The organism is Cyclobacterium xiamenense (assembly GCF_900109255.1).
Lineage (GTDB): Bacteria > Bacteroidota > Bacteroidia > Cytophagales > Cyclobacteriaceae > Cyclobacterium > Cyclobacterium xiamenense.
Genome location: NZ_FNZH01000004.1, coordinates 288,358 through 346,028, shown reverse-complemented (window position 1 = coordinate 346,028; position 57,671 = coordinate 288,358). Strand labels below are relative to the sequence as shown.

The 57,671-nt window shown below is 49.4% G+C and carries 48 protein-coding genes (2 of these 48 only partly in view); 22 read left to right on the top strand and 26 right to left on the bottom strand.

Features of this window, described 5'->3' with window-relative positions; all coding sequences use genetic code 11:
• A protein-coding gene (locus BMW71_RS15015; RefSeq protein WP_177179655.1) for a SusC/RagA family TonB-linked outer membrane protein crosses the window boundary here: on the bottom strand, positions 1-1,017 show its start. The gene continues 2,148 nt to the left of window position 1, outside the view; only the first 1,017 of its 3,165 coding nucleotides appear in the window; the start codon lies at positions 1,015-1,017; its stop codon lies beyond the left edge, outside the window.
• 985 nt (positions 1,018-2,002) lie between these two features.
• A complete protein-coding gene (locus tag BMW71_RS15005) occupies positions 2,003-4,261 on the bottom strand; it encodes a Tex family protein (protein ID WP_092175645.1) in 2,259 nt (752 codons plus the stop codon).
• A gap of 147 nt (positions 4,262-4,408) precedes the next feature.
• On the opposite strand from BMW71_RS15005, the gene BMW71_RS15000 reads away from it, so the two are divergent.
• On the top strand, positions 4,409-4,774 hold the full coding sequence (locus BMW71_RS15000) for an Hpt domain-containing protein (protein WP_092175643.1): 366 nt from the start codon (positions 4,409-4,411) through the stop codon (positions 4,772-4,774).
• A 3-nt stretch (positions 4,775-4,777) separates the two neighbouring features.
• Here the strand turns inward: BMW71_RS15000 and BMW71_RS14995 are convergent, their stop codons facing one another.
• From BMW71_RS14995 to lpdA, 7 genes are all read right to left on the bottom strand, one after another.
• A complete protein-coding gene (locus BMW71_RS14995; RefSeq protein ID WP_092175640.1) occupies positions 4,778-5,782 on the bottom strand; it encodes an N-acetylmuramoyl-L-alanine amidase family protein in 1,005 nt (334 codons plus the stop codon).
• A 506-nt stretch (positions 5,783-6,288) separates the two neighbouring features.
• On the bottom strand, positions 6,289-7,551 hold the full coding sequence (locus tag BMW71_RS14990; protein ID WP_092175637.1) for a replication-associated recombination protein A: 1,263 nt from the start codon (positions 7,549-7,551) through the stop codon (positions 6,289-6,291).
• Between the two features lie 86 nt (positions 7,552-7,637).
• Positions 7,638-8,678, bottom strand: a complete 1,041-nt coding sequence (locus tag BMW71_RS14985; RefSeq protein ID WP_092175634.1) for a threonine aldolase family protein — start codon at positions 8,676-8,678, stop codon at positions 7,638-7,640.
• On the bottom strand, positions 8,675-9,133 hold the full coding sequence (locus BMW71_RS14980) for a DUF2721 domain-containing protein (protein WP_092175631.1): 459 nt from the start codon (positions 9,131-9,133) through the stop codon (positions 8,675-8,677). Before BMW71_RS14980 ends, BMW71_RS14985 begins: the two co-directional genes overlap by 4 nt.
• A gap of 88 nt (positions 9,134-9,221) precedes the next feature.
• Complete coding sequence (locus tag BMW71_RS14975) at positions 9,222-10,031, bottom strand: anti-sigma factor (protein ID WP_092175629.1); 810 nt, start codon at positions 10,029-10,031, stop codon at positions 9,222-9,224.
• Positions 10,031-10,564 carry an RNA polymerase sigma factor gene (locus BMW71_RS14970; protein WP_092175626.1) on the bottom strand — a complete coding sequence of 178 codons (534 nt, stop codon included), beginning with the start codon at positions 10,562-10,564 and terminating at the stop codon, positions 10,031-10,033. Before BMW71_RS14970 ends, BMW71_RS14975 begins: the two co-directional genes overlap by 1 nt.
• A 60-nt stretch (positions 10,565-10,624) precedes the next feature.
• The gene (gene lpdA, locus BMW71_RS14965) at positions 10,625-12,022 is read right to left on the bottom strand and encodes a dihydrolipoyl dehydrogenase (protein ID WP_092175623.1); all 1,398 of its coding nucleotides are present in this window, start codon (positions 12,020-12,022) and stop codon (positions 10,625-10,627) included.
• 219 nt (positions 12,023-12,241) lie between these two features.
• On the opposite strand from lpdA, the gene fabG reads away from it, so the two are divergent.
• Positions 12,242-12,988 (top strand): 3-oxoacyl-[acyl-carrier-protein] reductase, encoded by a 747-nt coding sequence (gene fabG / locus BMW71_RS14960; protein ID WP_092175621.1) that lies wholly within the window; start codon positions 12,242-12,244, stop codon positions 12,986-12,988.
• A gap of 103 nt (positions 12,989-13,091) precedes the next feature.
• Here fabG and BMW71_RS14955 read toward each other — a convergent pair whose 3' ends face one another.
• On the bottom strand, positions 13,092-13,487 hold the full coding sequence (locus tag BMW71_RS14955) for a hypothetical protein (RefSeq protein WP_092175619.1): 396 nt from the start codon (positions 13,485-13,487) through the stop codon (positions 13,092-13,094).
• Between the two features lie 49 nt (positions 13,488-13,536).
• Here BMW71_RS14955 and BMW71_RS14950 point away from each other — a divergent pair, with 49 nt between their 5' ends.
• From BMW71_RS14950 to BMW71_RS14940, 3 genes are read left to right on the top strand one after another with little or no spacing between them, the layout of a single operon-like run.
• On the top strand, positions 13,537-14,073 hold the full coding sequence (locus tag BMW71_RS14950) for a CopD family protein (RefSeq protein ID WP_092175617.1): 537 nt from the start codon (positions 13,537-13,539) through the stop codon (positions 14,071-14,073).
• 55 nt (positions 14,074-14,128) lie between these two features.
• Entirely contained in the window at positions 14,129-14,767 is a 639-nt protein-coding gene (locus tag BMW71_RS14945) for an SCO family protein (protein ID WP_244891197.1), read from the top strand.
• Positions 14,745-15,215: a c-type cytochrome gene (locus BMW71_RS14940; RefSeq protein ID WP_244891185.1), complete on the top strand. Its 471-nt coding sequence runs from the start codon at positions 14,745-14,747 to the stop codon at positions 15,213-15,215. Before BMW71_RS14945 ends, BMW71_RS14940 begins: the two co-directional genes overlap by 23 nt.
• On the opposite strand, the gene BMW71_RS14935 is transcribed toward BMW71_RS14940, so the two are convergent.
• Positions 15,199-15,630 carry a hypothetical protein gene (locus tag BMW71_RS14935; RefSeq protein WP_092175609.1) on the bottom strand — a complete coding sequence of 144 codons (432 nt, stop codon included), beginning with the start codon at positions 15,628-15,630 and terminating at the stop codon, positions 15,199-15,201. The genes BMW71_RS14940 and BMW71_RS14935 overlap by 17 nt on opposite strands.
• 160 nt (positions 15,631-15,790) lie before the next feature.
• On the opposite strand from BMW71_RS14935, the gene BMW71_RS14930 reads away from it, so the two are divergent.
• Complete coding sequence (locus BMW71_RS14930; RefSeq protein WP_092175606.1) at positions 15,791-16,627, top strand: aminotransferase class IV; 837 nt, start codon at positions 15,791-15,793, stop codon at positions 16,625-16,627.
• Positions 16,628-16,636: 9 nt separating this feature from the next.
• Here BMW71_RS14930 and BMW71_RS14925 read toward each other — a convergent pair whose 3' ends face one another.
• From BMW71_RS14925 to BMW71_RS14905, 5 genes are read right to left on the bottom strand one after another with little or no spacing between them, the layout of a single operon-like run.
• Entirely contained in the window at positions 16,637-17,062 is a 426-nt protein-coding gene (locus BMW71_RS14925) for a hypothetical protein (protein ID WP_092175604.1), read from the bottom strand.
• 14 nt (positions 17,063-17,076) lie between these two features.
• Entirely contained in the window at positions 17,077-18,303 is a 1,227-nt protein-coding gene (locus BMW71_RS14920) for an ABC transporter permease (protein ID WP_092175601.1), read from the bottom strand.
• Entirely contained in the window at positions 18,300-18,938 is a 639-nt protein-coding gene (locus BMW71_RS14915; protein WP_092175598.1) for an ABC transporter ATP-binding protein, read from the bottom strand. Before BMW71_RS14915 ends, BMW71_RS14920 begins: the two co-directional genes overlap by 4 nt.
• Positions 18,939-18,944: 6 nt before the next feature.
• Complete coding sequence (locus tag BMW71_RS14910; RefSeq protein WP_092176103.1) at positions 18,945-20,123, bottom strand: hybrid sensor histidine kinase/response regulator; 1,179 nt, start codon at positions 20,121-20,123, stop codon at positions 18,945-18,947.
• Between the two features lie 40 nt (positions 20,124-20,163).
• Complete coding sequence (locus BMW71_RS14905; RefSeq protein ID WP_092175595.1) at positions 20,164-23,595, bottom strand: ATP-binding protein; 3,432 nt, start codon at positions 23,593-23,595, stop codon at positions 20,164-20,166.
• A 131-nt stretch (positions 23,596-23,726) separates the two neighbouring features.
• Here BMW71_RS14905 and sucD point away from each other — a divergent pair, with 131 nt between their 5' ends.
• The 5 genes from sucD to BMW71_RS14880 all read left to right on the top strand — a co-directional run bounded on the left by sucD (position 23,727) and on the right by BMW71_RS14880 (position 31,377).
• Positions 23,727-24,608 carry a succinate--CoA ligase subunit alpha gene (sucD, locus tag BMW71_RS14900; protein WP_092175593.1) on the top strand — a complete coding sequence of 294 codons (882 nt, stop codon included), beginning with the start codon at positions 23,727-23,729 and terminating at the stop codon, positions 24,606-24,608.
• A 289-nt stretch (positions 24,609-24,897) separates the two neighbouring features.
• Complete coding sequence (locus BMW71_RS14895) at positions 24,898-26,856, top strand: DUF1592 domain-containing protein (protein ID WP_092175590.1); 1,959 nt, start codon at positions 24,898-24,900, stop codon at positions 26,854-26,856.
• Positions 26,857-26,899: 43 nt separating this feature from the next.
• A complete protein-coding gene (locus BMW71_RS14890) occupies positions 26,900-28,288 on the top strand; it encodes a DUF1552 domain-containing protein (protein ID WP_092175587.1) in 1,389 nt (462 codons plus the stop codon).
• A gap of 72 nt (positions 28,289-28,360) precedes the next feature.
• Positions 28,361-29,860 (top strand): c-type cytochrome domain-containing protein, encoded by a 1,500-nt coding sequence (locus tag BMW71_RS14885; RefSeq protein ID WP_244891184.1) that lies wholly within the window; start codon positions 28,361-28,363, stop codon positions 29,858-29,860.
• Between the two features lie 89 nt (positions 29,861-29,949).
• The gene (locus tag BMW71_RS14880) at positions 29,950-31,377 is read left to right on the top strand and encodes a PhoPQ-activated pathogenicity-related family protein (RefSeq protein WP_244891183.1); all 1,428 of its coding nucleotides are present in this window, start codon (positions 29,950-29,952) and stop codon (positions 31,375-31,377) included.
• Positions 31,378-31,379: 2 nt separating this feature from the next.
• Here the strand turns inward: BMW71_RS14880 and BMW71_RS14875 are convergent, their stop codons facing one another.
• Positions 31,380-33,515, bottom strand: a complete 2,136-nt coding sequence (locus tag BMW71_RS14875) for an outer membrane protein assembly factor BamB family protein (RefSeq protein WP_092175582.1) — start codon at positions 33,513-33,515, stop codon at positions 31,380-31,382.
• Between the two features lie 91 nt (positions 33,516-33,606).
• On the opposite strand from BMW71_RS14875, the gene BMW71_RS14870 reads away from it, so the two are divergent.
• Positions 33,607-34,110, top strand: coding sequence for a SixA phosphatase family protein (locus tag BMW71_RS14870; RefSeq protein ID WP_092175580.1), 504 nt, complete (start codon positions 33,607-33,609; stop codon positions 34,108-34,110).
• On the opposite strand, the gene BMW71_RS14865 is transcribed toward BMW71_RS14870, so the two are convergent.
• The 6 genes from BMW71_RS14865 to BMW71_RS14835 all read right to left on the bottom strand — a co-directional run bounded on the left by BMW71_RS14865 (position 34,097) and on the right by BMW71_RS14835 (position 40,270).
• Complete coding sequence (locus BMW71_RS14865; protein WP_092175577.1) at positions 34,097-34,828, bottom strand: SDR family NAD(P)-dependent oxidoreductase; 732 nt, start codon at positions 34,826-34,828, stop codon at positions 34,097-34,099. The two genes, BMW71_RS14870 and BMW71_RS14865, sit on opposite strands and share 14 nt — an antisense overlap.
• Positions 34,829-34,854: 26 nt before the next feature.
• Positions 34,855-36,225 carry an MATE family efflux transporter gene (locus BMW71_RS14860; protein WP_092175574.1) on the bottom strand — a complete coding sequence of 457 codons (1,371 nt, stop codon included), beginning with the start codon at positions 36,223-36,225 and terminating at the stop codon, positions 34,855-34,857.
• A 9-nt stretch (positions 36,226-36,234) separates the two neighbouring features.
• The gene (locus BMW71_RS14855; RefSeq protein WP_092175572.1) at positions 36,235-36,777 is read right to left on the bottom strand and encodes an NUDIX domain-containing protein; all 543 of its coding nucleotides are present in this window, start codon (positions 36,775-36,777) and stop codon (positions 36,235-36,237) included.
• A 78-nt stretch (positions 36,778-36,855) separates the two neighbouring features.
• Entirely contained in the window at positions 36,856-37,338 is a 483-nt protein-coding gene (locus tag BMW71_RS14850) for an Lrp/AsnC family transcriptional regulator (protein ID WP_092175568.1), read from the bottom strand.
• Positions 37,339-37,548: 210 nt separating this feature from the next.
• Positions 37,549-38,703, bottom strand: coding sequence for a tetratricopeptide repeat protein (locus BMW71_RS14845; RefSeq protein ID WP_092175565.1), 1,155 nt, complete (start codon positions 38,701-38,703; stop codon positions 37,549-37,551).
• Positions 38,704-39,088: 385 nt separating this feature from the next.
• Positions 39,089-40,270 carry an NAD(P)-dependent oxidoreductase gene (locus BMW71_RS14835; RefSeq protein WP_092176098.1) on the bottom strand — a complete coding sequence of 394 codons (1,182 nt, stop codon included), beginning with the start codon at positions 40,268-40,270 and terminating at the stop codon, positions 39,089-39,091.
• Between the two features lie 384 nt (positions 40,271-40,654).
• Between BMW71_RS14835 and BMW71_RS14830 the strand changes: the two genes are divergently transcribed.
• The gene (locus tag BMW71_RS14830; RefSeq protein ID WP_092175560.1) at positions 40,655-43,624 is read left to right on the top strand and encodes a glycosyltransferase family 117 protein; all 2,970 of its coding nucleotides are present in this window, start codon (positions 40,655-40,657) and stop codon (positions 43,622-43,624) included.
• Positions 43,625-43,841: 217 nt separating this feature from the next.
• Here BMW71_RS14830 and BMW71_RS14825 read toward each other — a convergent pair whose 3' ends face one another.
• Positions 43,842-44,645: a class I SAM-dependent methyltransferase gene (locus BMW71_RS14825; RefSeq protein ID WP_092176095.1), complete on the bottom strand. Its 804-nt coding sequence runs from the start codon at positions 44,643-44,645 to the stop codon at positions 43,842-43,844.
• Positions 44,646-44,719: 74 nt separating this feature from the next.
• Here BMW71_RS14825 and BMW71_RS14820 point away from each other — a divergent pair, with 74 nt between their 5' ends.
• Genes BMW71_RS14820 through BMW71_RS14810 form a run of 3 tightly spaced genes read left to right on the top strand, consistent with a single transcriptional unit; the run spans position 44,720 to position 47,961 of the window.
• Positions 44,720-45,943: a GWxTD domain-containing protein gene (locus tag BMW71_RS14820; protein WP_244891182.1), complete on the top strand. Its 1,224-nt coding sequence runs from the start codon at positions 44,720-44,722 to the stop codon at positions 45,941-45,943.
• The gene (gene rlmB / locus BMW71_RS14815) at positions 45,916-46,707 is read left to right on the top strand and encodes a 23S rRNA (guanosine(2251)-2'-O)-methyltransferase RlmB (RefSeq protein ID WP_092175554.1); all 792 of its coding nucleotides are present in this window, start codon (positions 45,916-45,918) and stop codon (positions 46,705-46,707) included. Before BMW71_RS14820 ends, rlmB begins: the two co-directional genes overlap by 28 nt.
• 12 nt (positions 46,708-46,719) lie before the next feature.
• The gene (locus BMW71_RS14810; RefSeq protein ID WP_092175552.1) at positions 46,720-47,961 is read left to right on the top strand and encodes a DNA recombination protein RmuC; all 1,242 of its coding nucleotides are present in this window, start codon (positions 46,720-46,722) and stop codon (positions 47,959-47,961) included.
• Here the strand turns inward: BMW71_RS14810 and BMW71_RS14805 are convergent.
• Complete coding sequence (locus BMW71_RS14805; protein WP_092175549.1) at positions 47,958-48,602, bottom strand: SprT-like domain-containing protein; 645 nt, start codon at positions 48,600-48,602, stop codon at positions 47,958-47,960. The genes BMW71_RS14810 and BMW71_RS14805 overlap by 4 nt on opposite strands.
• 370 nt (positions 48,603-48,972) lie before the next feature.
• On the opposite strand from BMW71_RS14805, the gene BMW71_RS14800 reads away from it, so the two are divergent.
• The 4 genes from BMW71_RS14800 to BMW71_RS14785 all read left to right on the top strand — a co-directional run bounded on the left by BMW71_RS14800 (position 48,973) and on the right by BMW71_RS14785 (position 55,233).
• Entirely contained in the window at positions 48,973-50,754 is a 1,782-nt protein-coding gene (locus BMW71_RS14800) for an FAD-dependent oxidoreductase (protein WP_092175547.1), read from the top strand.
• A complete protein-coding gene (locus tag BMW71_RS14795) occupies positions 50,751-52,616 on the top strand; it encodes a 2-oxoacid:acceptor oxidoreductase subunit alpha (protein ID WP_092175544.1) in 1,866 nt (621 codons plus the stop codon). The genes BMW71_RS14800 and BMW71_RS14795 overlap by 4 nt, the downstream gene beginning before the upstream one ends.
• Complete coding sequence (locus tag BMW71_RS14790) at positions 52,591-53,643, top strand: 2-oxoacid:ferredoxin oxidoreductase subunit beta (protein ID WP_092175543.1); 1,053 nt, start codon at positions 52,591-52,593, stop codon at positions 53,641-53,643. The genes BMW71_RS14795 and BMW71_RS14790 overlap by 26 nt, the downstream gene beginning before the upstream one ends.
• A 156-nt stretch (positions 53,644-53,799) precedes the next feature.
• Entirely contained in the window at positions 53,800-55,233 is a 1,434-nt protein-coding gene (locus tag BMW71_RS14785) for an NADP-dependent isocitrate dehydrogenase (protein WP_092175540.1), read from the top strand.
• A gap of 46 nt (positions 55,234-55,279) precedes the next feature.
• Here the strand turns inward: BMW71_RS14785 and BMW71_RS14780 are convergent, their stop codons facing one another.
• Positions 55,280-55,837, bottom strand: coding sequence for a cupin domain-containing protein (locus BMW71_RS14780; RefSeq protein WP_092175538.1), 558 nt, complete (start codon positions 55,835-55,837; stop codon positions 55,280-55,282).
• A 984-nt stretch (positions 55,838-56,821) separates the two neighbouring features.
• Between BMW71_RS14780 and BMW71_RS14765 the strand changes: the two genes are divergently transcribed.
• The gene (locus tag BMW71_RS14765; RefSeq protein ID WP_092175531.1) at positions 56,822-57,307 is read left to right on the top strand and encodes a methylated-DNA--[protein]-cysteine S-methyltransferase; all 486 of its coding nucleotides are present in this window, start codon (positions 56,822-56,824) and stop codon (positions 57,305-57,307) included.
• A 30-nt stretch (positions 57,308-57,337) separates the two neighbouring features.
• On the top strand, positions 57,338-57,671 hold the 5' portion of the coding sequence (locus BMW71_RS14760; protein ID WP_244891181.1) for a GNAT family N-acetyltransferase. The gene runs 149 nt beyond the window's last position; 334 of the gene's 483 nt are visible here — the first part of the coding sequence; its start codon is at positions 57,338-57,340; its stop codon lies off the right edge, out of view.

Genomic DNA, 57,671 nt, shown 5'->3' with positions numbered 1-57,671 from the left:
GGGTTGTGGCAGTAGTGGAGCACGATCGGGAGCACTGTACCACAAGGGAACAAGGGATCCATCCATGGGCTGTCCCCAGCTTTCGTCCACACCGGCCGTTCCGCGAATGCCGTCAGCATCGAATCCGTTTCTACCGTCTACGTACCAGGTTCGGTAGCCGATACCACCTCCGTAGATATTCTGCAATCCAGGCTCTACCAATGGCCGGTCAAATGTCATGTTGGTATTCAATTCAACACCGATTCCTTTCGTTCCGGAGCCGTCTTTGGTCGTTACCATGATTACACCATTGGCTGCCCGCGAACCGTAAAGGGCGGCAGCAGTAGCACCTTTCAATACATTGATTTCCTTGATGTTGTCCGGGTTGATTTCAGACAAGCCACCACCGTACCTTCGGTCAGAGGATTGTTCCAACGGCACACCGTCTAAAACAACCAACGGCTGGTTATTTCCAGCAACGGAAGAAGATCCTCGGATAACGATGTGGGAACCACTACCGGGCATGGAGTTGCTATTGATTTGTACACCAGCCACGCGGCCGGAAAGGTTGTTAGCAATGTTTGCCTGGCGGGCATCCGCGATTTGGCTACCCTCGACCGCCTGTGTAGTGTAGCCTAACGCCTTCTTTTCGCGTTCCATTCCAAAGGCAGTCACCACCACTTCCGAAAGCGCCGTTTCATCCGGTACCAAGGAAATAGAAAGCTGGCTTTGGTTGCCTACTTTCACTTCTTTTTTGTCATACCCAATAAATGAAACCTCCAGGATGTCTTCTCCACTGGACAGGGAAAGCGAAAACTCTCCATTAATATCCGTTGCAGCACCCTTTGTGGTTCCTTTTACCAGAACACTTGCCCCTGGAATAGGCTGCTTGTTTTCATCGTTTACCGTTCCAGATACTGACCGCTCTTGCGCAAAGAGCGGATTCACTAGCATCGATCCGAGAAGGATCGTCAATCCAAGGAGGAGCCTGGTAGTCGTGTTACTCCTTTCCTTTGCCTGAGTAAATTTTTTAATCATGTTGTTAATGGTTAATAAGTGAAGATTTAAATCGGTTTTCGTCCGATTTTCCCAAGTGGTTGATTTTTGGGTGATTCTAAAAAGGCTATCTTGGAGATTTTGAATAAAAAGATGGAAATCAGGGTCTTTTTTTAACCACATCTTTGAATTCGGGTTCAATATAAAACAGGAATTCGAATAAGAAAAATTTACCGAATTAATTTTTAAAAATCCCGACGAAACGAAAGATTTAAATTTTCTTTTTTTTGTATAATTTTTTAATTTGAAAAATACATTAAATAAAAAATATTAATTTATAATAACATCTGATATCCTTAAAAATTATTTTATCTGATAATTTCGAATACGAAGCAAAATCTAACTTTTAAAATATGAATGTGTATTTATGACCTTATTTTTCCTTTAATAACTTTATTAGCGAAAATTTTGGATTTAAATTTACCTTCATTCTTTCATTTTCTTGTTTAGATTTATTTTTTTGGTTTATTTTTTATCCAACTGGTATCAAAAAAACAGATTTTATATTTTATTCGTTTTTTTGGCACTATTGCATCATTTTATTTTTGTTACTCGAACAAAAGCTGCAAACAAAACGACCCGACGGACACCAAGCATCCAATCCGGTCTACATGATGCCGATTAAACTACTTTTGATTTATGCTAAACCTGACAGTTAGGGATGTAAACGGGAGCAGAAAGCGTACGAAGGGAGGCTTCTTTGCCCTCCGTTACGGATCCAAAACCCCATTGCTTGGTAAAGGAACAGACGGAGGCGGAATGAATGCCTGTCCGGTCGCCGATTTTTTCGTTTTTTTTGGCGGATCAGCCTCCTTTTGGAAGAGCAAAAACCTCGCTACAGGGAAAAAACCGGACCGATCGCAGGTTTACCGCATAAAAAAACCCATGATCCGGTTGGGATGCATGGGTATAGGAAATCAGGAATGGGGATCGCTACTGGAATTGGGAGCAGTATTCCATTGGAAAATTATTTTCCGAATTTTTCACGCAGCAAGGCTAGTTTGTCTGCCATATTTTCCTTTGGCTCCTGCTTTTTACTACGCTGCCGGGAAGGCTTTTCCCGTTTTCCCTGCAGAGGAGTTTTGGCAAAGGGGTCGGCTTTCATGCTTAGACCAATGCGTTTGCGGGCGGTGTCCACTTCCATAACCGTCACTTTCACTTTTTGATTGACCGACACCACTTCGTTTGGGTCTTTTACGAACCGATCGGCCAACTGGCTCAAATGCACCAATCCATCCTGATGCACCCCGATATCCACAAAGGCGCCAAATTGCGTAATATTCGTCACGATACCGGGGAGTTCCATTCCGATCTTCAGGTCTTTGATTTCATTGATCCCATCCTGAAACTGAAACGCCTCAAACCGATCCCGCGGATCTCTTCCCGGTTTACCCAGTTCCTCAAGGATATCCTGCAAGGTTGGTAAGCCTACGTCCGCTCCCACGTACTTCTTAAGTGGTATTTTTTGCACAAGCTGCTCGTCCTTCAGCAAGGCGTCTACCGACACGCCCATATCTGCGGCCATTTGCTGAATCAACGCGTAGCGTTCCGGATGAACGGCACTGCTATCCAGTGGATTTACTCCATTTCGGATTCGCAAAAATCCAGCGGCCTGCTCAAACGCTTTCTCCCCGAGCCGGGGTACTTTTTTTATTTCTTCCCTGCTTTTAAAGGGCCCGTGTTCGTTGCGGTAAGCGACAATGTGTTGTGCCAAAGAGGGCCCCAATCCCGACACATAGGTCAACAGTTGTTTGGAAGCGGTATTTACCTCCACGCCCACACCATTCACGCAGCTCATGACTGTATCGTCCAGGGAATTTTTCAGGGCAGTTTGATCCACGTCGTGCTGGTATTGGCCCACACCGATGGATTTGGCATCGATTTTCACCAATTCTGCCAGCGGGTCCATAAGCCGGCGCCCAATCGATACGGCACCGCGAACGGTGAGGTCCTGATCGGGAAATTCCTCCCGGGCCACGTCGGAAGCAGAATAAATCGACGCGCCGCTTTCGTTCACCATGACCACCAATACGTGTTTGGGTAATCCCAGGCTGTTGATAAATGCCTCGGTCTCCCTGCTTGCCGTTCCGTTGCCAATGGCGATCGCTTCAATTTCGTGCCGTTCCACCAGGTATTTTACCAGCGCACCTGATTCCATGGTTTTCTTTTGGGGCTCGTTTGGATAGATCGTTTCGTTTTGCAGAAACTGCCCTTGCCGACCCAGACACACGACCTTGCAGCCCGTCCGAAACCCGGGATCGATGGCCAATACGGCCTTTTCTCCCAGGGGCGAGGCGAGCAGCAACTGCCGTAGGTTTTCGGTAAATACCTTGATCGCCGCCTCGTCCGCCTTCTTTTTTGCGTATACCCGGACCTCGGTTTCCATGGATGGCTTCAGCAGACGTTTGTACCCGTCTTTCACCGCCATGCTTACCTGCTCGGTGCAGGCATTTTGTCCACGAAGCACCTTTTTCTCGATCAGCCGAAGTGCGTCCTTCTCTTCCGGCCCGGTATCCAGCATCAAAAACAATTCCTTTTCGCCCCGTCTCATGGCCAATACCCGGTGGGAGGGGGCCGTCTTAATCGGTTCTTCCCATTCGAAATAATCTTTGTATTTGATGGCTTCCTGCTCTTTTCCGGGGATCACCTTGGAAACGAATTTCCCTTCTTCAATAAATAGGTCCCGCAAGTGCTTGCGCACCTCTGCATCTTCATTGATCCATTCGGCAATGATATCCCTGGCTCCCTGCAGGGCCTCTTCCACCGTTTCCACACCTTTTTCGGAATCCAGGTAAGATTTGGCCGCTTCGTCCGGAGATCCGCTTTCCTGGGCAAAGATCCAGGTAGCCAGTGGCTCCAGCCCTTTTTCCCGGGCGATGGTTCCCTTCGTCCTTCGCTTGGGCTTGTACGGCAGGTAAATATCCTCCAATAGCGACATGGTCTCTGCCGCCTGAATCTTTTGCTTCAGCTCTTCCGTCAGTTTGCCCTGCTCTTCGATGGATTTAAGGATGGCTTCCTTTCGCTTTTCCAAATCCTTCAGTTGCTGCAGCCGATCCCGAATCGCCGCCACCTGCACTTCATCCAAACTGCCGGTTACTTCTTTCCGGTACCGGGATATAAAGGGTACCGTTGCTCCTTCTTCCAATAAGGCAGCCGTACTGGCCACTTGCTTGTCGCGAATGCCTAACTCACTGGCAATCTTTAAATAATGGTTCAAATCTGACATGAACAAATGTTAACTGATGCGTATTTTCTTTAACCGCCGCAATTTAATCCAAATTTCTATTCCTGCCCGCAAAAAACCGGATTTTCACCCATTCGGTAAAACGCATGATATTTGGTATATTTGGAAAAAAAACCGACCGATCCAACAATGAAAAACAGTCAGGATAAACTATACAATCTCATAAATTTGGAGGAAATCAGCGGAGGAAGTGATGACTTTATCCGGGAAATGATAAAGCTTTTTGTGACGCAGGCCAAAAGTACCATAGACGGCTTGAACAATGCGTTTGATCAGAAAGACCTAAACGAAATCAAAAACCTGGCACACCAGATCAAACCCAGTATAGACAACTTACGGATTGACGTGCTTAGCCCCGTGATCCGGGAGGTAGAGCGGCTGGCAGAAGACGGAGGCGCTTGGGAAAAACTCTCTCCTATGATCATGGAAACCAATACCGTTTTGGAGGCGGTGTTGTCCCAACTGGACGAAGAGTTAAAAAATCGAACGGCCTAGCATTTACCGGGGATAAAATGCCTCCAGCCGCAGTGCTTCTATGGCCGCCTCTTCCGATTTGCCTTGCGCTTTCAGAATCGCCACCCGAAGTTCGTGGCAGTCCCGTGCCAGGTAGGAATCCGGAAAAGCCTTTACACTCAGGTTCAGCAACGATAATGCCTGCAGCCTGGCCGCGGCATCTCCTTTTTCGTACAGGCGATTGGCCTGCTCGTAATTTTCCTTCCATTGCAAGGCTTCCGGGCGCATGCGCTCTGCCTCCTGAAACACCTCAAAAGGCGGTAGCCGAAGCGGTAGGGATTTCTCCAGTATTGGCGGCAGGTCTTCGGAGAAAAATGCCCGAATCGCCTCCAGGTAGGCAACTGCTTCCTTGCGGTTGTAGGCTTGTTTTTTCAGCCGTTTCTCCTCCTTCGGGTGGGTAAAAAACGTCGCTTCTCCAATGACGGCAGGCATGCCGTAGGTGCCTCGCAACACGCTGGCACCCGACTTGGAGAAGATGGTGTGGTCCGATACCAGGCTGTAGGGACCCTTCCCACCAAACAAATGCTTGCGCAAAGCAAGGGCGATTTTTTCTCCCAAAAGCACACTGGACTGATTTTCCATGGCTGCCCCATGAAAGTAAATGATGGGGAAATTTACCGAGGGATCAGCCGTAGCGTTGTGATGGATGGAAACGAAGAGGTCACCCTTGCTTTCCAGCGCCAAGCGACTTCGGTCTTCCAGTGGCACGAAGGTGTCGCTATCCCGGGTAAGGACCACTTTGGCCCCGGCCTCTTCCAGTAGGTCTCGTAATAAAAGGGCAACGCGTAGGTTCACCCATTCTTCCCGTTCTCCGGAAGGTCCTACCCGGTAGGAATCGGTAGCCGCTGTTCCGCCATGTCCCGGGTCCAGAATGATGACCTTTCCATCGAGCGGATCGGCTAGTGATAAGGGGCCGCTGGCAAGGGTACGGTCAGCAGAAAGCAGACAACCCAATAAAATTACCAGCCAAAAAACGGAATTACTTTGCATAGGAAAGGATTTGCGTGAGTAGGGATCGGGCCCACTAGGAGAAAAGCCCCCAGCCGGAAGCCACCTGATGTAAGAACGATGCGCTAAAATCACAAATTTTGGGATAGAAACCAACGTTGACCACGACTATCTTTCCGGCCTTTGTGCCAGAAACAACTACCGGTATAGGCAAGAACACTACCAGCCCGATGCAGCATAGCGAACGGTACAGGGCTCTGGTGTAAAACTAACCCTAATGTTCTGCCGTAGCTTGCTGGGCACCTGTCCAGGGAATCGAGTATACAAGGTGAATTTATGATCCGGGCAATGAACTGTCCTTCGAGTAATTTTTATGGTAAAATCGCAAAGGACGAAAAACCGGATTTGCTCGAAATCTGCCTCTTCTCCAGGTTTTCGAAAACGGACGAGGGATTGCTTTTGATCTGAGCGCTAGCCTACCTCCCATTCACTTCGATCCCCGGGTTCCTAGCCGCGAATTCCGCCATTTTTTCGGCAGAGGCGGCCTTCTAGTAACCGTATTTGTCCCCCCACAACTTTTGTAAATGCTTTCGGAGTTCGTTTTCACGTGGGTTGCGGCCGGGATCGTAGAGCTTCGTTCGGACCAGTTTGTCCGGAAGGAATTCCTGGGACACAAAATTATTTTCAAAATCATGGGCGTATCGGTAGGATTTTCCGTAATCCAAATCCTTCATGAGTTTCGTGGGCGCATTGCGTAGGTGCAGGGGAACCGGCAAATCCCCTTCCTGCCGCACCAGCGCCTGGGCCTGATTGATGGCCGTATAGCTGGCGTTGCTTTTCGGCGAGGACGCCAGATAGGTTACGCATTGGGACAAAATGATGCGCGACTCCGGATAGCCAATGACGTTGACGGCCTGAAAGCAATTCGTGGCGAGCAGCAAGGCATTGGGATTGGCATTGCCGATGTCTTCCGAGGCCAGGATCAGCAGTCGGCGGGCGATAAATTTCACGTCCTCTCCTCCTTCGATCATCCGGGCCAGCCAATATACGGCCGCATTGGGGTCGGAACCCCGGATGGATTTGATAAATGCCGATATGATGTCGTAATGCTGCTCACCGGATTTATCGTAGAGCGCCACCTTTTGCTGGGCTACCTCCATGACCCGATCGTTTTCAATCACCACCGGATCTCCCGGCAAGCTGTCGATAACGATTTCGAGTAAATTCAGTAGTTTGCGCCCATCTCCACCGGAAATTCGCAGCAGGGCATCGGTTTCTTTTAACTTAACATTGCGTTTCTTGATGTCCAAATCCTTTTCCAGGGCCTGCTGCAACATGGCTTCAAGTTCGGGTTTACCCAGGGGATTGAGGGTAAAAACCTGGCAGCGCGAGAGCAGGGCGGCATTCACTTCAAAGGAAGGATTCTCAGTAGTAGCGCCTATCAGCCGAATGGTTCCCTTCTCCACAGCCCCCAATAAGGCATCCTGTTGGGACTTATTGAACCGATGGATCTCGTCAATAAACAGCACCACACCCTGCTGGAAGCGGGCCTTTTGAATTACCTCTCGAATGTCTTTCACGCCGGAGCTAATGGCGCTTAGTGTGTAAAAAGGCGCCTTGACCTCGTTGGCGATGATATTGGCGATGGTGGTCTTGCCCACGCCGGGAGGCCCCCATAGGATCAGCGAAGGAACCGAGCCCGATCGAATGGCCTGGTACAAAAATGTTCCCGGCCGGGTCAAGTGTTCCTGCCCAATCAGGTCTTCGAGTTTCGCCGGCCGCATTCGTTCAGCCAATGGTATTTGATCCATGTCTCTTGCATTTAGGTGGATGTACGTCAACTGGCAACGGGGACTATTCGCCTATTCCTTCGGAACCTTCCCCAAGGAACGCGGGATCAAAACCGTACCTTCCACTGCGCGAACCGCTGCTCCATTGCTTCCAAGTGACGGTCTTCGATATCCAGGTGAGTGACCATCCGGATCTGGTCTTTTCCGAATTTTACGGCGCGAATCTGCTTGTCCGCCAATTGCTCCAAAAAGGATTCGGGACTTATTCTATCCAAACGGGCAATCACGATATTGGTCGCTACCGGGAGAATCTCGCTCACTCCGGGGACCCTGGCTAGCAAGTGGGCGATCAAGCGGGCGCGATCGTGGTCCTCCTCCAGTCGGGCTACGTGATGATCCAGGGCGTAAATTCCGGCAGCTGCCAACATGCCGGCCTGACGCATTCCTCCCCCAAGTGCCTTGCGTACTTTTCTGGCTTTTCGTATGGTTGCCTGACTGCCCAGCAGCACCGAGCCCACCGGACAGCCCAGGCCTTTGCTCAGGCATATGGAAAGGGTATCGCACATTTTACCCCAGTCATGGGGCCGCTCGCCGGAATAAACAAGGGCATTGAACAGCCTGGCTCCATCCAGGTGCAGTTTCAAACCGGTTTCTTTGCACAATTGACGAATGGGACGGACTTCTTCCAGCGTATACACGCTTCCGCCTCCTTTGTTCATGGTGTTTTCCAGAGAAACCAGCGTCGTTTCCGGCGCATGATCGTCGTCCGGATTGATGGACTCCCTTATGGCTTCTACCTGCAGTTTCCCCGCCGCGCCGTCCAATAGCTTTACGGAAGCCTGGCTGTTGGACATGATGCCCCCTCCCTCGTAAAGATAGACGTGGGAATATTTATGGCAAATCACCTCGGTTTGCGGACCGGTATGAAGCCGGATAGCGATCTGATTGCTCATGGTCCCGGAGGGGCAGAAGAGCCCTGCTTCCATTCCGAAAATACCGGCCAGCTTGGTCTCCAGTTGCCGGACGGTGGGGTCTTCACCAAACACGTCGTCCCCCAGGCTGGCTTGCATCATGGCTTCTTTCATTTCCCGGCTGGGCTGGGTAAGGGTATCGCTGCGCAGATCGATCGCGCCAACGGTTTCGCTCATTTGTTCGCTTCTTTATTGGTAAACAACTGATTCAAACTGCTGCTGCTTTGCCGGTTGAGCACGTCTTCCATGTCCAGCAGCTCCAGATTCAGCGCATTGGTTGAGATTTGTAGTTCCGCCAAGGATATGGCCAGGGAAATCAACAGGCAAAGCATGCTCCCCATAAACACCCAATTTGCAGCAGTGATAAATTCCTGGTAGAGCAAAAACATGCAGATCACGCACAGCAGGAAACTCAGAACGCCGAATATCTGCATGTTTTTGATCATGTTCAGCCGTTTTCGTAGGTTTTTGATTTGGCCGATGATTGCTTTTTCCTGACTACTGCTTTCCAGGTATTTTTTATGGAGCCCCCGAATCAGATTGGCCATGGCCAAAAACCGGTTGGTATACGCCAGCATCAACAAGGTAATGGCGGAAAAAAGCAAACCGGGGGTAGAAAGTTGTAGTTCCATGTGAGGGAATGTTATACCTGCAAGTTAAAATAAAATAGCAGCTGCATCAATACCCGGCGGGATCCGGGCAGCACTTTTTGCATGGGCCTCAGGAAACCTCTCCCAGCACGACCAATTTTTCGAGGGTAGGACTGGCACTCCCTCCCTTCGGTTCAATGGTGATGGCAAAGGCCTGCGCTTCCGAAGCCGCTTGCATGGTTTGGAGGTTTAATTTTTCTCCGGGATTCACCAGGCCGATGCCTTTCGGACCATCGGCCCCAATGGCCCACAACTGGTAATCGCTGTTTTCATCCAAATCTGCCAATTGGTTTACCGAAAGGAAAACCTCCTGACTCTCCCGGTCCCAGAAGACATCCACCCGGGCTTCTTCCTGCATGGGAAGGCCGGTTGCCTCCATGGGGACGCGTTCAAAATTGCCGGATAACAGCTGTTTGGTCCGGGAATCCAGTTGATCGAAACGCACCTGATTGTTTTGGAGGTTCTCGGCCAACCGGGCATTTTGTGCCAGCGCTTGCGTTACCCGTGCTTCCGCCTCGTAGTAACGGTATCCAAAATAGCCGGCAAGTCCAATGGCAAGTAGGGCGGTGACCGAGGCAGCCACGGCGAAATTTTTCCAAGAGGTAGCGGCAAGCGTCCGCTCCTTTTGTTTTTTCGTAGCGGACGCCGCATGTCGGTCGGCCTCCAGGCTGGCAAAAATTTTATCCTTCACGCGCACGGAAGGCTCCCTCCCGGATCGTTGGTCGAAGTCAAACTGCATGGCCTCAATGGCCTCGATCTCCCGTTGGATTTCTGGGTACGCTTTGGCCAGGGAAAGCACTTCCCGCCGCTCCGTTTCGTTAAGGTCTCCCAAAACAAAAAGCTCCAACTTGCCAGACGATATGTAAGCCTGTATGTCCACTAAATTTTACCTGCTTTCTTTTTCAACACCTGTAGGGCAGCCCTGACCCGTGATTTTACCGTCCCGAGCGGCAGGGAGTACATCTCTGCCACTTCCGAATGGGTATACCCTTTAAAATAGATGCATTCCATCACCAGCCGCTGCTCTTCGTTCAAATCGTCCATTAGTTCCCGAACCCCGATCCCGTCTACTGTGGCGGCTGTATCGGATTCTCCCTCCAACGCATATACGTAGGCATCGATGGTATTGGTCTTACTATTGGTGGAAAATTCTTTGGATCGGGTTTTATCGATCGCGGCATTCCGGCAGATTGCCGCCATCCAGGTGTACAACCGCCCGTTTGCCTCATCGTAGGAATCGATCTTTTTCGCAATTTTCAGAAAGGCATCGTGAAAAACCTCCTCCGCTATTTCCTGATCGAAAATTATCCTGCGCACAATACCATACAGTGCCCTGGAATACTTTTCGTACAAATATTCCTGGACCTGCCGGTCTTTGGCCCGAAGCCCTCGTATCAAATCCTGCTCTTCCAAAAAACCTATCTCAGTAGCTAGTACCTACAATCCATTCCAAACTGCCTTCCGGCGATGCCCCTACAGGTGAATGACTTCGCCGTAGGCCGCAGCGGCAGCCTCCATGATGGCTTCCGACATGGTTGGGTGCGGATGAACTGTTTTTATCAGTTCGTGGCCGGTAGTTTCCAGTTTACGGATGGCGACTATTTCGGCAATCATCTCCGTTACGTTGGATCCGATCATGTGAGCGCCAAGCAACTCCCCGTATTTGGCGTCAAACACCAACTTCACAAAGCCGTCTTTGGCACCAGCAGCCGAAGCCTTTCCAGAGGCGGAAAACGGAAATTTACCGACTTTCAATTCGTAACCGGCTTCCTTGGCCTTTGCTTCGGTGTACCCAACTGATGCGATTTCGGGGATGCAGTAGGTACAGCCGGGGATGTTGTTATAGTCCAGCGGATCGGGATGCTGACCCGCAATTTTTTCTACACAGATAATCCCTTCGGCGGAAGCCACATGGGCTAGTGCCGGTCCTGCCACCACATCACCGATCGCATAGTAGCCCGGCATATTGGTTTTGTAGTATTCGTCTACTTTGATTTTACCTTTGTCCACCAGGATGCCCACATCTTCCAGGCCGCAATTTTCCACATTGGATACCACGCCCACTGCAGACAGCACCAGGTCGCACTCGATCACTTCTTCGCCCCCTTTGGTTTTGACCGTTACTTTGCAGCCGGACCCTTTGGTGTCTACCTGGGTAACCTCCGCGCTGGTCATGATTTCAATGCCTTTTTTCTTGTATAGTTTCTCCAAGGTCTTGGATACTTCCTCGTCTTCGTTAGGGACGATCCGGTCTAGAAACTCCACAATGGTCACTTCCACACCGATGGAGCGGTACACGTAGGCAAATTCCACCCCGATGGCGCCAGAGCCTACCACCACCATCTTTTTAGGCATTTTATCCAGGGTCATGGCTTTTCGGTAGCCGACGATTTTCTTATTGTCAATCTTCAACGCCGGCAATTCCTTGGATCTGCCGCCCGTGGCAATGATGATGTGGTCAGCGCTGTACTCGGTTTTCTTTCCATCCTTATCTTCGACCTCCACTTTTTTTCCAGGTTTCACTTTTCCCCAACCCAGCAACTGTTCGATTTTATTTTTCTTCATCAGAAACTGCACGCCCTTGCTCATACCGGCAGCCACGTCGCGGCTTCGTTTGATCATGTCCTCAAAATTGACGCTGGCCTTGTCCACGGAAATGCCGTAATCGGCCGCATGGTTGATGTATTCAAATACCTGAGCACTTTTAATCAGGGCTTTGGTCGGGATGCATCCCCAATTCAGACAGATACCCCCCAGCTCTTCTGCTTCCACCACGGCAACTTTCAGCCCGAGCTGCGAGGCCCGGATCGCTGCTACATAACCTCCTGGGCCTGTGCCCAGCACGATGACATCAAATTTTGTTGAAGACATATGATTCGATTTTGATTTCTTTTTTTGCTATGCAAATTTAAAAGAATAATGTTCAGAAAAAAATTTGGTTTTGATAATCAAAGCTGGTAGAAACCCAATGAAAGCATAGATCCAACGCAAATCTCCAAAGAAGACAAAAGCATTAATTCCAATCCCCTTCCCGATATTTTGGAATAAATACCTATTTTTGGCAAAGAAAAAACACTAAAAATTTTGACTATGGGATTACTAACAGGAAAAAAAGCCCTGGTAACCGGGGCTTCCAAAGGGATCGGAAGGGCCATTGCCATCCGCTTCGCCGAGGAAGGCGCGGACGTGGCCTTTACTTTTTTGTCTAGTGTAGAAAAAGGCGAACAACTGGAAAAGGAACTGGCAGCCTTTGGCATCAAAGCAAAAGGCTTCCGCTCCGACGCCTCTGATTATCAGGCAGCCGAGCAACTCATTGCCGATGTGGTCGCTGAATTTGGCGGCCTGGACATTTTGGTAAACAACGCGGGGATCACACGGGACAACCTGTTGATGCGCATGAGCGAAGAAAACTGGGACGAGGTGATCGGTACCAACCTCAAATCGTGCTTCAACACCGTAAAAGCGGTAACCCGGACCATGATGAAAGCAAAGGCCGGCTCCATCATCAACATCACCTCCGTGGTAGGGATCAAAGGCAACGCCGGTCAGGCCAATTATGCGGCTTCGAAAGCCGGAATCATCGGATTTACCAAATCCGTCGCCCTGGAACTCGGATCCCGGAATATCCGATGCAACGCCATCGCTCCCGGATTCATTGAAACCGAGATGACCGCAGTCCTCGACGAAAAAACGGTGCAAGGCTGGCGAGACGGAATCCCCATGAAACGGGGCGGAAAACCCGAGGAGGTGGCCGATGCCTGCGTTTTTCTCGGATCGGACCTGAGCAGTTACATCTCCGGACAAACCCTTCAGGTAAACGGTGCCATGCTCAGCTGATCCCACCTATCCGGCAAAATACCGGAAAGCCCCCAGGCATCGTCTGGGAGGCTTATTCCTCCGATAAGGCTGATTTGCCTTCCTCGCTTTCGGAGATCTTGGATCAATCAACTTGCTGCCACCTCACCTGTCCCATGGCAGTTTTTTCATAGGTAGCGATGCAATACCGCTCCCATTTCGCATCAAAATATGGCGGCTCCGGGGACAGTTCGATTTCCCCCAGGTCGCGGTCAAAAAAGAATACCCGGGTATTCCCGTATTTGGTATGGGGCATAAAATCGCCGTAAGCCCGCATTTCCTCCCATTGCTTTCCATCGGTGGCCACGGCAAAAATCCGAATGACCGGTCCGGTGTTGTTTTCGTTTCTGTATCGGGCCAATTCGCGGTAATCTCCTTTCAGGTCCTGAACCCCTGGCTGGCTAAGACTCGCATACACCATCACCAGCAGCAGTACGGCCACGATGCCTCCAATCAGGTACCTCCAATATTTTGTTTTCATTGTATCAAAAAACCAATGTGAACCCTTAATTTAGCACAAAATTGCAACAATGGCATTCGAATACATCAAAGCGCTTCACATAATATTTGTAGTCACGTGGTTTGCAGGCCTTTTTTATGTGGTCCGCTTGTTTATCTATCAGACCGAAGCACTGGAACGCCCCGAAGCGGAGCGCGCTATCCTCAAACCCCAACTCGATCTGATGACCCGAAGGCTCTGGACCATCATCACCTGGCCGTCGGCTATCCTGACGCTAATTTTGGGCATTGCCATCTTGTTTTACCGCCCGGCTTACCTGCAAATGCCCTTTATGCACGCAAAACTTGGCTTTGTATTCCTTCTTTATGCCTATCAACTTGGTTGTCAGCGCATCTATCGCTCGCTCCAGCAAGGGAAGCCCGTTTGGAACAGCATGCGCCTGCGCCTATGGAACGAAGTGGCTACCTTGTTACTGTTCGCCATCGTCTTTCTGATCGTGCTCAAAAACCTGGTCGATATGTTCTGGGGAATGCTGGGTTTGGTAGGCCTGGCGGTACTGCTGATGCTCGCGACAAAGTGGTACAAAAAGCGCCGCGAGCGGAACTAATTCCCCTGCTGAGGTGTCCTATAATCAAAAAATGAATACACCGTTTTTTTCTGCAATGCCTATCTTGCTGCTGGTTGGTTTGGCAGCTTGCCAGGATCCGTCGACCTCTGAGTCCTTGCCCATTTTGGGCAACCGCCATACCGAGGAAATCACCGTTGATGGAGTCACCCGGGTAGATACGGTCTACCATACAATCGCTGACTTTACCTTTGTCAACCAGGAAGGGGAGTCGGTATCCAACGATGACGTACGGGGAAAGGTATACGTCGCCGATTTCTTTTTTACCAGCTGCCCCACCATCTGCCCCATCATGAAAAAGGAGATGTTGCGCGTATACGAAGCGTTCAAAGACGAGCCTGATTTTAAAATTCTGAGCCATACCATCGATCCCGAATACGATACGGTGGCCCTGCTGAAAGACTACGCAGCCAGACTAGGCGTGGAGAATGCCCAAACCTGGAATTTTCTAACCGGTGAACAAGAAAAAATATTCGAAATCGGCCAAACTTCCTACCTGACCACTGCCATGTCGGACAAAGACGAACCAGGCGGATACCTGCACAGCGGAGCCTTCGTTCTGATAGACCGGAAAGGACGGATACGTGGGGTATACGACGGTACCAAGGAAACGCAGGTAAACCGGCTGATAAAAGCTATTCCCAGGTTATTGAATGAATCGGATGAGGACGGCTAAACGAGCAGCTTATTGGATCTTATTGGGTACCATCCTGCATGCCTGCGGCCCGTCAGGCGAAAAGCGGGACCAGGGAATACGGGACATAGACGAGCTAAAAACCAAACAATACGCCATTGAAGGGCAACAACTGTACCTGACGTATTGCAGCAACTGCCATCAGGAAGACGGAAGCGGTTTGGCAAAACTCATCCCCCCGCTCCGCAGTTCGGATTACATGCTATCGGACATAGGCCGGACGATTCGGCTGATAAAATATGGCGTAGCAGGTGAAATGACGGTGAACGGACAGGTGTACAACCAAGCCATGCCCGGCAATCCGGGACTGACGCCACTGGAAATCGCTCAATTGTCCACCTATATCTATAATGTGTGGGGGCATAAAAAGGGTATCGTCTCCACCGAACAGGTAAATCAGGCACTCGAAAACGTCACAAGCCCCCGTTGAGCAGGGAGTCGGAACGGGTCAACGCAGATCGAATGTCCTTTTTTACCTGCTCCACCTTCTTCATTTGATCCTGCAAGTAACTCCGGATCTCTTCTTCCGTCATGCCGTCGTACTCGCTCTCGAACTGCCGCATCCACACAAACATGCCATCGTAAGCCGCCTCACAGGATCGGGCTGCTGCCCTTAGTTCCTGAACCTGCTCTCCGGTATCCACTCCGTTAGCCTCCTGTGCCAGCGCGTCTGCTTTTTCTTCCAACTTTTTTTGCCGACTTTTCAGGGTTCCAATTTCCGGCATTACCTCATCGTGGACGGCAATTACTTGCTCTTTTAACGCCACATTTTCATCTTTTTCCGCCGCACACGAAAATAGCAGTGCAAAAAATAGCACAAATAAGGGAAAAGGTCTTACTTTCATATTGAATCGTTTACGTGGTTTATTGAACACAAAAACAGTTGCCAATTGTCTCGTAAAACTGCATAAAATAACATTAAAAAAAAATGAAAAGTACCACTTTTTTATAGTAAATATGATTAATACAATGTTAAAATAAAATTAATTATTAAATAGATACAACATGAAACCATTTTGTTTTTCAACCGACCAAATCATCGATAGCCAGCAGGCACGGGTGCATCCCCTGGATATTGGCTTGATCAGAGGGTATGCCATTTTTGATTTTTTCAGAACCGTGGGCAGGCATCCCTTATTTTTGGAAGCGTACCTGAATCGTTTTACGGAATCCGCGAGAAAAGCCGGACTGGCATTGGACTACAGTCCATTGGAACTAAAGGAAATCATCTACGAATTGATAGAGAAAAATGCGCATGCTGACGGTGGAATCCGCATCGTGCTTACCGGAGGCCTGTCGCCCAACCACTTTTTACCTGCCAAAGGGCAACTCTTTATTTTCTGCGAATCCCTGCAGTTACCTGCTGAAGAGAAATACCGGAATGGCGTAAAACTTGTAAGTGTGGACTATGTCCGACCCCTCGCTGCCATCAAGACCACCAACTACACCTATCCATGTTGGCTGAGCCTGGACTGGAAAGCCCAGCAGGCAGAGGACGTGGTCTACCACCACGAGGGGCGGGTTTCGGAAAGCTCTAGAAGCAATATTTTCATGGTGAAACACGGGCAATTGTACACACCCAACCGCGATATTCTTTGGGGAATTACCCGAAATAAGGTAATCGAATTGGCCGGAGATGTGAGCTTTGCCGACTTTGGGCTGGATGAACTCCTACAGGCAGACGAAGTCTTTATCAGTTCTACCACCAAGCGCATCCTGCCCATTACACAGATCGATCAGGTTCGAATCGGTACCGGCAAGCCCGGTCCGGTAACAAGAAAACTCATGGCCGATTTTTTGGCAATGGAGTTGGAAATAGCCGCTACCGCCGCATCGCGCTAGCATCCGGTATCAGGGTGAGATAAGCTGGGCATCCGTCAGGATGTACATCAGCTTCTCCGGATCCTTGGCATTCAAAACCAGGGTTCCTTTCACCTGTACCTTTTTGGAGGTGTATTTAATCGGGTCTTGCAGCATTACTTCCATGACGGTCTCCGGGCCTCCGGAACCGCAAAAAAAGCATTCCGCCAGCGGGAGGGAAGAGAGAATGATGTGCTCCGGCTTGAACATGCCTTCAAAAGGAATGATGTATCCATCTGCCGTGACTTCTTTCCCTTCCATTCCTTTGACTTTCTCGTCAAAAACCGGGAGGTATAGTTCGCCAAATTCATCCTCTCCAATTTCATACGTTACTTTGGAGAGGTCTTTCCATACGCTATTTTGCTGTGCCAGGCCAGGCAATGCCAAAAACGTCAATAGGATAATTAGATACTTCATAGCATGCAATTTGTTTACTTGGTTAGTTGTGTGGCAATATCTGTCCGGTAGGCATTCCATGCGGGAATCAATGAGGCAATAATCCCCACCGCCAGGGCATAGCCCAGGATCCACCATTCACTGCTAAGGAAAACAAAGGCCGTCAGTCCGGACATCAGTCCCTGTTCGTTTACCATAACCAATACCAGGAGAAAAAAGTGTCCGATGAGCAGCCCCGATACCGCACCCATAAACGTTAATAACAACCCTTCCATTACAATCAGAACAAATAGCTGGCCCCGGGAGGCGCCAATAGCCCGCATCACGGCAAGATCGTACTTTCTTTCTTTAAGAGAATTGTACAGCGCTATGAAAATCCCCAGCGCTGCAATGGAGACGATGACCAGGGCCAGACCTTGAATGAGGGATATGCCTACTCCCAGCAACTCAAACAGCCGGGAAATCTCAAAGGAGGGAGAGGCCGCCTGCAGGGCGGTACGGCTGTTAACAAAACGGGGCAACTGAACGGCCGCAATGGGGTTTCGATACTGCACCAATAGGGTGGTAAGCTCACGTGCCTCCTCGTCCCTGGCTTCCGGAAGCCCTGTTTTGCTAACTTCCTGCTCCATTTTATCGTGGTCGTGTTCCTCGTCGTGAGATAGCCACACCGACTCCACACTGGTGAGTATCAGTTGGTCGACCACATTCCCCCTGGCTTCCAGCACACCTACCACTACGTAGGGGTGCTCGTCGTGCTCGTGGCTGGCAGAAGCAATGCCGTGCGATCCAACAAAGGTATCGCCTACTTTCAAGTCCAGCTTTTGTGCGGCCACTTGTCCCAATACCACCTCGAAAGGTAGACGCCAGGCTTCCCCAGTCTCAAATTCCGCGCCATACAGTTCGAGGTAATCGTGGTTGGTGCCGACAATCCGGTATCCCTGGTAGTTGTCTCCCAGGCCTAGCGGAATGGTATTTTTGATAAGGCGGTTTTTGGACAACTTTCCCGCTTCTTCCAGGGGAATATTTCCGGTAGGAAAATCGATGTGGTAGACAGAGGAAAGCACCAATTGCAGCGGGCTTCCTTTGGCGCCAATGACCAGGTCAATGCCGGAGGCGTCCCTGTTCATCTTATTTTCAAACTGGTCCTGTATTAAAATTAATACCGTTATAATGGATAGGCCCAGGGCCAATAACAGAATATTCAGCCCCGTATTCCACGGTTTTGCCATCAGGTAGCTCCAGCTTAGCTTTAGCATGTTCATAGACCTTTCCGGGTAAGGGTGATACGCGTTTCAATTTCGTCTTTGATGCGTTGATCGTGGGTGACAATCAGGAGCGATGCGTTGAGTTTCTTTGCTTGTTCTTTCAGCAGGTTCACAACGATTTTGGCGTTTTCGTCGTCGAGGCTTGCCGTAGGTTCATCGGCCAGGATGATTTTGGGCTCGTTGACCAGAGCCCTGGCAATCGACACCCGCTGGGCCTCTCCTTCACTTAGGGTGTGGATGCCTGCGTTTTTTTTATCGAAGATACCCAATTCGCTTAAGATCCGGTCCACCATTCCGTCCGAGGGCTTGTTGACAAAAAACCGAGGCAAGGCGACGTTTTCTTCTACCGTTAGCGGGGAAAGGATGTGCGGCTTTTGAAAGACAATTCCAATATTTTTTCCCCGGAATTTATCCAACGTGTTTCCTTTCATGGAATACAGGGAAATGCCGTCTATCCGAACCTCGCCTTGCTGTGGGGCCAGCAGCCCACCCAGAATGTTCAGCAGGGTGGTTTTTCCACTACCGGATTTTCCGAGCACCAAAACGGCTTCGCCCCCTTTGATCTCAAAATCCGGAATAAAAAATGGTTGTTCTTTATTGTATGCAAATTGAATAGACGTAGCGGCAATCATCAATCGTTATTTTTTTGCCGGAATTTCAAGCTTGAATTCCGTTCCCTTATTTATCTTACTCGTAAAAGAAATGTTTCCTCCAATGACTTCAATGCATTTTTTTACGATGGACAGGCCCAAACCGGAACCCTCACGTAGGCCAACGTTCTTTGCTCTAAAGAAACGGTCAAACAGCTGGGATTGTTCGCCATCGGAAATTCCAATTCCCTGATCCTTTATGGAAAGCTTGAGCACTTCGTTTTCGTGACGAACCGTAAAGGTAACCGTCCCGCCATCCTTGGAATACTTCACGGCATTGGAAAGCAGGTTTTCCAAAATCTGATACAGCAAGTCCATGTCTGAGGTGATCATTTTTGGTAGCTTATCAAAATCAGTGATAATTTTGACATCGTTTTCCACCCCGGCCTTCACCATGTCGACGACTTCGTTCAAAAAAGCAGAAGTATAAATCCGTACCGGCTTGTAGTTCATTTTATCGGCATCCGCTTTTCCAAAGAAGAGTACGCTGGTAAGCAAACTGTTGAGGTTGCGCACCGAATTTTCGATTTTCGTTGCGTGCTTCACTATTTTGACCTTGAAGGGATGGTCTTTTTCGGCATAGAGCTTAAGCAACTGGGCCGAACTCAGAATGGAAGTCAGTGGGGTCTTGAATCCATGGGAAACGTTCTGCACGATACGGGATTTCAGTTCACTCAACTCCCGTTCCTTTTCGAGCGCTTTTTGCAGCTCTTTGTTGGCCTCGTTGAGATCGGCGGTACGCTTTTTGACCTTTTCCTCCAGCTCGTTATTCAAACTCTGCAGTTCCTTTTCCTTTTTGTCCTTAAAAATGGCCAACTCAATCACCATGTTCAGTTCCCGGATATTGAAGGGTTTGATGACGTAGGCGCTGGGATTGGTTACGGCTACCTTCTGTAAGGTTTCGGAATCGGAACTCGCCGTAAGGTATACTACCGGGATGTTGTATTTTTCGTTGATGATCTCCGTGGTTTTGATACCGTCCAGCTTTCCGGACAGGTTGATGTCCATCATGACAATATCCGCCCGGTTATTCTCGAGTATTTCCAGGGCCATCTCACCGGAGTCGGCCATTCCAATAATCTGGTGGTGGTTTTTTTCCAGCGCTTTTTTGAGCAAAAGTGCCGACACGGTATCGTCTTCCGTAATCAGTATTTTGAGGGAAAACATACGTTCAGAATTCGTAAAGTCACGCATTTCCATGATAGATTTAGCTGTCCAAGGGTAAGAAAATTTTTACCAGGGTACCCTTCCCCTTTTCACTCTCAAGAAGTATGGTTCCATCCAGGCGTTCGACCAGGTGCTTAGAAATAGCCAACCCGATTCCCGCTCCTTCAAATTTACGGTTAAAACCCTTACTTTCCTGTTCAAACGGATAAAACAATTTGACCAGGTAGTCTTCACTGATCCCCACTCCCTGATCCCGAACCTGCAGCGCGAGCTGGTGCTCAATTTTCTCCACATGTACCTGTACCATGCCCTTCTCGGAATACTTAATCGAGTTACCAACGATATTATTAACGATTATTTCCAGGCATTTACGTTCCACATTTGCAAAAAAAGGTCTGGTGGGGAACTTTGAAGTGACTAAGATACCTTTTTTTATTCCCGCAGATTTATGTTTTACCAAAATTTTTGAAATAAAATCATTGATATTGGTTTTTTCCAATACGAAATCCACCCGGTCGGCTTCAATTTGGGAAAGATCCAATATATTGGTCATTGTTTGAAGCAGCCTTTCGCCACTTTCCCGGATAATATCCAGGTGACCAAGCAGTTCCTTATCCTCTGATCTTCGTTGGATTAGGTGTTCGGTACTACCCAATATACCGTTAAGAGGAGTCCTTAGCTCGTGACTCATGTTGGAAATGATGCTACTCTTCAGCTGACTCACCTCCTCGGCTTTTTCCTTTGCATGCTTCAGGCCCTGTTCAAATGCCTTCTTTGTCGAAATATCCCGAAACACGTTGAGGTACAAGGGATTCCCGTCAAAATCCTCCTTCATTCGGGAAATAAACAACTCGATTTCCTTAGTTTTGCCCCGAAAGGGCATTTTTAATTCCCGGGTAAACCCGCTGTTGTCAATTTTCGCCAGGTCCTCGCTGATTTCATCCCGAATGGACGGATAGAACCCGGGATCGGCAAACAGGTGAGCGACGCCATAGGTTTGCAACTCCTTTTCGGTTACCGAAGCCATTTCACAAAGCACAGGGTTGGCGGCGATCACTTTCCCTCCCTTAACCGAAAGCAGCAGCCCGTCTTGAGAGCTATTCCATACATTTCGAAACCGATCCTCCCGATTTGCTATCTCCTGTGTTTTCTGATGCAAGGTGTTCCGCATCCTGCCCTGGTTTTTCGCCTGCCGGTACAAGAGGCTGATTCCATAGCCCAAGGCCAACAGAAAGGCAGCAAGCAGCAATAGAAACCAAAACTGCAGGTAAAACGGAAGGTCAATTTGAAACCGATCTGAATAGACGACCTCGGACGGCGGATAGCCTGACAAACCTGCCTTTAACGCCAGCCGGTAGTCTCCCGGCGGGAGATTGTTGAAAAACAATTCGTTGGTACGGGGGTTTACCAATGCTTGCCATTCCGTGTGAAGGCCTTCCAGCCAGTAATAAATAGTAAGGTCCGGGGCGTTTCGAAAACTAGCCGCGCTAAACGAACAAACAATATTGTTTAACCGAAAAGGGATTTTCAGAAAATCGGTTTCTACAGGTATGGCATCCAATATGGCAACTTTTTTTAGAAAGACCAGGGGGCTTTCCAGCGACTCCTGATCTTCTTCCGGATAGTATACCGATACGCCGTTTTGGGTACCAATAAGAATCCTGCCCTTATCTGCTTGTGCCAGCGCACCCCTACCCACATCGTTTCCAATCAGGCCCGTTTTTTCGGTAAACACCCGAAGCCTATCCGCTTCCTGTAACAGTACCCCCGAATCGGTACCCAGCCATAACTGGCCCTTTTCATCCTCCAAAAAAGCGTACACCGGGTGATCGACGGTTTGTCCATGAATGCGTGCAGGGCGCAATACGGTATCCTCAAGGCTGAAAAACCCCTTTTCCGTACCGACAAAAAGGGAGTCGTTTCGTTCCAAAAAATCGTATCCTTGCAACTTGATTGCGTTCGGATAGACCCGTAGTTCATTCGAGGAAACGGTTCCTCCCGCTACCAAAATCATCCATTTGCCATTTTTCAGCCGGCCGATTTTTCGGATAAAGCCGATGGGTTTATCCGGAGGCAAGCCAATATCGTATTCGTTTAGATCGGGTGACCTGCCAGGCGCCGGTAATCGGGCCCGGTACACCCGCTGGTCCCCGGCCACCCACAGGTGTTCCTCATCGGTCCATACGTAGGAGACCAACTGGTTTTCAGGCAGTGAAAACAAGCGCATGTCCATAGTCTCAGCATCAAAAAAACCCAACCCATGGTCATAAGCTGAAAACCACACATTGCCGCGGCTATCCAAACTAAAGTTCAGCACCCGGTCTCGCCGGTCTGGAACGATTTCCGACGAGAAGAAATGCGTAACTGCGGGCGTTCCCCCTCTCCAGGCCTGAATGCCGTTTTCGAAACCCACCAGGTATTTTTGCGGGCCATATAAAATCGCCGCCGAGATATCTGGCGCAGGAGCCCCCGTTTGTTCGTCAAAATTTTGAAATTTGGTGCTGGCAAGATTTGCCAATCCCCGAAACGTCCCAATCCAAATAATGCCTTCCCGGTCCACCATCGCCGTGTTTACCTGCCGGACTCTGAGTTCCTCGTACACCGACAGCACAAAACGGCGCCGGGTCTTCGTATTGAATTGATACAGGTGCGAGTTGTAATAGAAGTATACTTTCTCGTTTTTTAGAAAAAGGTCAAAGCGATCTTTGTGACCAGTGGGCTCGTCACGGGTAATCCGATACAGCGTATCGCTCAGGCTATAGGGGTTTTCTCCCGCGTAGAGACGGTTTCGGGTTAGGAAAAAATAAGACTGGCTTCCGGGCAGGCGGGCCATTTTTACCAGCGGTTCGTCCTCTGGCCAGAAATCCATTTTTTGCTCCCGTTGAAAGCTACCAGCTGACATCCTGTAGACCCCTCGCTCGAAAAGAAATAGTGTATCGTTTTCAGAGACAAAATGGGAATAGAAGTCTCCCAGCCCACTGGTCGGTAAAGCGGTGGACGGCTCGCCGGATCTTTTCTGGTGAATCACCCAATCGGGCAGTACCAGAAAAAGCTCCTTCTTTGGTCCTTGTCCCAGGGAGAAAAAAACCATGGAATTGTGATTGCCAGTAGCCAGGCTATCCGTAAGCAGTGTTTCTGCTTTTTGCCAGGAATCACCGGTATGGCGATAGACCAATGGCCGACCACTTTGCTGGTACACCCAGACCTGCCCGTCCGCGTCCACGAACACGTTTTGCTCTGTGGTAAACGTTTGGCGGATGCTATCCGGGAGAAATTCGGAACGAATTCCGTCGGAAAACTTCACCCCCTGGTTAGTAGCCACCCAGATAAAGCCCTTTTGATCCTGGGCAATGGAATAAATAATATTGGGCGTTTCTCCCAGTCCTCTGATTTGCTTATTAAACTTAAACGTTTGACCGAAAACCAAATACTGACACAGGAGAAAGAAAACCAGAGGAAAGAATTTATTCATAGCTTGTCAAACTGTTCCTAAAAATATAAAAACTTATCAATAGTGTAAATTAAATTGATATTGTTTGCCATTTCTTTTTGTGATCGCCCTTTATCTTCTATTTTTGTAGCGAATTAATCAAAAGCAGACACATGAGCGTATTGGTAAATAAAAATTCCAAAGTAATCGTACAGGGATTCACTGGAACGGAAGGTTCTTTTCATGCCCAACAAATGATCGAGTACGGAACCAACCTGGTCGGTGGAGTTACTCCGGGCAAAGGAGGCAGCACTCATTTGGGTAAACCTGTGTTTAATACTGTAGAAGAAGCTGTTAAGGCCAAAGGAGCAGACACCACCATAATTTTTGTCCCGCCGGCTTTTGCGGCCGACGCCATCATGGAAGCGGCCGATGCCGGAATCAAAGTGATCATTGCCATTACAGAGGGTATCCCCGTCAAGGACATGATGAAAGCCAAACCCTATGTAAAAAAGAAGGGAGCCACCCTGATCGGACCTAACTGTCCCGGAGTCATTACCCCCGGCGAAGCCAAGGTAGGAATCATGCCTGGTTTTGTATTCAAGCCAGGAAGGGTAGGCGTGGTATCCAAATCCGGCACCCTGACATACGAAGCAGCAGATCAAATTACCAAAGCCGGCCTGGGTGTTTCTACCGCCATCGGTATTGGGGGTGATCCGATCATTGGGACATCCACTAAAGAAGCGGTGCAGCTATTGATGGAAGATCCGGAAACAGACGCCATTGTGATGATCGGAGAAATCGGCGGAAACTACGAAGCCGAAGCTGCCAAATGGATCAAAGAAAATGGCAACAAAAAACCCGTCGTGGGCTTTATTGCCGGGCAAACAGCCCCTCCTGGCCGACGAATGGGCCATGCCGGAGCGATCATCGGAGGAAAAGACGATACTGCAGCCGCAAAAATGCGGATCATGAAAGATAACGGAATCTATGTGGCCGAGTCTCCGGCTGAAATCGGAGAAGTGATGGCTAAAGCACTGGGCGTAGACGCTTAAGTAGCGCCTACCTACATTAATCAGGAAACTCTTACGGAGTTTCCTTTTTTTTGCCCGGTGGAAATACCAAAATGCCTTTTTTTGCCCAACTAAACACGTCCGGGAATGAACCTGTATCTCCCGGATAACTGCCTTTCCCTACCGTACTACCGACGCTTGCCGCTCTCCTGACCAAGAAGAAAGATGCTCCTGCATGACCATCTATCAAAATGGGATTGGAATTATTGGATATTTTTAGTTACTTTCCTCTGAAAAATTCCTAGATACCCAAAGAATACCTATTGCTACAATGAAAGCGTGTACCTGGCTAGTTTTGTCATTCCTTAGTATTTCGACTGCTTTTTCGCAGGAAACCCTGGACTATGCCACGGAAATCATCCCCGTCCTTAAAAAGAATTGTTATTCCTGCCACAATGTAGGAAACCCTAAGGGAGGAGTAAACCTGGAACGCTACGAAGAAGAAGGACGAATCATCAAAGACGGTCAACTTTGGCTCAAGGTGGTGGACCAGGTACGAACGAAGGAAATGCCTCCCTCCAACAAACCTGCACTCAACGAAGAAGAATACCACGTGTTGGTGGAAGGAATCAACGGGATTCTGATCAAATCCCTCGAAAAGAAAACGCCCGGTAAGGTTGTGATTCGCCGACTCAGCCATACCGAATACGAATACACGGTGCAGGATTTGATGGGGATCTTCTACGATGCGGTTAGGAGGTTTCCCGCCGATGGATCCGGAGGCGGAGGTTTTGACAATCAGGGAGGCTCATTGTTTTTTACGCCCCTGAAAATGGAGAGGTATTACGATGCCGCAGAAGAAATTGTAACGAGTGCATTCGAAGATCCCTCAAAATGGGCCAACCTCGTGCCTGTCCCCTACCGGCAAAACCTTTGGCAACGTTTTATAAACTGGCTTGCGCCAAAGTTCATGGCAGACTTCGAGCCCCTGAATCCACCGGAGAAAGCGGCAGAAAAGGTCATTTTCCCGTTTGCAAGCAAGGCTTTTCGGCGCTTGATCAAAGTTGAGGAGAAAGAAAAATTCCTGGATCTTTTCGGCAAGATCTATGCGTCCATGCCGGAAAAGACCGACCCCCTTCGCTTCGATCAATCGGTCGCCGAAGTATTCAAGGCCATTCTAATTTCCCCTTCGTTTTTATATAAAATGGAGGAGGAACCCGTCGGCAACGAGCCGGTACCTCTGGGTGATTTTGAGCTGGCCAGCAGGCTTTCGTATTTTTTATGGTCCAGCATGCCAGATGATACCTTGTTTCAACTGGCAGTGGCTGGTAAACTGCAGGACCCTCAGGTGGTGGATGCACAGGTAAAGCGCATGCTTCAGGATCCCAAATCCATACGTTTTTCCGAATCATTTGTAAGCCAATGGCTGGGGATTACCCGGTTAAAAGACCCAAATGCGCCACTTGCAGATCAGGTAAAATTTCCGGAATTCACCCCTCCGATACGCGAAGCCATGTTTCGTGAGACCACGGCTTTTTTTCACCACGTGCTTACCGAAGAAAAAAATTTCCTGCACCTGATCAGCAGCGAGTATTCCTTTCTAAACGAACCCCTTGCCAGGTATTACGGAATAGCGGGTGTTTCCGGAAATGACTTCCAGAAAGTACGGCTTACCGACGGAAACCGTGGAGGGTTTCTCGGAATGGGTAGCGTGCAGGCGGTAACCTCCCTACCCACACGAACCAGCCCGGTACTCCGGGGCAAATGGGTATTGGAAGAGCTATTGGGGACGTCCCCTCCACCCCCGCCACCGGATGTGGCGGAACTTCCGGAAGACGAAGGATTGCACGAAGAACTTGGATTAAAGGCCCTTTTGGAAAAACACCGCTCCGACCCTGCCTGTCAATCCTGTCACGAGAAAATGGATCCCCTCGGCCTTGGCCTGGAAAATTTCGGTGCCGATGGCAAGTGGCGGGAAAGCTATGGCAACACCCCCATCGACCCCTCCGGTGTCCTTGCCACCGGAGAAACCTTCGATGGACCGGCCGAACTGAAACGTCTGCTATTGGAAGAAAAAGAAAAATTTGCCAGAAACCTTTCAAAAAAAGCACTTTCCTTTGCGATTGGCCGGGGGATGACATTTACAGACGAGACCGCCATTCGGGATTTGACCGCCACGCTAATGGAAAATCAATTCAATCCGGATGCATTCCTTAGCGAATTGGTGCAGAGCTATCCGTTTCGAATGAAAATCAAAGATTTTCAGAAAAAGGTAAATGAAATCGATTGAAAACCATTGACTTTACGCGTGTAAAATACGTAACTTAAACATTATGAATAAAAAGTGGCACATTTCCAGAAGAAGAATGCTCAAAGGGGTCGGTGCTGTCATCGCCCTACCCTTTTTGGAGGCCATGGCATCTCCGCTTAGCCTGGGCGCAAGGTACAGCAACGATGGTTTTCCTGTTCGGTCCTCCTTTCTGTTTATGCCCAATGGGGTGCATCCCGGAAGGTGGACACCCGAAGGAATTGGCAGAGATTTCACACTTTCTCCCACCCTCAGTCCCCTTGCACACCTCAAAGACGATATTTTGGTGCTTGGCCAACTGATGAACAAGCATTCCATATTTCAGGGAGCCGATGGCCATTATGCCAAAACCGCCAATTTACTTACCTGCCTACCCATACAAAAGACAGCTGGGGACAATATAAATAGCGGGGGAATATCGATCGATCAGGTCCTCGCAAACCATTTCAATGGACAGACACTCTTTCCTTCCCTGGAATATGGTCTGGACCGGATTCAAACCGGCGTGGATATTAACGTGGGATTTACCCGCCTCTATGCCAGCAGTATTTCCTGGAAAAACGCCACCACCCCCTTGTCCAAGGAAATTGATCCGCGATTGGCCTTTGACCGGCTATTCAAATCCTTTGTACCGGGCAACAAAGCTACCGAAAATCCCTTTAAAAGCAGTATTCTGGATGCCGTACTGGAAGATGCGAAATCGCTGAAAAATAACCTGGGTCGCTCCGATCAGGACAAGCTGGAGGAATACCTGGAATCCATCCGATCCATTGAAAAGCGAATCAACAACCCCTCCCATCTGAAGGATTTTGCCAGTAACATTACACCGGATATAAAGAAAGAATTGGTTCGGGTAAACCAAAACATCGATGAGTACGTGGAGGTCTACGGAGGTGTAGACATTACCGAAAAAACACGCCTGATGTTCGACATCATGGCGCTGGCATTTTGGAGTGATGCCAGCAGGGTGTCAACTTTCATGTTTGGCAACTCCGTAAGCAACCGTAATTTTTCCTTTTTGGAAGGGGTGAGCGGTGCCCACCATTCCCTTTCCCACCACATGAATCACCCGGAAAAACTGGAACAATACGACCGCATAACCCGCTGGCACCTCGAGCAGTATGCCTACTTCCTCGATAAGCTTAAGTCCATAAAAGAAGGAAACGGAACCTTGCTAGACAATTCGCTGGTGATGTTTGCTTCGGGCTTGCGGGATGGCAATCGGCATTCTCCACGTGATTTACCCATCATCGTCGGCGGCCATGGAGGTAAAAAAATCAAATCAGGCCAAAACCTTATCTATGAGGAAAATACCCCCCTGGCCAATCTGTATACCAGCTGGATGCAGGCGGTGGGCGTCGAAAAAGAAACATTTGCAGACAGTACCGGAACCCTATCCTCCATCCTTGCCTGAGATTATTAACCATTCAGCAGAAGCTTGCCGAAAAACCGACAGGAAAAACTATTTCTGTTTGCAGGATTACCTATGAATAACCAAAAACCGCAAACGCTACCCCCGGTACGATTCCTTGCCTCCTGGACCGTTGCAGGGTTTTCGCTTTTGACAGTGGCCGTCTACGGATCCCTGTATCTGGCACCGGTTTCACTGGATGCACAAAACCCCTTTTGGGTAGTTTTGGGGAGATTTCACCCCCTCGTGCTTCATTTTCCAATCGTATTGATTCTGTTGGTCACGGTGCTATTCCTTTTGGCCCTCCTAAAACCAGCATTCGTGAATCCCCTGCTCCTCCGTGGTCTACTGGGGGCCTCGATGCTGTTTTCCTTTTTAGCTGTCCTTGCCGGGTACCTACTATCCGTCTCCGAAGCCTACTCCGGCCCACTGGTGAGCAATCATTTCTATGGTGCACTCCTTACCGGAACCTTTGTGTCCGTAACGGCTTTCCTGTACGAAGGGCAGGTTCGCTCGAAAAAAGCGCCTACCCCGCTTTTTTTTGGTTTTCTGCTCCTTACCAATGCGTCTCTGGCTTACACCAGCCATGTTGGGGGGTCGTTGACGCACGGAGAGAGCTATTTGTCCGAACCCCTGAAGGCCCTTTTGCCCGCCAAAACGCCTTCGAAAACTCCGGAAGAAATGCTCCTGTACGGAGATGTGCTGGCAACGATTCTTGAAACGCGTTGTGCAAATTGCCACAACCAGAATAAGTCCAAAGGCGATCTGCTCCTCACCAGCCATACTGCCCTGCTACAAGCGGGCAAAAGCAAAAAAAAGGCGGTGATCCCAGGGGATGCAGCCGGTAGCGAACTGTTACAGCGCGTGCTTTTGCCCGAAGAGGACGACGAGCGCATGCCCCCGGACGGGAAACCGGGTCTTACCGAAACAGAAATTAGCTTGCTACACTTCTGGGTAGAATCCGGCGCCTCGGAGGAATTGCGACTGGGCCAAATAACCAACGATAGCATTTTAGCACAGCTGGAGCAACTCATGCCAGATATTCTACGTGCGCAGCACAAAATTATAGCGGAAAAAGAAGCCTTTGAGGCAGCCCAACGCGAATTAGCGGAACTGGCATCGGAAACGGGTATCGAAATCATTCCGGACGATCTGGCAAATGGGAAGTATTTTGGTATGAAAATGAAATTCCCACCGGCATCCTTTGGCAGTGAGGAATTGCAGCAATTCTCCGGGTATTTCCCGTACTTTTCACGGGTCTCCTTGGCCTCAAGTGATGTCAGCGATGATGCCTTGTTTTTCATCGGAAAAATGAGTCAACTCCGACGCCTGGTCCTTCAAAAAACAGCCATCACTGGGGAAGGTTTGCCGTACCTGAGCGATATACCTGCGCTGGAAGAACTCAATCTCTCCTTTACCCCACTGGAAGATGGACACCTGTTGCACCTGCTTTCCTTTCCAAACCTAAAGAAAGTATACCTCTTTGGCACACCCATCAGCGAGGCCGTGATTGAAGCCTTGCGCCAACACCGCCCAGAAATGGAGATCATTTTAGAAGAAGGACCGTTTTACTAGTAGTCCTTTTCGTGTTTTACAGGTAGTTTACCTATACAATTAACTTGCTTATGCCTCGTTTAGCGAACCCTCTACAAAAACCAGCACGATTGCTGGCCTATCTTTTTTTTACCGTACTGGCGGTTCAGTGCCAACCCAAATCGGATCAGCAAACAGCCGTATCCACTACAAAGGGCATTGACCTGCTAAAGTCTTATGTAGCCAAAAACCAGGAAGCATTCACCTACGAACTGGTGCACGAACAACAGGAAGAGACCCACGCGTACTATGTTTTGAAGATGACTTCACAAAACTGGTTGGGCCAATCGGAGGTCAGTCCGACTACCTGGTGGCATTACGTGTCCTTTGTTATTCCAAAGGAACTGAAGTACGAAACTTCCCTGATGGTCATAAGCGGGGGAAGCAGTGGAACTAAATTACCGGAAAACCCGGATGAATTGATTCTTGAAGCCTCCTTACTCACCGGTTCTCCGGTAATCAAGGTTCACAACATCCCTTTCCAGCCGGTACAGTACGTGGGAGATAGCCTGGCGGAAAAACGGACGGAAGACGGTTTGATCGCCTACGGATGGCGGGAATTTATGGAGCGGGGGGCCACTGACGAAGCCGCGACATGGTTGGCGCGATTTCCGATGACGGAAGCTGTTGTTTCCGCCATGGATGCTGTCGTTGATTTCGGAAGCAAAAACCTTGACCTAAGTCTGGAAAAGTATGTAGTTGCCGGAGCCTCCAAGAGAGGCTGGACTACCTGGACCACAGCGGCAGTAGATGACCGGGTGGTTGGCATGGTGCCCATTGTCATTGATATGCTAAACTTACAACCTTCGTTTATGCACCACTGGCAAAGCTACGGTTTTTGGGCACCGGCAGTGGACGACTACACGCGGGAAGGGATCTTCGATTGGATCAATAGCCGGGAGTTTGCACGATTGCAGGAAATCGTCGAACCCTATCAATTTCTGGACGAGTACCGGGAGATCCCTAAACTGCTGATCAATGCCACCGGTGACCAGTTTTTCTTACCGGACAGTTGGAAATTTTATTGGAGCGAGCTTACGGGAGAAAAGCACCTGGCCTATATCCCCAATGCGGGACACTCCCTGGATGGATCGGACGCCATTGAGGTTATGCTTGGTTTTTATGCACAAATTTTGGCCGATCAGCAACGGCCCCAGTACAGCTGGGAGGTAACCGACGAAGCCATCCTCGTACAAACAGACCCGAACAATCCTCCGGCATCGGTCAAACTATGGGTAGCTACCAACCCCAGTAAAAGGGATTTCCGAATAGACGAGTTAGGTCCTGAATGGACATCCACCACCATTCCTCTTACAGAAAACGGCAACTACCGCATACCGCTGAGCAGTCCCGAAAAGGGCTGGACCGGACATTTTGTGGAGTTAACCTATGCCGGAAACGCTCCGCTCAAATTTACAACGGGTGTGAAGGTGCTACCGGAAACCTATGCCAACGAGCCTTTTGTGCCGAAATCGCCAAAAGGTACGCCCCTACCCTAACCTCATTCATTCAGACTAAAAGCCAGGTAATAATCTCCGGAAGGGGTGCCCATTTTGCCACCTCCGGCAGCAATGACTACGTATTGCTTGCCATCCACCGCGTACACGGCGGGAGTTGCATAGCCCCCTGCCGGTAATTTGTACTTCCACAGTTCTTCGCCGGTTTCCTTATCAAAGGCCCGGAAATATTCATCCTTGGAAGCAGCTATAAAGACCAGTCCTCCGGCAGTGACTACCGGTCCGCCATAATTTTCGGTTCCGGTTTGGGGAATGCCCCGGGCAGTTAATTCCGGAAATTCGCCTAGCGGAACGGTCCAGGCGATACTCCCTTTGTTGAGGTCAATGGCATTGAGGGTTCCCCATGGAGGCTTGACCGCTGGGTATCCTTCCTGATCAAAAAAGCGATTGTATCCCGTCGTGGTATAGGGTACGGCGGAAAGATTGGATTCAGCACCCCGGTTATGGCTGTCCTGGATGTTCTCTGGTTCCAACAAATAGTTCACCAGGGCTTCGCTGGTTTCGGGCTTCAGGTGTTGAAAAGCAGGCATGCGGCCCTTTCCTTTCGCAATGATGCTACCGATCTCCTCTTTGGTCAACCGCTCCCCAACTTCCAGAAGCGAGGGAAAAGCACCCGAAGGGTCTCCGTCTCGCTGAGGCCCGTGACACATGCCGCAATGGGTAACGTACGCCGATTTCCCCAGAGAAACACTTGCTCCCAGCGTTGGAACCATGGTCAATATCCAAGGCATTTCGTTGGCATTGACGTACAAGCATCCGGATTCCTGATCGTAGGCTGCACCACCCCATTCTCCTCCTCCATCGAATCCGGGAAAAATCACGGTACCCTCGCTACTTGGGGGCGTAAAGGTATGCCCAAATTTAAGGCTCTGGATCCTTTCACGTACGTAAGCTTCGGCTTCCGGAGAGATGTTCGTCACTTCCTCCTCGGTAAAAACCTGTCTGGAAAATGGTGGCGGTACCAAAGGTAGGGGCTGGCTGTCCCAGACTTCCTCGCCTTCCAGGCTGGATGGAGGCACGGGTACCTCTTCGATGGGATAGATGGGCTCGCCGGTGGCCCGGTCAAACACAAATACCCTACCCGTTTTGGTGATTTGGGCCACCGCCGGGATCTCCCTGTTCTCTTTTTTGATGGTGACCAAGTTGGGTGGGGCGGGCAAATCCCGGTCCCATACATCGTGTCGTACCGTCTGGTAGTGCCAGATGCGCTCTCCGGTTTCTGCATTTAGGGCAATCAGGGAGTTGGCAAACAGGTTTTCCCCCAGTCGATTGCCACCCCAGAAATCAAAAGCAGCCGAACCCGTGGGGATGTAAACCATTCCGTTGGCTTCATCCAAACTCATGCCTGCCCAGCTATTGGCCCCGCCGGCGGACTCATGGGCTCCTTCGGGCCAGGTATCGTGGCCATACTCCCCCGGCTTGGGAATGGTATGAAACACCCAGTCGACCTTACCGGTACGTACATCGAATGCGCGTATGTAACCCGGGGCAGCGTCGGAGTTTTCCGATACCCGCGTTCCCAGAATAAGTTTGTTCTTATAAATGACACCCGGTGTGGAAGAAATTACATAGCGATCACGGGCCCAATCGCCCAAACCTTCGTTCAAGGAGACCTTTCCACCGTCTCCAAACTCCGGGATCAGCTCCCCGTTTTTGGGATCCAGCGCAAATAAATACGGACCAGCAGAATAAAACAGACGGGTTTCCTCGCCGGACTCCCAAAACATCATGCCCCGGTTGACGCTGCCTCCGATCTCAAAGGTTTTGTTGGGATCGAATTCCCAACGTTCCTTTCCGGTCGCAGCATCTACCGCAAAGGCTTTTAATCGGGGGCTGGTTCCGTACAAAACCCCATCGATGATCAGCGGATTGCATTGAATCTGTGTGTTTCCCTTTTCACCCAAATCGCCCGTTCGGTATTCCCAGGCTAGCGCAAGTCCTTTCACCGTGGACTTGTTGATCTGATTTAGGGTCGAATACTGGGAACTGCCTTTACTTCCCAGATAAACCGGCCAATCCTCACCGGCTCCTTGATTTACAGAGGGGGATGTTTGGCAACTCAAGAGTACACTCACCGCCATTGACCAAAACCCAAAGATTCGCATTTTCAAAATATTCATCTAACTTAGAAAGCTGGTTGCGAACAAATATATCAAATTTGATCCACCCTGCCTTGCAGAATTTTCGGGGAATCGTTGAACGCCAATAATCATGAAAAAGCTATTACTTGTCCGCCATGCCAAGTCCTCCTGGGACCATCCCTTACTTTCGGATCACCAACGTCCCTTAGCAGCGAGAGGGGAACGAGACGCTCCCCGGATGGCCAAACGATTGCTCGGAAACCGAATTTTTCCGGAAAAAATACTCAGCTCCGATGCGGTGCGGGCCGTGCAAACCGCCGAACGCTTTCTGGAAGAATTTGCCAGACTAGAGCCGGAATTTGAAAAAACCGGAGCGTTGTACCATGCGAATTCCGGAAACATCCTGAACTGTATCCGTCAGACACCCGACCGGATTGCCTGCTTGTTTGTTTTCGGGCACAATCCGGGACTCACCGATTTGATAAACTCGCTGGGAGAAAGGCTGGATAACCTCCCTACCGCAGCCGTTTTCGGATTCCAGTTCCTTTGCAGCCGCTGGGAAGAAATCGGTCGAAAAAACGCTTCCTTTTGGTTGTACGATTTTCCAAAAAACCAATCGCCTAAAATTTTCTAACATCTTGCAGTACCTCTGGAAAGTCCCGAAAATGCGCTATCAAATGAAGCACCTTATCGGCGACGGACTCGGGCGAATCCAAGCTACCCTCGGTTTTGAACGATTGAAATTTTTCCAGATTGGTAAAACTATCCTTCGAAGCCGAACGGATGGCTTCTTGCATGGGTGTATCGATGATTCCCGGCGAAAGTGCATACAAGGAAAAGCCCCTGTTTTTCAGATCTGATTCGTGTTGGGCCACCGCTGTCATCTGGTTAAGGGCCGCTTTGGAGGCGCTGTACCCCGACCAACCGTCCATGACCTTGCTTGCCGCTCCTGAACTGATATTGATGATCAGTTTCTCCCCATCAAGGCGGTCGTATTGTTTCATAAATTCATTCATGAGCAAGGCGGGAGCAATCACATTTACCAGGTAAATCTGACGGATGGCATCGGGATCAATGTATCCATTGTGGGCAATGTCTCCGATCCAGCCCGCATTGTTAATCAGACAGACCCTGTCAAATGGCCCCTCCGGGAAAATACCTGCGGTGTTCTTCAGCAAGGCTTCGGAATCGGCCAGGTCTAGCTCCAGCCCGGTAAAATTGGGCTTTGGCTCCATGAATGATCTGGCGATTCCAATTACCCGGTTTTTTGGATGTTGGATCAAGCGGTCGGCGAGTGCTTTTCCGAGGCCTTTACTTGCCCCAGTGACGATGTAACAATGGGTAGCTTGCATGAGATGGAAATGTTTGTTTCAAAGTTTCAAGCCGGACTGGATTGCTTTTGCAAGGATTGCCGGTACAGGCGCAAACTTAAGGAATGAAACCGATAAATCAGCATTATGGCCGTCAGGGTAAGCCCTGTCAACAAGCCGATCCATATACCCAGCTCGTTCCACTCCAGGTAAAAAGCCAGCACATAGCCCAGCGGCAATCCGATCACCCAATAGGCTACCAAGGTAACGAGGGTGGGGACTTTGACATCGGAAAGACCTCTAAGCGCTCCCAGCCCCACCACTTGCAGTCCGTCGGATACCTGAAAAAAGCCGGCAATGATGAGCAGGGTGGCCGCCATCTCGATGACGGGCCGCTCGTCAATGTAGAGCAAGGGCAAGTAATTTCTGAAAAGTAAAAAAAACAGGGCAAATACAGCCATGAAAACGGCTACCATTCCGAAAATAGTAAAGCCGACCTGCCGCAACCGGGCAATGTCATTCTTTCCCAATTGGTTTCCCACGCGCACCATGGCGGCGGCCGATAAGCCAGAGGCCATCATGTAGCTCACCGAGGCCAGGTTGATGGCTATCTGATGGGCAGCGAGGGCATTTATCCCGATCCAGCCCATCATAATGGCAGCCGTGCTGAATGCGCCTACTTCAAAGACAAACTGCAATCCGGTAGGAATACCGATACGCAGCATTTTTTTAAGAATAGCAAATCGGAGATTTTTTAATTGAAAACTGCGCAACATCCGGGTATACCTACCGGAACGCGTGACGTACATGTAAATCGCAAACGCCATCAGGATACGCGATACCAAGGTAGCCCAGCCGGCTCCGTTTAATCCCAGCTCCGGAAAGCCCCACTTTCCGTAGATCAAAAGCCAGTTGAGTCCCACGTTTACCAGATTAAAGAGCACCGTGATGTACATGGCTTGTTTGGTCTGGGAAAGTCCTTCAATAAATTGCTTGTACGTTTGAAAAAACATGAAGGGAACCAGCGAAAAAGTAATGATCAATAGGTAAGGAATTGCCAAAACAACGACTTCTTCGGGTTGCCCCAGCCATTTCAATCCGGGAGAAAGTCCCAGGATAACCAGGAACAATACCAGGGAAGCAAAGCCGTTGATAACGAAGCCATGGCTCAGGTAACGGCCTATTTTACCCGTTTTACCTTCCCCATCTGCGGCGGCGACCATTGGCGTGACCGCCATCGAAATTCCAATTCCAAACATCAGGATTAGAAAAAAAATGCTATTGGCAAGTGATGCTGCAGCAAGGGGAACTGCGCCGAGCCTTCCGACCATCACGTTGTCTGCGACCCCCACCATCACCTGCCCCAACTGACTGAGCATTACGGGGTATGCCAAGGAAAAGGCGGTCGTAAAATCTTCTTTGTATGCCGAAAAGCGCATGACGTAAAATTAACTCATTTTTAATCGAATGGCCGTTTTTAGAACAGCGGCAACACTGATGCCATCGGTAATCTCGCCTTCCATCACCATTCGAAGTACATCCGCAAAAGGTAACCTGCGCACTTGCAGGTCCTCGGTGGGATCAAACTCCGTCTCACCCGGAACCAACTCTTCCGCAATAAACACAAAACCAACCTCATCGGTTACGGAATTTGACGTATGAATTTTCATCAGTTCGCTCCATTTTCCCGCCGTAAGGCCCGTTTCTTCTTTCAACTCCCGCTTGGCGCTATCCAGAACATCTTCTTCCAGAGGACCGCCCCCCATGGGAATTTCCCAGGAATATTCATCAAGGGTGTAGCGGTATTGCCCCACTATCCAGGTATGCAGCTCCCGGTCGAGTGGAACGATCGCCACGGCTCGATTTTTGAAACGAACGGTTCCATAAATCCCCCTGGATTGGGTAGGAGTGATCACCTGATGCTCTGCTACACGTATCCAGGGATTGTCGTACACCTCTTTTGTCGAGATGGTTGTCCAGGGATTTTTCATCGCTATAAAAAATTTAATTGTAATAAAAAAAAGGGTGACTGACAGCCACCCTCCCTATGTATTTGGTACACTACTACGTTATGCAGGTATGGGGAGTACTTTACTGTCCTTAAAGGTAGAAAGAATCACCATGGATTGCATGGAATCCACTTCCTTGATTTCACTAACCTGCTCCAACATCAATTTCTGGTACGAATTGATATCCTTGGAAATGATCTTCAGGATAAAATCCCCGGTTCCGGTGATGTGGTGGCACTCGATTACCTCCGGAATTTCATTGATTTCCTTCATAAAGGCATCAATATTTGTTTTGTTGTGACCGATCAGACCAACCAACACGAAGGTACTCACGCCCAAGCCAATTTTTTCCGGATCCAATTTTGCGTGGTAGCTTTTGATAATCCCGGACTGCTCCAACTTTTTCACCCGCTCCAGGGTAGGTGCGGGAGATAAACCTATATCTTTTGAAAGCTGTGCATTGGTAATCTTTGCATTCGCCTGAAGAATCTCTAAAATTTTACGGTCGATTTTGTCAAATTTGACTTTTATGCTATTATCCATATTGTAAAGAATTTACCGAATTATATGTGGTACAAAGGTAATCTAATTTATGTTTATTTTAAAGACATTTACGAAAAAAACGTAAGTGAGGACGAAATATTGTTATTAATTTGTCTATTTTATTAAAATTATTACTCTTACTGTTTTGTGATTTCTAAAAAAAGGTAGCGTTCCTCTCGATTAGGCTTTGCAAGAACGCCTTAGTGTGTGTCAAAGTTTATTCTCTTTCAACAAAATTCGTGCCTCTTTGTGGGCCGGATGCCTTCTTTTGGCGTTGGCTTTTACCGCATCCAAAAAGCGTCTCGCCTCGGCACCGTCCCCTTGATTTATGGCCAATTTACCTAACTGCAGCAGGGCAAATAAATAATAGCCACTTTCCTGGGAATTAAGCTCGTCGCCAAAAGCCACGGTCTCCAGGTAATGCTTCCTGGCCAATTCTTCCTGTCCCATCCGATCAAAATATTGCGCAGCAAAAAAGGAGGCGTACCGGCCGCTGTTGGCCTCATAGCCGGTCCAACCTGCTTCTATGCGTTTCAAGATTTCAAGAGACACCTCCATGGCTTCTTTTCCTCGCCCCACTGCGTACAGCTGCCTGGCAAAAAACCGGTGGAAATAGGGATTGTCGGGGTACTTTTCGTGCAGGTAGGTCGTAATTTCCAGCGCCTTGAAAGGTTGCTTTTCCTCCGAGGCATAGAGACGAAACAGAAAATACTGGGCCTCCACCCGGGCATAGAAGGAGTTTTCGGCCACTTCTTCCAACTGCTGTAGTCCCAACTGCTGATCTCCCTTTGGGAAAAGCAGCATGACGGGGCGTAGCAGGGGGTAATTATCAGGAATCCATACGGAAAAATAGTTGAACAGTGCATCACCAAGTAGTAATTCGGGGTTTAACTCTTCCTCGCCCCTACTTAGTTCGAGGTATTTGAGAGCATTTTTTCCAGCAAAGGTAGCACTCGTCCAGTTTTTTCGTTCGCTGTGCAGCCTTCCCTGAAACCCGTAAGCACCGGCCAGAAAAAAAGCAGCCTCTTTGTTTTCCGGGTCTTCCTCCAACATTTTTGCAGCTTTTTCGATGGTTTGGTCCATGTACCGTAAAAAAAGTGCGTCGTAACTTTCGTTTTCGGTCGCTACCGTGATTTTCCACCACTGACTCAGTCCCATCAGAAAGTACGGCAGCGGGTGTTCCGGATACGTGTAACGCATCACCTGAAAGCCTCGCTCAGCTTGTTCAAAATCGAAATTATACATGCTGTTGACGGCATCGGTAATCCGGAATTGGAGCCCTTTGTCCAGCAACAAATACGAACTCTCCGATTCGCCAATTTGGGTCACTGCTTCCATCTGCCCTGCTGCCTGCGACAGTGGCATAGCCAGCGTTGCCAATGAAAAGATACTGTATAAAAGATACCGGTTCAAATCGAAAATGGTTTAAGTTAACCCGTAAACAACGTTTACCTGCAATTAATTTCGAAACAGCTGGAAAATTCAGTATCCCGAACGGAAGACCATTTCCTGCATTTGCAAAAATAACGAAAAAATACCTCGAACTGGTACCATAGCTGACTCCACCTAACGGAGGGATCGGTCTGGATGTCCGTAATTTCTTCGTTTTGAAAAAGATATCTGGTGAAATCCCTACTTTTTAGTATATTCATCGCAGAAAAAAAAAACAGACCCATTAGACCAAAACCACATGAAATGCAATCCCGGCCAATGGATCTGTAAACAGCAATAAGATAAAAAAATTAACAGCTTACCTTCGAACCGACTCTTTCTTTACATCCTTCTCTGCCAGAATACTTTTCCAGGCAGTTAAGGCCAGAGAATCCGGTATATTGATATCGTCAAAAGTGATTAATTCTCCCTGTTCAATGTTCCGTTTCAATTGAACTTTACTCAGTAAGCCGATGGGTACATGCTCCGGATTGACTTTGATTTCCAAAGCCTCACCTCGTACTTCCATGCCCCCAATACCTTTATCTATGATGGAACCCGCAGAAAGGTTCTTCTTTGCAATGGCACCCACGCTAATCGACGGGCTTTCACCGTTGTTGAGCAAAATCTCTCCCTGATTTACAAGATTCAAAATCGTGTTGGGTATTTCGAAGAAACAGAGATGCATGGGTTTGTACAGCAAGTAAAACGGACCATCCCCCATTTTGTAGGTCCGGAGTTCTGCTGCCAGGTCTTCCTGATGGCTGGCGGTAATAAACACACCCGGAGGTGATTCCCTGGAGATAATGTAGTCACTGATGACCTTGTTCTCCTTGTGCGCTATTTCACCCAAGGCAAATGCCCCTTTTTCAAAATCCGAGGTCTCGTAGCCTATCAACCCCTGCTGCACAATATCTAAGCCCAGCCCATTTGCAATCAACGCCTGCTCTATTTGCAATTTCGTTCCGTCGGTAAAAGAAGTTACCGAGCTCAAGCTGTAGCCTTGTTTCTGCGCCCAGAACAACATGTCCTCGAGCGAAGGGTTTTGGTTCAGAAAACCTTTGATATTCCCATAAACCAACGGAGCGAAACCCATTTGGACCACTTCCTTATTCAATGCAGCCAAACAGCCGGGTTGGTCTCCATTCGCCTCGGTGATCACTCCGCGACGGGAAAGCCACGAACCGGTGACCACCTGCGTATCGGCATCCATGGTCACCACAGGTAATTTATAATCAAACGCTTTTTGTATTACCTCGGTAGAATAGATCGGATCGCCCGTACTGACAACGATTAGATCCGACGCGTCCAACACCTTTTCTACCTCCGTTGTCAGATAATCCTGACTCACACCGAGGTCGTCTATCCGCCCCTTCCGGCGGGTCACGATTCCAGAGAGGAGCATGTCCTCCCTTCTCACGAGTAGTTTGGCAAGGCCCCTGCCAATACCTCCGGTACCTACGATACCTACTTTTAGTTTTTTGCTGATCGCCTTTCTCATAAAATAAAAATTTTTTGCTGTTTTTTTATGACGGGTTAAAGATAGATAAAAAAATTTAAAAATCATTTTATTGTATTTAAAATACATAAAAAATATTTTAAAAATATATGTTTAGGCGTCGATCGGAATAAAAGGCAAACGCAATTTCTCCTTTCTTTAATTGGGTATTTTGACGATTTACAAACCAAAAAATTTATAAGTTTTTTTTATTATAAAATAACCTTTGGAATTGTGTGAAATAAAAAAAAACAAAAAAATATTTTCACCTAAGCCCGTGGAGACGAAAAAAGGGCAATCCCTCGTGCTGGATTTTTAAAAAACGTTAAATCGTCCGTTATTCCTGATAAATTTTTTATTTTCGCTTTTCAAATATAATCCGAGCACATGCCAACATATACCAGGGTAAACAATCTAACCGGTTGGACGGCCTTCCTTATTGCATTTATCACCTACCTGTTTACCATCGAGGAAACGGCGAGTTTTTGGGATCCCGGAGAATTCATTGCGGTAGCCTACAAACTTCAAGTCCCACATCCTCCGGGAGCTCCGTTTTTTCTACTGATTTACCGCATGTTTGGCTTTCTGGCGTTTGGAGAAGGGTTGGATGTAGCCTACTGGATGAACGTGGGCAGTGCCTTGTTTTCCGCATTTACCATTTTGTTCCTATTCTGGACCATTACACTATTGGGAAGAAAATTGTATGGTATCGGTGCCGGTGAAGACCCTTCAAAAGAACAAACGCTCTCGCTGATGGGTGCCGGACTGATTGGTGCCCTTGCCTATACCTTTTCGGATAGCTTTTGGTTTTCTGCGGTAGAGGCAGAAGTATACGCCATGTCCTCCTTTTTTACGGCCATCGTCATTTGGGCTTTTTTAAAGTGGGATGTAATCCGCGATCCCCGTGCCGAAAACCAATACATGATATTTATCGCCTACCTGGTGGGATTATCCATTGGCGTCCACCTACTAAATCTGGTTACGCTGCCCGCACTTGCCCTGGTGGTTTACTTCAAGAAATACACCCACCATACGGTCAAGGGCGGCATCATCGCCTTTTTGTTGGGTGGTGTGGCCCTGGTGATCATTAATAACATCATTATCCCCGGTCTGCCAAGCATCGCTGGCTCACTGGAGATATTTTTCGTCAACAGTCTGGGGCTTCCGTTTGGATCCGGTATCGTTTTCTTTGCGTTGCTGTTTTTGGGTGGACTTACCTACGCAGTGGTATACTCCTATCGGCGCGGAAAGGTAATTTTAAATACCATTCTTCTTTCGCTGACCTTTATCTTGATCGGATACGGATCCTATGCGCTGATAGTGATTCGGGCAAATGCGGATCCGGTAATCAACGAAAACGACCCCAGAGACATTATCAGCTTTGTCAGCTACCTGAAGCGGGAGCAATACGGCTACCGTCCCCTGCTTCACGGGCAGTATTTTACTGCAGACGTGATCGATCAGACCGAAGGAGCGCCAGTATATGCCAAGGGTGACGAAAAATACGAGATCGTCGACTACCAGTTGGAGAACACGTACGATCCGGAAAAGACGACCATTTTACCGCGGATCTATTCCACGCAGGAACGGCACAAGCAGATCTACCGCAGCAAGCTGGGCCTGAGAGAAGGGGAAGACCCCACCTTCTTTGATAATATATATTTCATGCTCGATCACCAGTTGGGGCACATGTATTTTCGCTATTTTATGTGGAATTTCAGCGGCCGGGAGAGTGATTTTAGCGATGCTCCTTTCTTAACCCTGTTCAGCAGCCTACAAACGGACTTTCCTGAATTCATTAAAGAGAATAAAGGGCATAACAATTATTTGATGCTGCCACTGTTGCTAGGGCTGATTGGTATGTTTTTTCAGGCCAAACTGGACCCCAAGTCTTTTTGGCTGACATTGATGCTTTTCCTTATGATGGGGGTAGTGCTGGTACTCTACCTGAATTCGCCTCCCGTGGAACCCCGAGAAAGGGACTATATTTATGTGGGCTCGTTTTACGCCTTTGCCATATGGATCGGATTTGGTGTGCTGGCTATCCGCCATCAACTCCTGAAGCTTAAGAAAGGAATGGCCATGGCTGGCGTGTATGCGGCATTGATTTCCCTGCCTGTCCCGGTTTTGATGGCCGGAGAAAACTGGAATGACCATGACCGATCCGGAAGGTTTTTCTCGGTGGATTCCGCCCGTAATTTCCTGGCGTCCTGTGAACCCAACGCCATCCTCTTCACTGGCGGGGACAACGATACCTTCCCCCTTTGGTACGTGCAGGAGGTGGAAGGATTTCGCACCGATGTTCGGGTGATCGTGCTGAGTTATTTTGATACGGACTGGTACGTCAAACAAATGGCACGGCCGGTGAACGAATCGCCAGCCCTGGACTTTACCCTTCAGTACGAAAACTATAAAAAAGGCACAAACGATGTCCTGTACATCACCGACCGCCTGGAAAGCCTGCCCCTGGTTGACTACCTGAAATTACTTAAAAACAATAGCGAGCTGCTGAAACTTTCGAGCAGTCGATCCAGCAACATTAATACCGTACCTTCCCGAAACCTCACGCTACCCATAGATCAGCAGCGTGTCGACTCGCTGGGAATTTTGCCAGAAGCGTTCCGAAATTTGCAAATTCCTCAATTAACCATTCGGCTGCGGGGCAATTACGTCACCAAAGGCACGCTGATGTTACTGGATCTGATTGCCACCAATAACTGGGAGCGCCCCATTTACTTCAACAATACCTCACTGGCAACGATTGGATTTGATATGAGCCAACATGTGGTCATGGAAGGGCTTACCTACCGGCTATTGCCGATCCAAAAGCCCGACAACCAGGAGGAGCTGGTGAACACCGAACTGGCCTACGAAAATGTCATGAATAATTTTGCCTACCGGGGCATGGATAACCCGGGTAATTATTTTGACGACGAATTTCGGCGGTTTACTTCCAACCACCGAAGCGTATTGAACAGCGTTGTGATCGCTTTATTGGAAGAAAAGGATTTGCAACGGGCAGAAGATGTACTACGTTTGAGTCTGGAAAAGTTTCCCCACGAAGCCATCCCCTACGACCTGGCCAGCGGGCAATCGGTACCCTTGCTGTTTGAATTAGGCATGGATGAAGAGGCCATGCATGTAGTCAACGAAATATCCCATCGATCTGTAGAAATGCTCGATTTTTATGCGGAAACCGGCAGAGCCATGGACCGGGAGGCCTCCATATCCATGCAAATGATGCGGTATTTTATTCCCTTATTGCGCGAACAGGGATATGACGAGGACGCCGATCGATTGCAGCGGGAATACGAGCGGCTTTTCGGAGAAATGGATAGCCGGCTGCCGCGAAGGTAAGCATTCTATCCGCTAGCGGGAAAGGAACCCGTAACCGGATAGAACCTTCCACAAGCTCCATTCACAGGTGGACCGTTGCTAATCGGCCTGCCGGTGGTGATGAGAATCACGCGCAGTTTCCAATCCGTTGGAATGAATATATTGGTGAGAAGAGTACTGCTGTTCGTGCTTCGCATTTCCGGAAAATTCGGTTGACCGGAGGCGATCGGCAAACCCGCTAGCGGGAAGTTTCGGAGGCAGCCACCGGACTTTTGTGAAGAATGTAATACAAATCGAGTGCCGCTGCCGGATCATCTACTAGCAGGTAGTCTTCGTGGCTGATTTCTTCCACCGCCCTACCCTGACTCCGGTGAAGGCTGTTTCGGTTCATCCGGTTGGCGAGTTCGTAGGGGATTTTCAACAGCGAAGCCGGTAGGCGGTATTGCAGCTTCAGGAAGTCCCAGCGGGTAAATTTCTCGACGGATTTCTTATTGGCCCGGTAGTAGTTCCACACCTTTTCGTTGCCACCAATGCCTTTGGTTTCTACCCGGTCGAAAAATTTCTCGCAGTGTGCCTGCAACTGCTCGGGGGTATACTCCCGAATATGCCAGGGGTTTCTTGTGAGGGAAAATCGGATATTTGGGGTAGAGATCAGCGCGAAGCCGCCCGGTTTCAATACCCGGTAAATTTCCTTGAGAAACAGGTGGTCTTGCTGGATGTGTTCGATCACCTGAAAACTAACCACACAGTCATAGCTATCCGATGGGATGGTGCCCAGTGGGGGCAAATGGGCCTGCTCAAAGGTATAGTCCGGGTATTTCTGTTTTAACCTATCCAAAATTTCCCCTATCTTGTCTATTCCATGATACCGATTGACCAAAGGCCCCAATGCGGCGACCCCTCTGCCCTCTCCGCACCCGATTTCCAGCAAATCACCGGATACGTAGTCTTTAGCCACAATGTAAGCCTTGTACAAACGTTGATGAATGGGGTTATCGCTGATCAACTTATCGGAAGTAATTTCCGTTGTATAGGTAGCCATGTAAAATTTCTTTATTTTGAACAAAATTACGGTTAATTTTTGAACCAACTATGGAAATAACAAAGTCATTGCTCATGAAAAAAATTATTGGATGCCTGGCCCTATGTTGCTTCTTTTCCCTTTCCACACATGCCCAAACGAATCTAAAAAGCCTCAACCAAAGTTTGCGGTATTCCAGGTATTCCCGAATATCCTTGAAAGTGATCCCCATAAAAACGGCAGAACGAACCTTTACCCTACAACTGCTTGCTGAAAAAATTGAGGAAAATCCGGATTTCGATGATTACCTTTTTTCGTATGCCGTCGTGCGGGATTTTGAACAGGAGCTATCCGACGATTTGCTGGTAGCGCTAGACAGGGAAGCGTTAAAAGCCGATACAGACAAACATTATTATTTTGAAGAAACCGTCGAAATTCCGGAGTCACAGGAGCAGGCATACGTGGTGTTTCGGGCACAGGATACCCGGCAAGACGATACCTACTTGTATCACAGCGATCTGATTAGTCCATTTGTAGTGGAGCAACCGGACTTTGGGGCCTATTTTGGAAACGATATCCCTTTTGACCAGAATTTTTTGAATGTGGACGAATCTCTCCTATTTAAGAGGCAACGGGGCGTGAACCTCCACCGCTACTATTATCCACAGCAGTTTCCCTTGCCACTGCCTCCCATGGAGACCAAATCACCGGAAATACCCAAGCAAACGGAAGTCGTTGACGAGGGCAGTTTCCTGGTAAACGTCCCCGTCCCCTTTGATAAGCAGGGCTATTATTTTGTTCAGTCGGATACCAGTTCGCGTACGGGTCTGCTGCTTCGAACCGCCGGAAAAACGTTTCCCAGGGTGGCTACCTGGGAGGAAATGATCGAAATGGTCGCCTACATTTCCACCCGGAAAGAACACGAGACCCTGCTGGCGGCAGAGAATAAAAAAACAGCGTTGGACGAATACTGGATTCGCATGACTCGGGATGAAGAGACCGCAAAAACCCTGATCAAGGAATACTTTCGGCAAGTAGAATTTGCCAATATTCTGTTTACCGATTTTAAGGAAGGCTGGATGACGGACCGGGGCATGGTGTACATCATCATGGGACCACCGCAGGAAGTGTACTTTGACCTGGACAAAGAAACCTGGGTATACCTGGCGGAAGATTCAAATTCAAAAATAACCTTTACCTTTGCTCGCGTAAAGACGATTTTAACCCCCAATTATTACACATTGAACCGGTCGCGCGCATACCAACCGATTTGGTTCAAAACCATTACAGCATGGAGAAACGGAAGGATGGTTTTCTGATCAATCGAGATGAAAACCCAAAAGACTATATTTTTGGCATCAGGCCCATACTGGAAGCATTTCAGGCCGGCCAGGACATCGACAAACTACTGGTAAACAAAGAACTGAAAGGAGACCTGCTGAAAGAGCTCATCGGACAGGCAAAAGAAAAGAACGTCCCGGTAACCAAGGTGCCGGAAAACAAGCTCAACCGCATCACCCGCAAAAACCATCAGGGGGTCATCGCGTACATGGGAGCCATTGCCTATGCCTCCTGGGAAAACGTAGTGGATGCCTGCTACACCAAAGGACAGGCCCCCTTGCTGCTGCTTTTGGATCGCATCACGGATGTCAGAAACTTCGGAGCCATCGCCCGAACGGCCGAGGTAGCCGGGGTACATGGCATTATTATTCCGGAAAAAAACAGTGCACAGATAAGTTCAGACGCCGTGAAAACCTCCGCCGGGGCCCTGAATTTTTTACCAGTAAGCCGGGTAAGAAACCTGTACTATACCCTAAAAGATCTCAAAAAAATGGGTCTAAATGTGGTCGGCGTCACCGAAAAGACCCATCGAAACGTGTACCAGGCTGACTTTTTAGCCCCCACCGTTCTGGTCATGGGCTCCGAGGAAGACGGTATTTCTGACGAATTGCTGGGGCTCTGCGACGAATTCGTTAAAATTCCCGTGCTAGGTCAGGTGGCCAGCCTCAATGTGTCCGTTGCGGCAGGAGTGGCTATTTACGAAGCCATTCGTCAGCGGACGCTGGCGGAGACCGAGGCCTAACTCCCCCCAATCATGGAAGCTCTGTATGGGTTTTTTCTCTGCCTGTTGGGATGTGGCATCCTATCCTGGCTGCTCGTTCGGGCCACTGCCCGCAACAAGGCGCTGGAAGAACAGATAAAATCTCTGGATCGGCAACAGCTGGAACTGGAACTGGAAAAAAAATTCGAAGAAAACCAGGTGCAACTCCTGCAGGAAAAGTTGCGGTTTCAGGAAACCGAAATGGAGCGCATGGGAAAGCGGTTCGAACAGGAATTCGAGTTGCTGTCCAATAAAATTCTGGAAGAAAAATCGAGGAAATTTACGTTTCAAAACCAGGAAAACCTAAGCCGTATCCTGCAGCCCCTGGCCAGGGACCTGGAAGCGTTTCGCAAGCAGGTGCAGGACTCCTATACCATGGAAGCCAAAGAGCGGTTTTCGCTAGAAAACAAGGTGCGTGAGCTGGCCCAACTGAATCAAAAAATCAGCCAGGAAGCCCAAAACCTTACCAATGCACTCAAGGGAAATGCCAAACACCGGGGGAATTGGGGAGAAGCCATCCTGGAAACCATCCTTCAAAATTCCGGATTGGAAAAAAACCGGCATTACAGCATGCAGGAATTTCTACGGGACGAAGCGGGCAATCCCCTCCTCGGAATGGACGGCAAAAAGATGCAACCCGACGTCATCATCCACTATCCGGACGATAAGAAAGTCATCATCGATAGCAAAGTATCGCTGCTCGCCTACGAAAACTATTGCAATGCCACCGAGGATTCGGAACAGCATGCATTTTTGCAGCAGCACGTAAAGGCCGTCAAAACCCATATCGACCAGCTGTCAGGCAAGCAGTACGAGGCCTACGCACAGGCCTTGGATTTTGTCATCATGTTTGTTCCGCTGGAAGCCGCCTACATGGTTGCGGCGCAAGCCGATGACCGGCTGTGGGAATACGCCTACAAAAAACGGGTATTGCTTATCAGCAGCAGCAACCTGATAGCCGCCCTGAAACTAATCAAAGATTTATGGATCCGTGACGACCAAACACGTCATGCGCTGGAAATCGCCGAAAGAGGAGGGCGCATGTACGATAAATTTGCCACATTTGTAAAAAACCTGGAGGACATCGGAAGGCATTTGGACCGCTCTCAGGAAAGTTACCAGACCGCCCTGAAGCAGCTTAAAACGGGAAAAGGAAATCTGATTTCCCAAGCCGAAAAATTAAAAAACCTGGGTGTGAATGCCCGCAACCAACTCCCGGGTGACAAACAGGATTAAAAGGGTAAGTCTGCACCCTCCTCCAGGACCACCACCTCGGCATGCCGGGAAATCAGGTATTTCCTTCCGGTGGCCCGTTCCCTACACAAAACCCGGCTCCTTCGGGTCTCGAGTTTTTCAAAAACCCGGCGTTTCAGACCAAAACAACTCCCTGGCTTCAAGTCTCCCAGGAGTACCCCTCGCGCTTCTCCCGGCGTGACATCGTATTTCTTCAATTCCTTAAATAAAAAATAATCCCCCCCAGTGCTAGCTTTGGGGTTGACCATGTGCAGCCGAAGGGGAATCAGAATATCTCGAGGAAAGACCGAAGCATCCAGCATGGGAGCCATCAGTTGACGAAACGAACGCTTCCACTCCGGACCATGCGGCCGAATCCCTCTCCGGTCGTAATCGCGAAACACCCGGTGATGTGCTATCTCATGGATCAGGGTGATCAAAAACTGATAGGGATTCAGGTCATGGTTGATGCTGATCTTTTGCACCTTCTGATCCGGTCTATAGCGGAAATCGCCCAATTTGGTCGAACGGGAACGGGCAATCCGTAACTCAAAAGGATCCTCTTTCCATAAGGCATAACAATAGGCCAGTGCATTATCCGGTAACTTGCCTTCCAATTTTTGCTTCCAGTGTTCCTGCGTCATAGCCCGATTTTTTGAACGCTTCAAAAATAGGTCTTTTTTGGAAAGCGCAGCAACAAATATTCCCGGTAACTATTTCTGTTTCCCAATAAAATCGACGAAACTAAAAAAATTGGCGGCGAAAACGGGTCCCGGTACTTTTTTCCGAAAGACGACGTGTCAAAGGAATTTCGATGAGGCGAATGTATCGAGCGAAGCCGATCCCACCTGCTTCCGGTTTCCTCAACACGCGGTCACTAGATGTTATCCGCATCCGCCGGCAAAAGGTTCTTTACGAAAAAGTGGAAAATAATTGGTCATTCATTTGCTTTGGTGGTTTAATTTTATAAAATTATTCTGCAATACGAACAAAATAGCATAAACCCAGAATGCCATGAAGCCTACCGATACCCGGAATCCGGAGTATTACCACAAAGTCGTGGACTGCCAGTACGCCTGTCCCGCTCACACTCCCGTGCCGGAATACATCCGCAAAATTGCCGCAGAAAAATACACCGAAGCCTACATGATCAATTGGGAGTCCAATGTGTTTCCGGGTATTCTTGGGCGTACGTGCGACCGACCCTGCGAGCCTGCCTGCCGCCGGGGCCGTGTGGAGGAAGAGCCAGTAGCCATTTGTCGCTTGAAGCGGGTAGCCGCCGATCAAAAAGGAGACGTGCAATCGCTGATGCCCCAGGCTCCCTTTCCAGCAAACGGAAAGAAAATCGCCCTGATAGGAGCGGGTCCGGCTTCCTTGACCGTGGCCCGGGACTTGGCGCCTTTAGGCTACGAGATGCATATGTTTGACGAACAGATCGCCGGAGGAGGTATGATGCGCAGTCAAATCCCGGCTTTTCGGCTTCCCGAAGAAGTGCTAAATGAGGAAGTGGGGTATGTACTAAACATGGGTATCCATACCCAATTTATGACGTATGTTGAAAGCCTGAAACAGGTGCTAGAAGGCGGCTATGATGCTGTATTTGTCGGTACCGGAGCGCCTCGAGGTAGGGATTTACCAAAATTACCCGGAAGAAAAGAAGGAGATGCCCACATTCATATCGGCATCGAATGGCTTGCCAGCGTGGCTTTTGAACACGTGGACAAAATAGGTAAAAAAGTAATCGTATTGGGCGGGGGCAACACCGCCATGGATTGCTGCCGCACCTCGCGAAGACTGGGGGGCGAAGAAGTGAAAGTGGTCGTGCGAAGTCCCTTCAAGGACATGAAGGCCTCTCCCTGGGAAAAGGAGGATGCCCAGCACGAAGACGTAAGCATTCTGGACAACCACGTTCCGCTGAGTTTCGAGGTGGAAGACGGCTTATTGAAAGGAATGAAATTCCAAAAAGTAAACGCCCATTACGACGAAAATGGCAAACGTAAATTGATTCCTACCGGAGAGCCGGATGTATTTATAGCAGCCGATGAAGTATTGATCGCGATCGGCCAGGAAAACAGCTTTCCCTGGATTGAGCGTGACATTGGGCTGGAATTTGATGAATGGGAAATGCCAGTAGTAGACAAGGTCACCTTTCAATCCACCCACCCCAAGGTCTTTTTTGGGGGAGACGCTGCTTTCGGTCCGGAAAACGTCATCACCGCCGTGGCGCACGGCCACCAGGCTGCCGTATCCATGCACCTGTTTTGCCAGGGAAAGGACTTGCACCAGCGGCCAGCTCCCTTTACCAAACTATTTAGTACCAAGATGGGAATTCACGAATGGAGTTACGATAGCCCGGTCACTATCGACCAACGCTACCTGGTACCTCAGGCCGAAAAATCCCTGACCCTGCTGGACCGGCGAAAAGAAGTGGAACTGGGCTTCGATCCGCCCACTGGCTACAAGGAAGCACAACGCTGCCTGAACTGCGACGTACAGACTGATTTTACGGCCGATCGCTGCATCGAGTGCGACGCATGCATGGACATCTGTCCCACCTCCTGCATTACCTTCACCACAAACGAAACAGAAGAAGATCGCCTGCGGGAAAAACTACTGGTTCCCGCTCAAAACAAATCCCAGGACATTCTGGTCTCCGAACCATTGAAAACCGGCCGGGTAATGGTAAAAGACGAGGACGTTTGCCTGCACTGCGGGCTGTGTGCCGAACGCTGTCCCACTTCTGCCTGGGACATGCAGCAATTTTTCTACAGTGTCACCAAAGCCGGAAACCTATGATCGACTCCCACGTACTCCCTCGTCCGGAGGCACGGGTCAACGATTTTGTTGCCCGATTTGCCAATGTCAACGGAACAGGCTCAGCCAGTGCCAATTTTCTATTTGCCAAGGCCATCTTTCGGATGGGCATTCCTGTCACGCCAAAAAACATCTTTCCTTCCAACATACAAGGGCTGCCCACCTGGTACGAGGTACGGGTGAGTGAGAAAGGCTACCTGGGTCGCAGGGAAGGGATCGACCTGCTGGTGGCGGTGAATGCCCAAAGCATGAAGCAGGACATCGCAAGCGTCCGTGAGGGGGGCTACCTGATGTATGACAGCACGAAGAAACTTGCCCCCGAACTCATTCGGGAGGGCATTCACTACCTGGGCGTCCCGATGATGGAACTTGCCAACGAACACTTTACAAACCCCAGGCAACGGCAACTGTTTAAAAACATTATCTACGTGGGTGCACTCTCTGTATTGCTGCAGATCGACTACGCGGTATTGGAAACCCTGCTCCAGGAGCAGTTTGCCGGCAAGGAGAAACTCATTGCCCCCAACCTAAAAGCGCTACGACTGGGCATGGACCATGCGCGGGAACATTTTGATTACCCGCTGGATTTTTACCTGGAGCGCCGGAACCTCATCGGGGACAAAATTTTGGTCGACGGAAATTCCGCTTGTGGTTTGGGAGCGGTTTTTGGGGGGGCAACGGTGATGGCCTGGTATCCCATTACTCCGTCCACCTCCGTAGCGGAAGCTTTTGAAAAGTACGCCTCCCGCTACCGGGTGGATCCGGAAACTGGCAAAAACCGATTCGCCGTGATTCAGGCGGAAGACGAACTCTCCGCCATGGGCATGGTTATCGGCGCCAATTGGAACGGCGCCCGAGCGCTGACGGCTACCAGCGGACCCGGAGTCTCCCTAATGAATGAATTTATTGGATTGGCCTATTTTGCTGAAGTGCCTGCTGTACTAATAGACGTGCAACGGGCGGGACCCAGTACCGGCATGCCCACCCGTACCCAGCAATCGGACATTACCCTGGCCGCCTATGCCTCCCATGGAGACAGCAAGCACCCCCTGCTCTTCCCCGCGACGCCAAAAGAATGTTTCGAAATGACAGCCGCCTGCTTTGACCTGGCGGATCGGCTACAAACACCGGTGATCCTGATGACAGACCTGGACCTGGGCATGAACGATCACTTGAGTGAACCGTTTCACTGGCCGGAAGGACAACGATACGACCGGGGAAAAGTATTGTCTCAAGAAGAACTGGATGCCATGGGACGGTACGGCAGGTACCTGGATGTAGACGGAGACGGTATTCCCTACCGCACTTATCCGGGCACCCACCCGACCAAGGGGGCATTTACTACCCGGGGAACATCCCGTGACGAATACGCAGTCTACACCGAAGACAGTGCGGCGTACAAACGAAACATGGACCGCTTGCTCCTGAAATGGGAAACCACCAAAAGGCTGGTGCCCAAACCTGAATTCTATCAGAAACACAATCAAAGTGACTGGGGCATGGTTTTTTTTGGCACTTCCACGTTTTCTTCGGAAGAAGCGCGTGACTTATTAGCAGCGCGAGGGATGAACCTGGATGCGTTGCGTATCAAGGCGTTCCCCTTTGGAACAGAAACAGAAGCATTTGTACGGGAACACCCGCTAATTTTTGTCATTGAGCAAAACCGCGACGGGCAGATGCGCAGCCTGCTGATTCAGGAAATGCAACTATCCCCACGGCAGCTAATCTCGGTTTTGAACTACGATGGCATGCCCATTACCGCCGATCAGATTGCGCTTCAAATTGCCGACTATTTTAAACAAACCAACACCCTGTCCCATGACGTATCTGAAACCTCTATTTAGGCACCCCCGCCTGCCCAAAAATAAGCTGGGCTACACCCTCAAAGAATACGAGGGAAGTATATCGACCCTTTGTGCTGGATGCGGACACGACAGCATCAGTGCCACCATCGTACAGGCCTGTTTCGAATTGTCGATCGAGCCCCACCTGGTGGCAAAAATTTCCGGAATCGGCTGCTCCTCCAAAACCCCGGCCTACTTCCTGGGCAATTCCCACGGATTCAACTCGGTGCATGGACGCATGCCCTCTGTAGCTACCGGGGCAAACATGGCCAATAAAAACATGGTCTACTTTGGTGTTTCCGGAGACGGTGACACCGCCTCCATCGGTATGGGGCAGTTCGTGCACGCCATCCGCCGAAACCTGGACATGGTGTACATCGTGATGAACAACGGCTGCTACGGACTGACCAAAGGACAGGATTCGGCTACCGCAGACCAGGGTTCGGCGAGTAAATCCGGGCATATCAATCCGTTCCAACCCGTGGATTTGGCCAGCCTTGCCGTGGAACTAGGCGCCACCTTCGTCGCGCAAAGCTTTAGCGGAGACAAACAGCAACTGGTACCCCTTATCAAAGCAGCCATCCGACACAAAGGCCTCGCGTTTATTAACGTCATGTCTCCATGCGTGACCTTCAATAACAATCCCGGATCGACGAAATCCTATGATTACGTGCGGGAACACATGCAAGCTACCGGAAAAATGGATTTTGTGCCCGAACGGAAAACCCTGCGCGCGGCCTATCCAGAAGGTACAGAGACGGAAGTCACCCTGCATGATGGTTCGACCTTGAACCTGCACAAACTGGCTACCGACTGGGATCCGGAAGACCGGCTATCGGCAGTCAACGCGATTCAACAGGCGCGAGCCAGGGATCAAATTCTTACCGGCTTGTTATACATCCATACCGGCTACGGTGATTTGCACGGAATCCTGCATACGACGGATACCGCATTGAACTCCCTCTCGGAAGCGGAACTTTGCCCGGGACAGGCGGTACTGGATTCCATAAACGCAAGTCTTCGCTAATCCATCGAAAGTTGTGTTCGTTGACAAAATGGAGACCAAATCCACTAGGAACAGCGGTTTTTTTATTAAATATGTTTATGTATTTTATTATAAACATAAATAAAAATTAATAATTATTCCTTTTTACTTTTGTGCCGGATCAAAAGTAAAACGTACATGCAACCAATCAGTGTAGCCCACGGAGACGGTATCGGGCCGGAAATTATGGAAGCCACCTTGCAGATTTTGAAGGCGGCAGGCGCAAAAGTAAAATGGGAACCCATTGAAATGGGCGAAAAAGAGTACCTCGCCGGAAACAGCAGCGGTATAGGAAAAGAAGCCTGGGAGAGCATTCGCAGAAACAAGGTAGTGCTGAAAGCTCCCATGACGACGCCGCAAGGAGGCGGATACAAAAGCCTGAACGTCACCCTTCGCAAGAGTTTGGGTCTCTTCGCTAACGTCAGACCCTGCAAAAGCTTTCATCCCTTTGTGCCCACCAAACATCCGGCAATGGACCTGGTAGTGATCCGGGAAAACGAAGAGGACCTCTACGCCGGCATCGAACACCAGCAGACAGACGAGGTGGTTCAATGCCTGAAACTTATCACCCGACCGGGCTGCGAGCGTATCGTTCGCTACGCCTTTGAATACGCACGCCTTTACCAACGCAAAAAAATTAGCTGCTTTACCAAAGACAATATCATGAAACTGACCGACGGGTTGTTTCACCGGGTTTTTAAGGAAATAGCTGCGGAGTATCCGGACATTCAGGCAGAAAATTGGATCATCGATATCGGCGCGGCGCGTCTGTCAGATACCCCGGAGATATTTGACGTTTTGGTAATGCCCAACCTGTATGGAGATGTGGTATCGGACATCACGGCCCAGCTTTCCGGGTCGGTAGGCCTGGCAGGGTCGGCGAATATCGGGGAAAAATGCGCCCTCTTTGAAGCCATCCATGGCTCGGCTCCCCCGTTGGCGGGTAAAGACCTGGCCAATCCTTCAGGCCTCTTACGTGCTGCCGTAATGATGCTCAACCATATCGGCCAATCGGAGGTTGCAGAAACCATTACCAACGCCTGGTCCTGCACGCTGGAAGAGGGGATTCATACCGAAGATATTTACCAGGCCGGTCTCAGCAAAGAAAAAGTAGGTACGCGTGATTTTGGCAAGGCCGTAGTCGAACGGCTGGGGAAAAAGCCGGCTACACTGGCCGAGGTTTCCTACGCAAAAGAGGCACGGATACACATCGCTCCCTACGAGCGAAAGACTCCGGGCGAGAAAACCCTGCACGGAGTGGACTTGTTTATTGACTGGAAAGGGACCAATCCCGACGATTTAGCCGAAAAAATTAAGGATTTGCATGCCTCGTTTGCACTCAAGATGATCACCAACCGAGGCGTAAAGGTGTGGCCGGAAGGGTTTGAAGAAACCTTTTGTACGGACCATTGGAGATGTCGGTTTGAACGCACCTCCCCAAACACCAAAACCACTATCGGTATAGCCGAATTGCTGATCCATGCCATTCAAAAAGACATTGAGGTGATCAAAACCGAGAATCTCTATGCTTTTGACGGACAAAAAGGCTACTCCCTTGGACAGGGTCAATAATCGCCGATGCATCCCCGCCGCCTCCCGAAACAGGAGGCGGCATACGTTACTTCATCGGCTCCGGCGCATGCTGGAAGTGCGCGTATTTATTCAATGCCTTTCCCATCAGCACGGTTAGAGGCATGAGTACTTTCTTTACGAAAAAGGGAATGGAAGGCAGATCGTATTCGCTGGCATACCGTGTTGTCAAGTATGCGCTATCAAACAGATCGCCCTCCGGCTTACCGGCTTTTTGCATGCTCTGATAAGTGGCCGCTAGAAAAAAATCCAGGGTATTTGCGGGCTTCACCCAGCCTTCGCAAAGGAGTTCATCCGGACCGGGATTCCAAAAACGGTGCATTTGGCCTGCAGGAAACCGCACCGTTTCACCGACTGAGACGAACTGCTCGGCTTCCCCTTGCACCTGGTAGCCCATTTTTCCACGAATCACTGTCAGGGACTCCTCCTGCTTAAAATGCACATGAAAAGGAGGTCCCGCATTCGGGGGCACGGTATTGGAAACAAGTAGTTTTTCGACCCCTTGTTCCACAACTCGTTTCTGAAATGTCAGCGCTTCCCCGAAGGGATTGCGGATCGTCTTGGGAAACTGAAAGGGATAGTCCATTTGCGTTGAATTTGGCACGAAAGTTAAAACATTTTTCCCATAGACACCAGCAAATTGAAAGGACTGCAATTGCTACCCTCCATCAAAAGCCCCCTCAAAAAATCCCTGCTATGTCGCATTCTTTTCCAGCGAAGGGATTGAGCCGCTTGCTGCCCACGTACACGCCAGTCCTCCGGCAGATGTATTTTTTTTCCGAATTTCCCATCGATCCGGTCGAGGGCCCGGTACCGCACGAGGCACTCCTGTGGTTCTTCACACGCATTGATAGGAAAGCTCGCCCGAACTAGCTTGCCGATACAGGCCGATTAGACGGATCAAGAGTCGTCTCCCTACAAAGTTGCCAGGGTCGGATAGCCTGCTGTCGCAGAAAGCCAAAACATGCCGGCTGCCACGCTTTTCCAACCCGGATTATACAGCCGAGTAGCCCGGATTTACGTCTCCTCTCTACTATTAGAAAAAAAATAGGGGAGTCAATGGATCCTATCCCCGAGGGTGCCGGGAGTTTTTCCGAATACCTACAGGATCGGGTAGGCATTCGGGGATGAATCAAAGGAGCTGATCCTCAGCGCAGCGGAGGGCCTGACCCCCAATCGGGCCTATACCCCGTTGCCCGAACAGAACAACTGATCCGCCGCTTGAGCAACCTGCTCTACCAGGCCTTTAAGGTATCCGCAGATTGCCAGTGCGACATGTGAAAGGTCCGCACACCGACCGTATAATGATCGATTCGTTGGTAAGCATTGAAATAAATCCTACCTTTGCTCCGTCGATAGCCCATCGACGTGTGAATTTGAGGCAACATTTTCTGCCGAAACCTGTTACACAGCATACCCCTTGCACCGGCCGCTTTCCTTCCTGGCGCCAGTAATCGCATGAATTTTTAGTCTAAAAAAGGGCCAGTCAATGAGTATCTCAGTTGGAAAAGACAGCAGTAATTCGCTGAATCAGTAAAGGTTAAACCTTGGTTTTAAAGTTGTAGAGGATATGAAAGAAACAGTGGTAATGGCTTCTCCCCTAGGTAATATTCGGCTCGTCGCAGAAGATGGCTTTCTTTTATCTTCGTATTTTACGGAAGACAAAGAATCGGAAAAAGCCAATTCCCCCTTTTTTCTGGACATTATCGCCCAACTTCGGGCCTACTTCAACGGAGAGCTGACCGTTTTCGATATACCGGTAGGAATCGGTGGCACTGCCTTTCAAAAATTGGTTTGGATGGAAGTAAACAAAGTTCCATTCGGTCATACTGTTTCTTACCACGACATCGCCAAAGCACTGGCCAAACCTACAGCCGTTCGGGCAGTAGGAGCGGCGATTGGCGCCAATCCACTTCTGGTAATCATCCCCTGTCACCGAATTATCGCCAGTACCGGCGAGCTTACCGGATATGCTGGAGGTCTTTGGCGAAAACTGAAACTGTTGCAACTAGAAGCCAAAGACAAGCCGGGCAACCAATTTGATCTGGGTTTTTAACTGAGGAAGCCATTTTTTTTAATTTGCTGAATGACTTCCGTATTTTTGGTTATGGAAACGGTCAGAATTCTTCCTTTTAGCGACACGCTTGCGCCCTATTTTCTAACAATCAACCGAGAATGGATTGAGACCCATTTCAGTATGGAGCCATTTGATGTAGCCCAACTACAAACTCCCCGGGAAACGATCATCAATCCGGGGGGAGAAGTACTATTTGCCGAATGGAAAGGAGCAATCGTGGGTACAGTCGGTATGAAAAACATGGGCGACGGGCAGTATGAGTTGATCAAAATGGGCGTGCTCCCGAAAGCCCGGGGACAACAGGTGGGATGGCTGCTGGGCCAGGCTGCGTTGAACTGGGCGA

What these genes read in the sequence shown, in the direction of transcription:
- BMW71_RS14870 (WP_092175580.1), top strand. Translation starts at nt 33,607, where the DNA reads ATGAAAAAGCTATTACTTGTCCGCCATGCCAAGTCCTCCTGGGACCAT.
- BMW71_RS14860 (WP_092175574.1), bottom strand. Translation starts at nt 36,225, where the DNA reads ATGCGCTTTTCGGCATACAAAGAAGATTTTACGACCGCCTTTTCCTTG.
- BMW71_RS14785 (WP_092175540.1), top strand. Translation starts at nt 53,800, where the DNA reads ATGCAACCAATCAGTGTAGCCCACGGAGACGGTATCGGGCCGGAAATT.
- BMW71_RS14950 (WP_092175617.1), top strand. Translation starts at nt 13,537, where the DNA reads ATGGCATTCGAATACATCAAAGCGCTTCACATAATATTTGTAGTCACG.
- sucD (WP_092175593.1), top strand. Translation starts at nt 23,727, where the DNA reads ATGAGCGTATTGGTAAATAAAAATTCCAAAGTAATCGTACAGGGATTC.
- BMW71_RS14895 (WP_092175590.1), top strand. Translation starts at nt 24,898, where the DNA reads ATGAAAGCGTGTACCTGGCTAGTTTTGTCATTCCTTAGTATTTCGACT.
- BMW71_RS14865 (WP_092175577.1), bottom strand. Translation starts at nt 34,828, where the DNA reads ATGCAAGCTACCCATTGTTACATCGTCACTGGGGCAAGTAAAGGCCTC.
- BMW71_RS14910 (WP_092176103.1), bottom strand. Translation starts at nt 20,123, where the DNA reads ATGTTTTCCCTCAAAATACTGATTACGGAAGACGATACCGTGTCGGCA.
- BMW71_RS15005 (WP_092175645.1), bottom strand. Translation starts at nt 4,261, where the DNA reads ATGTCAGATTTGAACCATTATTTAAAGATTGCCAGTGAGTTAGGCATT.
- BMW71_RS14830 (WP_092175560.1), top strand. Translation starts at nt 40,655, where the DNA reads ATGCCAACATATACCAGGGTAAACAATCTAACCGGTTGGACGGCCTTC.
- BMW71_RS14905 (WP_092175595.1), bottom strand. Translation starts at nt 23,595, where the DNA reads ATGAATAAATTCTTTCCTCTGGTTTTCTTTCTCCTGTGTCAGTATTTG.
- BMW71_RS14990 (WP_092175637.1), bottom strand. Translation starts at nt 7,551, where the DNA reads ATGGATCAAATACCATTGGCTGAACGAATGCGGCCGGCGAAACTCGAA.
- BMW71_RS14885 (WP_244891184.1), top strand. Translation starts at nt 28,361, where the DNA reads ATGAATAACCAAAAACCGCAAACGCTACCCCCGGTACGATTCCTTGCC.
- BMW71_RS14930 (WP_092175606.1), top strand. Translation starts at nt 15,791, where the DNA reads ATGAAACCATTTTGTTTTTCAACCGACCAAATCATCGATAGCCAGCAG.
- BMW71_RS14945 (WP_244891197.1), top strand. Translation starts at nt 14,129, where the DNA reads ATGCCTATCTTGCTGCTGGTTGGTTTGGCAGCTTGCCAGGATCCGTCG.
- BMW71_RS14790 (WP_092175543.1), top strand. Translation starts at nt 52,591, where the DNA reads ATGACGTATCTGAAACCTCTATTTAGGCACCCCCGCCTGCCCAAAAAT.
- fabG (WP_092175621.1), top strand. Translation starts at nt 12,242, where the DNA reads ATGGGATTACTAACAGGAAAAAAAGCCCTGGTAACCGGGGCTTCCAAA.
- BMW71_RS14845 (WP_092175565.1), bottom strand. Translation starts at nt 38,703, where the DNA reads ATGCCACTGTCGCAGGCAGCAGGGCAGATGGAAGCAGTGACCCAAATT.
- BMW71_RS14935 (WP_092175609.1), bottom strand. Translation starts at nt 15,630, where the DNA reads ATGAAAGTAAGACCTTTTCCCTTATTTGTGCTATTTTTTGCACTGCTA.
- BMW71_RS14800 (WP_092175547.1), top strand. Translation starts at nt 48,973, where the DNA reads ATGAAGCCTACCGATACCCGGAATCCGGAGTATTACCACAAAGTCGTG.
- BMW71_RS14925 (WP_092175604.1), bottom strand. Translation starts at nt 17,062, where the DNA reads ATGAAGTATCTAATTATCCTATTGACGTTTTTGGCATTGCCTGGCCTG.
- BMW71_RS14820 (WP_244891182.1), top strand. Translation starts at nt 44,720, where the DNA reads ATGAAAAAAATTATTGGATGCCTGGCCCTATGTTGCTTCTTTTCCCTT.
- BMW71_RS14810 (WP_092175552.1), top strand. Translation starts at nt 46,720, where the DNA reads ATGGAAGCTCTGTATGGGTTTTTTCTCTGCCTGTTGGGATGTGGCATC.
- BMW71_RS14995 (WP_092175640.1), bottom strand. Translation starts at nt 5,782, where the DNA reads ATGCAAAGTAATTCCGTTTTTTGGCTGGTAATTTTATTGGGTTGTCTG.
- BMW71_RS15000 (WP_092175643.1), top strand. Translation starts at nt 4,409, where the DNA reads ATGAAAAACAGTCAGGATAAACTATACAATCTCATAAATTTGGAGGAA.
- BMW71_RS14855 (WP_092175572.1), bottom strand. Translation starts at nt 36,777, where the DNA reads ATGAAAAATCCCTGGACAACCATCTCGACAAAAGAGGTGTACGACAAT.
- lpdA (WP_092175623.1), bottom strand. Translation starts at nt 12,022, where the DNA reads ATGTCTTCAACAAAATTTGATGTCATCGTGCTGGGCACAGGCCCAGGA.
- BMW71_RS14915 (WP_092175598.1), bottom strand. Translation starts at nt 18,938, where the DNA reads ATGATTGCCGCTACGTCTATTCAATTTGCATACAATAAAGAACAACCA.
- BMW71_RS14920 (WP_092175601.1), bottom strand. Translation starts at nt 18,303, where the DNA reads ATGAACATGCTAAAGCTAAGCTGGAGCTACCTGATGGCAAAACCGTGG.
- rlmB (WP_092175554.1), top strand. Translation starts at nt 45,916, where the DNA reads ATGGAGAAACGGAAGGATGGTTTTCTGATCAATCGAGATGAAAACCCA.
- BMW71_RS14940 (WP_244891185.1), top strand. Translation starts at nt 14,745, where the DNA reads ATGAATCGGATGAGGACGGCTAAACGAGCAGCTTATTGGATCTTATTG.
- BMW71_RS14980 (WP_092175631.1), bottom strand. Translation starts at nt 9,133, where the DNA reads ATGGAACTACAACTTTCTACCCCCGGTTTGCTTTTTTCCGCCATTACC.
- BMW71_RS14955 (WP_092175619.1), bottom strand. Translation starts at nt 13,487, where the DNA reads ATGAAAACAAAATATTGGAGGTACCTGATTGGAGGCATCGTGGCCGTA.
- BMW71_RS14875 (WP_092175582.1), bottom strand. Translation starts at nt 33,515, where the DNA reads ATGAATATTTTGAAAATGCGAATCTTTGGGTTTTGGTCAATGGCGGTG.
- BMW71_RS14890 (WP_092175587.1), top strand. Translation starts at nt 26,900, where the DNA reads ATGAATAAAAAGTGGCACATTTCCAGAAGAAGAATGCTCAAAGGGGTC.
- BMW71_RS14795 (WP_092175544.1), top strand. Translation starts at nt 50,751, where the DNA reads ATGATCGACTCCCACGTACTCCCTCGTCCGGAGGCACGGGTCAACGAT.
- BMW71_RS14835 (WP_092176098.1), bottom strand. Translation starts at nt 40,270, where the DNA reads ATGAGAAAGGCGATCAGCAAAAAACTAAAAGTAGGTATCGTAGGTACC.
- BMW71_RS14825 (WP_092176095.1), bottom strand. Translation starts at nt 44,645, where the DNA reads ATGGCTACCTATACAACGGAAATTACTTCCGATAAGTTGATCAGCGAT.
- BMW71_RS14765 (WP_092175531.1), top strand. Translation starts at nt 56,822, where the DNA reads ATGAAAGAAACAGTGGTAATGGCTTCTCCCCTAGGTAATATTCGGCTC.
- BMW71_RS14805 (WP_092175549.1), bottom strand. Translation starts at nt 48,602, where the DNA reads ATGACGCAGGAACACTGGAAGCAAAAATTGGAAGGCAAGTTACCGGAT.
- BMW71_RS14780 (WP_092175538.1), bottom strand. Translation starts at nt 55,837, where the DNA reads ATGGACTATCCCTTTCAGTTTCCCAAGACGATCCGCAATCCCTTCGGG.
- BMW71_RS14985 (WP_092175634.1), bottom strand. Translation starts at nt 8,678, where the DNA reads ATGAGCGAAACCGTTGGCGCGATCGATCTGCGCAGCGATACCCTTACC.
- BMW71_RS14850 (WP_092175568.1), bottom strand. Translation starts at nt 37,338, where the DNA reads ATGGATAATAGCATAAAAGTCAAATTTGACAAAATCGACCGTAAAATT.